Origin of the sequence: Pseudomonas sp. PDM28 (assembly GCF_019219115.1) — a bacterium.
Taxonomy (GTDB): domain Bacteria; phylum Pseudomonadota; class Gammaproteobacteria; order Pseudomonadales; family Pseudomonadaceae; genus Aquipseudomonas; species Aquipseudomonas laurylsulfatiphila.
Map to the genome: position 1 here is coordinate 517214 of NZ_JAHUWG010000004.1, position 57671 is coordinate 574884.

General features: G+C 61.3%; 52 protein-coding genes and 1 pseudogene (2 of these 53 running past the window's edge). 16 read left to right on the plus strand and 37 right to left on the minus strand.

The annotated features are described in order from the left end of the window. On the plus strand, positions 1-1218 hold the 3' portion of the coding sequence (locus KW841_RS11650; protein ID WP_218476063.1) for an AsmA family protein. It extends 858 nt beyond the left edge of the window; 1218 of the gene's 2076 nt are visible here — the last part of the coding sequence; its start codon lies off the left edge, out of view; the stop codon is at positions 1216-1218. A gap of 117 nt (positions 1219-1335) precedes the next feature. Here the strand turns inward: KW841_RS11650 and KW841_RS11655 are convergent, their stop codons facing one another. Beyond that, positions 1336-2250, minus strand: coding sequence for a LysR substrate-binding domain-containing protein (locus KW841_RS11655; RefSeq protein ID WP_162130298.1), 915 nt, complete (start codon positions 2248-2250; stop codon positions 1336-1338). A gap of 110 nt (positions 2251-2360) precedes the next feature. Here KW841_RS11655 and KW841_RS11660 point away from each other — a divergent pair, with 110 nt between their 5' ends. From KW841_RS11660 to KW841_RS11670, 3 genes are all read left to right on the plus strand, one after another. Beyond that, entirely contained in the window at positions 2361-2999 is a 639-nt protein-coding gene (locus KW841_RS11660; RefSeq protein ID WP_218476066.1) for an FMN-dependent NADH-azoreductase, read from the plus strand. Next, positions 3000-3305 carry a multidrug efflux SMR transporter gene (locus tag KW841_RS11665; RefSeq protein WP_007979676.1) on the plus strand — a complete coding sequence of 102 codons (306 nt, stop codon included), beginning with the start codon at positions 3000-3002 and terminating at the stop codon, positions 3303-3305. It abuts the gene before it with no gap. Positions 3306-3412: 107 nt separating this feature from the next. Then, complete coding sequence (locus tag KW841_RS11670) at positions 3413-4303, plus strand: triacylglycerol lipase (RefSeq protein WP_218476068.1); 891 nt, start codon at positions 3413-3415, stop codon at positions 4301-4303. A 103-nt stretch (positions 4304-4406) separates the two neighbouring features. Here the strand turns inward: KW841_RS11670 and KW841_RS11675 are convergent, their stop codons facing one another. Beyond that, positions 4407-5294, minus strand: coding sequence for a DMT family transporter (locus tag KW841_RS11675; RefSeq protein WP_007979672.1), 888 nt, complete (start codon positions 5292-5294; stop codon positions 4407-4409). Positions 5295-5391: 97 nt separating this feature from the next. On the opposite strand from KW841_RS11675, the gene KW841_RS11680 reads away from it, so the two are divergent. The 3 genes from KW841_RS11680 (at position 5392) to KW841_RS11690 (ending at position 7839) form a co-directional block, all read left to right on the plus strand. After that, entirely contained in the window at positions 5392-6186 is a 795-nt protein-coding gene (locus KW841_RS11680; RefSeq protein WP_218476070.1) for a helix-turn-helix transcriptional regulator, read from the plus strand. A gap of 64 nt (positions 6187-6250) precedes the next feature. Next, entirely contained in the window at positions 6251-6559 is a 309-nt protein-coding gene (locus KW841_RS11685) for a PsiF family protein (RefSeq protein WP_007979669.1), read from the plus strand. A gap of 266 nt (positions 6560-6825) precedes the next feature. Next, positions 6826-7839: an AI-2E family transporter gene (locus KW841_RS11690; RefSeq protein ID WP_007979667.1), complete on the plus strand. Its 1014-nt coding sequence runs from the start codon at positions 6826-6828 to the stop codon at positions 7837-7839. A 117-nt stretch (positions 7840-7956) separates the two neighbouring features. On the opposite strand, the gene KW841_RS11695 is transcribed toward KW841_RS11690, so the two are convergent. After that, positions 7957-9231, minus strand: coding sequence for an Hsp70 family protein (locus tag KW841_RS11695; protein WP_218476072.1), 1275 nt, complete (start codon positions 9229-9231; stop codon positions 7957-7959). A 297-nt stretch (positions 9232-9528) separates the two neighbouring features. Here KW841_RS11695 and KW841_RS11700 point away from each other — a divergent pair, with 297 nt between their 5' ends. Then, positions 9529-10476, plus strand: coding sequence for a DnaJ C-terminal domain-containing protein (locus KW841_RS11700; protein ID WP_218476075.1), 948 nt, complete (start codon positions 9529-9531; stop codon positions 10474-10476). A 27-nt stretch (positions 10477-10503) separates the two neighbouring features. After that, entirely contained in the window at positions 10504-10809 is a 306-nt protein-coding gene (locus KW841_RS11705; protein WP_007979663.1) for a chaperone modulator CbpM, read from the plus strand. A gap of 115 nt (positions 10810-10924) precedes the next feature. On the opposite strand, the gene KW841_RS11710 is transcribed toward KW841_RS11705, so the two are convergent. After that, entirely contained in the window at positions 10925-12052 is a 1128-nt protein-coding gene (locus KW841_RS11710; protein ID WP_007979661.1) for a sensor histidine kinase KdpD, read from the minus strand. A 249-nt stretch (positions 12053-12301) separates the two neighbouring features. Between KW841_RS11710 and KW841_RS11715 the strand changes: the two genes are divergently transcribed. Next, positions 12302-17572 carry a dermonecrotic toxin domain-containing protein gene (locus KW841_RS11715; protein WP_218476077.1) on the plus strand — a complete coding sequence of 1757 codons (5271 nt, stop codon included), beginning with the start codon at positions 12302-12304 and terminating at the stop codon, positions 17570-17572. Positions 17573-17638: 66 nt separating this feature from the next. On the opposite strand, the gene ureC is transcribed toward KW841_RS11715, so the two are convergent. The 25 genes and pseudogenes from ureC to cbiE form a co-directional block, all read right to left on the minus strand. After that, positions 17639-19339: an urease subunit alpha gene (ureC, locus tag KW841_RS11720; protein ID WP_218476090.1), complete on the minus strand. Its 1701-nt coding sequence runs from the start codon at positions 19337-19339 to the stop codon at positions 17639-17641. A 160-nt stretch (positions 19340-19499) separates the two neighbouring features. Beyond that, complete coding sequence (locus KW841_RS11725) at positions 19500-19805, minus strand: urease subunit beta (protein WP_007979653.1); 306 nt, start codon at positions 19803-19805, stop codon at positions 19500-19502. Further along, on the minus strand, positions 19805-20338 hold the full coding sequence (locus tag KW841_RS11730) for a GNAT family N-acetyltransferase (RefSeq protein WP_218476093.1): 534 nt from the start codon (positions 20336-20338) through the stop codon (positions 19805-19807). The genes KW841_RS11725 and KW841_RS11730 overlap by 1 nt, the downstream gene beginning before the upstream one ends. Before the next feature lie 6 nt (positions 20339-20344). Further along, positions 20345-20878 carry a GNAT family N-acetyltransferase gene (locus KW841_RS11735; protein WP_218476096.1) on the minus strand — a complete coding sequence of 178 codons (534 nt, stop codon included), beginning with the start codon at positions 20876-20878 and terminating at the stop codon, positions 20345-20347. Positions 20879-20887: 9 nt separating this feature from the next. Then, the gene (locus tag KW841_RS11740; RefSeq protein ID WP_007979647.1) at positions 20888-21190 is read right to left on the minus strand and encodes an urease subunit gamma; all 303 of its coding nucleotides are present in this window, start codon (positions 21188-21190) and stop codon (positions 20888-20890) included. Between the two features lie 155 nt (positions 21191-21345). Continuing rightward, the gene (locus KW841_RS11745) at positions 21346-22185 is read right to left on the minus strand and encodes an urease accessory protein UreD (RefSeq protein ID WP_007979646.1); all 840 of its coding nucleotides are present in this window, start codon (positions 22183-22185) and stop codon (positions 21346-21348) included. Positions 22186-22350: 165 nt separating this feature from the next. Beyond that, positions 22351-23049, minus strand: a complete 699-nt coding sequence (gene urtE, locus KW841_RS11750; RefSeq protein WP_218476099.1) for an urea ABC transporter ATP-binding subunit UrtE — start codon at positions 23047-23049, stop codon at positions 22351-22353. Positions 23050-23188: 139 nt separating this feature from the next. Next, entirely contained in the window at positions 23189-24058 is an 870-nt protein-coding gene (gene urtD, locus KW841_RS11755; RefSeq protein ID WP_116582464.1) for an urea ABC transporter ATP-binding protein UrtD, read from the minus strand. Continuing rightward, positions 24055-25134, minus strand: coding sequence for an urea ABC transporter permease subunit UrtC (gene urtC / locus KW841_RS11760; RefSeq protein WP_218476101.1), 1080 nt, complete (start codon positions 25132-25134; stop codon positions 24055-24057). The genes urtD and urtC overlap by 4 nt, the downstream gene beginning before the upstream one ends. Beyond that, on the minus strand, positions 25134-26636 hold the full coding sequence (gene urtB, locus KW841_RS11765) for an urea ABC transporter permease subunit UrtB (RefSeq protein WP_218476105.1): 1503 nt from the start codon (positions 26634-26636) through the stop codon (positions 25134-25136). Before urtB ends, urtC begins: the two co-directional genes overlap by 1 nt. A gap of 161 nt (positions 26637-26797) precedes the next feature. Next, positions 26798-28063, minus strand: a complete 1266-nt coding sequence (gene urtA / locus KW841_RS11770; RefSeq protein ID WP_218476108.1) for an urea ABC transporter substrate-binding protein — start codon at positions 28061-28063, stop codon at positions 26798-26800. A 317-nt stretch (positions 28064-28380) separates the two neighbouring features. After that, complete coding sequence (locus tag KW841_RS11775; RefSeq protein WP_256357778.1) at positions 28381-28695, minus strand: hypothetical protein; 315 nt, start codon at positions 28693-28695, stop codon at positions 28381-28383. A gap of 308 nt (positions 28696-29003) precedes the next feature. Continuing rightward, positions 29004-30014 carry an iron ABC transporter permease gene (locus KW841_RS11780; protein WP_218476112.1) on the minus strand — a complete coding sequence of 337 codons (1011 nt, stop codon included), beginning with the start codon at positions 30012-30014 and terminating at the stop codon, positions 29004-29006. Further along, on the minus strand, positions 30011-30970 hold the full coding sequence (locus tag KW841_RS11785) for an ABC transporter substrate-binding protein (RefSeq protein WP_218476114.1): 960 nt from the start codon (positions 30968-30970) through the stop codon (positions 30011-30013). Before KW841_RS11785 ends, KW841_RS11780 begins: the two co-directional genes overlap by 4 nt. A 248-nt stretch (positions 30971-31218) precedes the next feature. Further along, a pseudogene (locus KW841_RS11790) lies at positions 31219-31755 on the minus strand (ABC transporter ATP-binding protein); the annotation flags it as partial. 180 nt (positions 31756-31935) lie between these two features. After that, the gene (locus KW841_RS11795) at positions 31936-33315 is read right to left on the minus strand and encodes a PepSY domain-containing protein (protein ID WP_218476118.1); all 1380 of its coding nucleotides are present in this window, start codon (positions 33313-33315) and stop codon (positions 31936-31938) included. Between the two features lie 130 nt (positions 33316-33445). Next, the gene (locus tag KW841_RS11800) at positions 33446-35515 is read right to left on the minus strand and encodes a TonB-dependent copper receptor (protein WP_371319506.1); all 2070 of its coding nucleotides are present in this window, start codon (positions 35513-35515) and stop codon (positions 33446-33448) included. A 239-nt stretch (positions 35516-35754) separates the two neighbouring features. Continuing rightward, entirely contained in the window at positions 35755-36216 is a 462-nt protein-coding gene (locus tag KW841_RS11805) for a DUF2946 domain-containing protein (protein ID WP_218476122.1), read from the minus strand. 21 nt (positions 36217-36237) lie between these two features. Continuing rightward, complete coding sequence (locus tag KW841_RS11810) at positions 36238-36717, minus strand: copper chaperone PCu(A)C (protein ID WP_218476124.1); 480 nt, start codon at positions 36715-36717, stop codon at positions 36238-36240. A gap of 47 nt (positions 36718-36764) precedes the next feature. After that, positions 36765-37163, minus strand: a complete 399-nt coding sequence (locus tag KW841_RS11815; protein WP_218476126.1) for a DUF2946 domain-containing protein — start codon at positions 37161-37163, stop codon at positions 36765-36767. A gap of 110 nt (positions 37164-37273) precedes the next feature. Then, the gene (locus KW841_RS11820; protein WP_007979614.1) at positions 37274-37597 is read right to left on the minus strand and encodes a DNA-binding protein; all 324 of its coding nucleotides are present in this window, start codon (positions 37595-37597) and stop codon (positions 37274-37276) included. 4 nt (positions 37598-37601) lie between these two features. After that, the gene (locus tag KW841_RS11825) at positions 37602-37937 is read right to left on the minus strand and encodes a type II toxin-antitoxin system RelE/ParE family toxin (RefSeq protein WP_116582455.1); all 336 of its coding nucleotides are present in this window, start codon (positions 37935-37937) and stop codon (positions 37602-37604) included. A 56-nt stretch (positions 37938-37993) separates the two neighbouring features. Next, the gene (locus KW841_RS11830) at positions 37994-38719 is read right to left on the minus strand and encodes a cobalt-precorrin-6A reductase (protein ID WP_218476128.1); all 726 of its coding nucleotides are present in this window, start codon (positions 38717-38719) and stop codon (positions 37994-37996) included. After that, positions 38716-39813, minus strand: coding sequence for a cobalt-precorrin-5B (C(1))-methyltransferase (locus KW841_RS11835; protein ID WP_218476130.1), 1098 nt, complete (start codon positions 39811-39813; stop codon positions 38716-38718). Before KW841_RS11835 ends, KW841_RS11830 begins: the two co-directional genes overlap by 4 nt. Further along, positions 39806-41017, minus strand: a complete 1212-nt coding sequence (cbiE, locus tag KW841_RS11840) for a precorrin-6y C5,15-methyltransferase (decarboxylating) subunit CbiE (protein ID WP_218476132.1) — start codon at positions 41015-41017, stop codon at positions 39806-39808. The genes KW841_RS11835 and cbiE overlap by 8 nt, the downstream gene beginning before the upstream one ends. 168 nt (positions 41018-41185) lie before the next feature. Between cbiE and cobG the strand changes: the two genes are divergently transcribed. The 6 genes from cobG (at position 41186) to KW841_RS11870 (ending at position 47290) form a co-directional block, all read left to right on the plus strand. After that, on the plus strand, positions 41186-42508 hold the full coding sequence (gene cobG, locus KW841_RS11845) for a precorrin-3B synthase (protein ID WP_218476135.1): 1323 nt from the start codon (positions 41186-41188) through the stop codon (positions 42506-42508). Continuing rightward, a complete protein-coding gene (locus KW841_RS11850; RefSeq protein WP_007979603.1) occupies positions 42501-43127 on the plus strand; it encodes a precorrin-8X methylmutase in 627 nt (208 codons plus the stop codon). The genes cobG and KW841_RS11850 overlap by 8 nt, the downstream gene beginning before the upstream one ends. Further along, positions 43127-43858, plus strand: a complete 732-nt coding sequence (locus tag KW841_RS11855) for a precorrin-2 C(20)-methyltransferase (protein WP_218476211.1) — start codon at positions 43127-43129, stop codon at positions 43856-43858. Before KW841_RS11850 ends, KW841_RS11855 begins: the two co-directional genes overlap by 1 nt. Then, positions 43858-45561, plus strand: a complete 1704-nt coding sequence (gene cobJ, locus KW841_RS11860) for a precorrin-3B C(17)-methyltransferase (protein WP_218476137.1) — start codon at positions 43858-43860, stop codon at positions 45559-45561. Before KW841_RS11855 ends, cobJ begins: the two co-directional genes overlap by 1 nt. Before the next feature lie 206 nt (positions 45562-45767). Next, a complete protein-coding gene (locus tag KW841_RS11865) occupies positions 45768-46583 on the plus strand; it encodes a hypothetical protein (protein WP_218476139.1) in 816 nt (271 codons plus the stop codon). 155 nt (positions 46584-46738) lie between these two features. Further along, positions 46739-47290: a hypothetical protein gene (locus KW841_RS11870; RefSeq protein ID WP_256357779.1), complete on the plus strand. Its 552-nt coding sequence runs from the start codon at positions 46739-46741 to the stop codon at positions 47288-47290. Positions 47291-47374: 84 nt separating this feature from the next. On the opposite strand, the gene KW841_RS11875 is transcribed toward KW841_RS11870, so the two are convergent. The 8 genes from KW841_RS11875 to prmA form a co-directional block, all read right to left on the minus strand. After that, entirely contained in the window at positions 47375-47971 is a 597-nt protein-coding gene (locus tag KW841_RS11875) for a MarC family protein (RefSeq protein ID WP_116582447.1), read from the minus strand. 65 nt (positions 47972-48036) lie between these two features. Next, positions 48037-50814, minus strand: a complete 2778-nt coding sequence (locus tag KW841_RS11880; protein ID WP_218476143.1) for a hybrid sensor histidine kinase/response regulator — start codon at positions 50812-50814, stop codon at positions 48037-48039. 100 nt (positions 50815-50914) lie between these two features. Next, a complete protein-coding gene (gene purD / locus KW841_RS11885; protein ID WP_095964762.1) occupies positions 50915-52210 on the minus strand; it encodes a phosphoribosylamine--glycine ligase in 1296 nt (431 codons plus the stop codon). Positions 52211-52365: 155 nt separating this feature from the next. Beyond that, positions 52366-53973, minus strand: coding sequence for a bifunctional phosphoribosylaminoimidazolecarboxamide formyltransferase/IMP cyclohydrolase (gene purH, locus KW841_RS11890; protein WP_104451499.1), 1608 nt, complete (start codon positions 53971-53973; stop codon positions 52366-52368). Between the two features lie 82 nt (positions 53974-54055). Next, entirely contained in the window at positions 54056-54376 is a 321-nt protein-coding gene (gene fis, locus KW841_RS11895) for a DNA-binding transcriptional regulator Fis (protein ID WP_015093301.1), read from the minus strand. Beyond that, on the minus strand, positions 54373-55383 hold the full coding sequence (dusB, locus tag KW841_RS11900; RefSeq protein WP_218476145.1) for a tRNA dihydrouridine synthase DusB: 1011 nt from the start codon (positions 55381-55383) through the stop codon (positions 54373-54375). The genes fis and dusB overlap by 4 nt, the downstream gene beginning before the upstream one ends. 183 nt (positions 55384-55566) lie before the next feature. After that, a complete protein-coding gene (locus KW841_RS11905; RefSeq protein WP_218476147.1) occupies positions 55567-56820 on the minus strand; it encodes a DUF3426 domain-containing protein in 1254 nt (417 codons plus the stop codon). Between the two features lie 30 nt (positions 56821-56850). Then, a protein-coding gene (gene prmA / locus KW841_RS11910) for a 50S ribosomal protein L11 methyltransferase (RefSeq protein WP_015093304.1) crosses the window boundary here: on the minus strand, positions 56851-57671 show its 3' portion. The gene runs 58 nt beyond the window's last position; only the last 821 of its 879 coding nucleotides appear in the window; its start codon lies beyond the right edge, outside the window — the gene reads right to left on this strand; its stop codon occupies positions 56851-56853.

Here is a 57671-nt window from a genome sequence, read left to right on the forward strand (position 1 = left end):
ACCAGCCTGGGCAACCTCTACCCGCTGACCGGCGTGATCCTGCCGGACACGCCACCCTATGCCACCGACGGCCATCTGATCGCCAAGTTGCACGAACCGGGTGGCGCGGTGTTCCGCTATGAAGCATTCAACGGCAAGATCGGCGAGAGTGACATCCACGGCAGTCTGACTTACGTGGCCAGCCAGCCACGGCCAAAACTCAGCGGCTCGCTGCTGTCCAATCAATTGCTGTTCGCTGACCTGGCGCCGCTGATCGGAGCCGATTCCAACGCCAAACAGAAGGCCCGTGGCGGTGACAGCAAACAACCGGCGGACAAAGTGTTGCCGGTCGAAGAGTTCAAGACAGACCGCTGGCGCGATATGGACGCCGATGTCGAGTTCACCGGCAAGCGCATCGTGCACAGCGAAAAATTGCCATTCAACGACCTCTATACCCATCTGGTGCTCACCGATGGCGTGCTCAGCCTCGAACCGCTGCGCTTCGGCGTGGCTGGCGGCAAGCTGGACGCGCAGATTCGCCTGAACGGCCACACCGATCCCCTGGAAGGCCACGCCAGGCTCACGGCGCGGGGCTTCAAGCTCAAACAGTTGTTCCCCGGCTTTGAACCGATGAAAACCAGTTTTGGTGAGCTCAATGGCGACGCAGATATCAGCGGGCGCGGCAATTCGGTGGCCAGGCTGCTGGGCAGCGCCAACGGCAATTTGAAAATGCTGATCAACGATGGCGCCATCAGTCGCGAACTGATGGAGCTGGCGGGCCTGAACGTCGGCAACTATGTGGTGGGCAAGATCTTTGGCGACAAGGAAGTGAGGATCAACTGCGCGGCCGCCGATTTCGGTATCCAGTCCGGCCTGGCAACCACCCGGCTGTTCGTATTCGACACCGAGAACGCCATCGTCTACATCGACGGCACCGCTAACATGGCGACGGAACAACTGGACCTGACCATCACCCCGGAATCCAAGGGCTGGCGCCTGATTTCATTGCGTTCGCCGCTGTATGTGCGTGGCAAGTTCATCAAGCCCGATGCCGGGGTCAAGGCCGTGCCGTTGATGCTGCGCGGCGCCGGAATGGTGGCGCTGGGCGTCATCGCCGCACCGGCGGCAGGGTTGCTGGCACTGGTGGCACCGAGTGGTGGTGAGCCGAATCAATGCGCGCCGTTGCTGGAGCAGATGAAGTCGGGCAAGGCGCCTGTTACCGTCAAACCAGGCAAATAATTGGGCGTCTGTAGGGGCCCCATCGCGAGCAGGCTCGCTCCCACAATGATCTGTGTATGCAGGAACAATGTGGGAGCGAGCTTGCTCGCGATGGCGGTCTGACAGCCGCAACAATCCTCACGCCAGAGCATGTCCCGACGCCAACGCCTCTTCACGCAGCCACGCAAAAAACGCCCGAACCGGTGGATGGCGTTCGCGTCCCGGCACGCACAGTGCGCTGTAGCCGGCGCCATCGACCTGGATGTCTCCCCGGTACGGCAACAAAAGGCCGCTGGCCACGCTTTCCGACACCAGAATATTGCTTGCCAGCACCAGACCCTGCCCGGCAATGGCCGCTTGCAGGGCGTAATGCTCTTCGTCGTATTCGCGCACCGCTGGCCGACCGCTCAGCCAGGTTTCGCCCGATTGCGCGCACCAGGCCTCCCAGCCGTGGGCATAGAGTTTCGAGTTGTGCCAGCGCACGCTGATCAGCGTCGGGGCACGGTTCAACGCCAGCGCCACTTGTTCGGGCGAACCGTAGACACCGAAGGACTCATCGAACAGGCACTGGCCGTACAGGTTGGGGTAATCGTCGAGGCTGTAGCGCAGCACCAGATCGACACTGGCGTCCTGATGCAGATCGATGACTTCGCAGTGGGTGTCGAGGCGCACGTTGATATTCGGGTGCCGGGCGTAGAAGCGTCCCAACCGAGGTACCAGCCACAGTGCGGCGAAGGCTGCGGTGGTGGAGACCGTCAGGTTGGCGCCGCTGCGTTGCGGGCGCAGGGTATCGACACTTTGCGCCACTTCGAGGAAAGCTCCGTGCAGGCTCTGGAACAGCCGTTCGCCGCACTCGGTCAGGCGCACCTGGCGCGGCAGGCGTTCGAACAGCGGTACGCCGAGCCAGCTCTCCAGGGAACGGATCTGATGAGACACCGCCGTTGGGGTGACGGACAGTTCTTCGGCGGCGGCCTTGAAACTCAACAGGCGTGAGGCGGATTCGAAGGCGCGCAGGGCGGTCAAGGGCAGCGAGGCGAACATCGGAAACTCCACAGATGAAATGGATTCATCTTGGCTGATTTTTACTCATTTGAAGGGGCGCGGCCGCGAGCTTCAAGCTGCAAGCCACAAGCCGTTTGAGTTTAGTCCCTGAGGAGATTCAGATGAGTAAAATCCTTGCCGTTCATGCCAGCCCCCGTGGCGATCGTTCGCACTCCCGGCGTTTGGCCGAAGTGTTTCTGTCGGCCTGGCAGGCCCGTCATCCACACTCGCCACTGACCCGACGCGAAGTCGGTCGGGCGCTGATCCCTCCGGTCAACGAGGCATTCGTGGCCGCCGCGTTTTACCCCGAGCCCGACGCTCGGCCGCTGTCGATGCAGGCCGATCTGGCGTTCAGCGACGAACTGGTCGGCGAACTGCTTGGCCATGATGTGCTGGTAATTTCCACACCAATGCACAACTTCAGCGTACCCAGCGGCTTGAAGGCCTGGATCGATCAGATCGTGCGGGTGGGGCTGACCTTCGATCACACCCTGGACAATGGCGTGGCCCAGTACCAACCGTTGGTGCAAGGCAAAAAAGCCCTGATCATCACCAGCCGTGGCGGCTTCGGTTTTGGTCCGGGCGGCGAGCTGGAAGCCATGAACCATGCCGACACACTACTGCGCACGGTGCTCGGATTCATCGGCATCACCGATGTCACGGTGGTCGCTGCCGAGGGCGAGGAGTCCGCCGAGCGCAGCTTTGCAATCTCTGCCGCCGAGGCTGAGCAGCGCTTGCTGGCGCTGGCCGGGGAGTTCTAGATGGCCTGGGTGTTTCTGCTGGTCGCCGCCGGGTTCGAAGTCACCTTCGCCATGGGCATGAAATACGCCGAGGGCTTCACCCGGCTTTGGCCTTCGCTGATCACGGTGGTGGCCGCTGTGGGCGGGATCTACTTCCTGACCCTGGCCATGCGCGAGTTACCCGTGAGCATCGCGTACCCGATCTGGACCGCCATCGGTTCGCTGGGCACGGTGTTTCTCGGGTTCGCGCTGCTGGGGGAAAGCCTGAGCGTGATAAAACTGGTCTCGGTCGGGCTGATCGTGGCGGGTGTGGCGGGGTTGAAGTAGGGCGGATGACATAGACTTGTCGTCGAGTTGTCATCTTCGCAGGCGTAGCTTGGCGGATGTCTTGCATTGCGCCTTGCGTCACCACCCGACCACAAGGAAGTCCACCCATGTTGCAAGGTTCTGCCCCGCGCTACCCGCTGGTGCTGGTCCCGGGAATGCTCGGGTTCATCCGCCTGGTGCTTTATCCGTACTGGTACGGGATCGTCGAGGCGCTGCGCCGTGGTGGGGCCGTGGTGTTCGCCGTGCAGGTCTCGCCGCTTAATTCGAACGAAGTACGCGGCGAGCAATTGCTGGCGCGCATCGACGAAATCCTGCGGGAAACCGGGGCCGACAAGGTCAACCTGATCGGTCATAGCCAGGGCTCGCTGACCGCCCGCTACGCCGCCGCCAAGCGTCCGGACCTGGTGGCATCGGTGACCTCGGTGGCGGGGCCGAACCATGGTTCGGAGCTTGCCGATTATCTGCACAAGCATTACCCCCATGACAGCGTCCGTGGTCATCTGCTGTGTTTTTTGCTGCGGATGGTCAGCGCGCTGATGGGGTTGCTGGATACCGGTTACCGCGGGCCGAAGCTGCCGGTGGATATCCATGCGTCCCATCTCTCCCTCACCAGCGCTGGCGTTGCGCTGTTCAACCAACGTTATCCACAGGGCTTGCCTGAAACCTGGGGCGGTCACGGGCCGGAAGAGGTCAACGGCGTGCGTTATTACTCCTGGTCCGGGACCTTGCAGCCGGGCATTACCGATCGCGGGCGCAATCTGCTGGACGGTACCAACCGCAGCTGCCGGTTGTTCGCCAAAACCTTCGTCCGTGAAGCCGGGCATTGCGACGGCATGGTCGGGCGCTACAGCTCGCACCTGGGCACGGTGATTGGCGATGAGTATCCGCTGGATCACTTCGATATCGTCAACCAGTCGCTGGGGCTGGTGGGCAAGGGGGCTGCGCCGGTGCGGTTGTTTGTCGAACATGCGGCGCGACTAAGCGCGACGGGGCTTTAGACCGCGTTATCGTTTATCGTCGGAACGCCGCCCGGACCAAGCCACGCTCCCACAATGGAATGCAATCCCCTGTGGGAGCGGGCTTGCCCGCGAAAGCGCCGGATCAGGCAACGCTAATCTTGCGACCAAGCACGGTGGTCCAACGCTCGGAAACAATCACCCCACCCAGGGTCAACACCCCGCCCACCAGGTGATACATCGCCAGTTGTTCATGCAGCACCACCGCTGCAATCAATGCGGTAATCAACGGCAGCAAATTGAAAAACTGCGTGGTCCGGCTCGGCCCCAAACGTACCACCGCCTGCATCCACGCCAACGGCGCGACCATCGAAGCCAGCAGGCAGGCGTACAGCACCAGCGGAATGTTCTGCAGGGTCGGGCCGACTTTCGGTGAGGCGAGGAACAGCGGAAACAGCACCACCACAGCCACCAGCACCTGCAGATACAAGAGCACCAGCGGCGGCAGTTTCAGCTGCCATTTTTTCAACAGGGTGCTGTAGACCGCGTAGGCCAGGGTCGCGATCAGCATCATCGCGTCGCCCAGGTTGACCCCGTGTTCGAGCAAGGCGCCCAGGCTGCCGGACGATACCACCACCAGGACACCGGCGAACGACAGCACCGCACCGGCCAGGGCACCCATGGTCAGGCGCTGGCCGAGGCTGATGATCGCCATGGCGAGCGACATCAGCGGCATCAGCGACAGGATGATGCCCATGTTGGTGGCTGAGGTCAGGCTCGCGGCGAAGTACGCCAGGCTTTGATAGACCGCCATGCCGAGAACACCGAGGACAAAGATCTTGCCCAGTTTCGGGCGGATCAGCGGCCAATGGGCGAGCACCGGTTTGAGCATGAAGGGCGTGAACAGCAAACCGGCCAGCAGCCAGCGGTAGAAACCGATCTCGGCGGGGAAGATCGCCCCGGCCGACATTTTGGTGATCACGGTATTGCCGGCCCAGATGAAAATGGCCAGCAGGGGATAAGCGTATTGCATCGGGAAAAACCAGAACGTTAATGAAGTGCAATTATCCGCTTGTCTGGATACAAGCCTATACTTCGATCCGGACAACTCGCCCCTGATGACGGACAGCATGAGCAGTAAACACATCGACCTGCTGGATTTCAGCGAACTGCCGTCGGCGGTGTACTTCCGCTACGCCGATTTTGACGCCCACGAATACGCCGCCCCCCATCGACATCCCTGGGGGACACTGGAATATGCAGCCCACGGCGTACTGCACATGGACGTCGAGGGCAGCCGCTTCATGTCGCCTCCGCAATACGCGGTGTGGGTGCCGCCACAGATCGAGCACAGTTTCTATAGCCATCAACCGGTCAACTACCGCGCCGTGTGCCTGGCGCCCAAGGTGTGCGCCGAACTGCCGTCGCGAGCCTGTACCCTGGCCATCAGCGACATCCTCAAGGCGATCCTCAAGGATTTCGCCGCCCGGGACGTGCAAATTCCCGAGCTCGATGCGGACCAGCGTCTGGCCCAGGTATTGGTGGATCAACTGCAACAGGCCCCGGTGCACGAGTGCTACTTGCCCTACGCCAGCAGCCCCGGATTGCTGGGGATTCTGGAAGCATTGCAGGCCGAGCCCGGGGATAACCGGCCATTGTCGGAATGGGCCGCACGCATCCATGTCAGTGAACGCACCCTGGCGCGGCAGTTCGTGCGGGAGCTGGGCATGAGCTTCGGTGAGTGGCGCCAGCGCCTGCGCTTTCTGGCAGCGATCGAAGCGCTGGACAGCCAGCGCAGCATTCAGGAAATCGCTTTCGACATGGGCTACAGCACCGGCTCGGCGTTTATCGCGATGTTCCAGCGCCAGGCCGGATGTACGCCGGAGCAGTATCGGCGCAGCCATCTGGAGAACAGGAAGGTGTAACAGGGGTTGTCTACACTTCAGTACGAGGCCGCGCCCCTCGGTGTGGCGACCAGGAGAAAACTCCATGAAGAATTTGCGTGTCCCTTTGTTGATGATCGGTTTGCTGCTCTGCTCCCAGGGCTTCGCCGCCACAGCCCAACAGGAAAAGATGACTACCTGCAATGCCGACGCCACGGCCAAGAGCCTCAAGGGCGACGAGCGCAAAGCTTTCATGAGCACCTGCCTGAAGGCTACTCCGGCGGCAAACGATGCCGGCAAGGCCTTGACGCCGCAGCAAGAGAAAATGAAAACCTGCAACGCCGACGCCGCCACCAAAGCCCTCAAGGGTGATGAGCGCAAGGCGTTCATGAGTGATTGCCTGAAGAAAAAATAAACCTGGACGCTTGTGGTGAATGGGCCGCCCTCTTCGCGGGCAAGCCCGCTCCCACAGGGATCCTGGATGCCTGCGCAATTTTTGTTCAGTACAGAAACCATGTGGGAGCGGGCTTGCTCCGGGCGGCGTTCCGACGAAGAGGTCGACAAGGGCGCCGAGTCGCTTGAGCTACCCCCCGACCAAGGTCGATCCACACAATCCTAGTGCTCGCACCGGATCGCTGGCAGACTGCCAATCCTTTTTATGCCGTTCGTTTTTGAGGCTGTATGCCAACGTTTTCTCAGCGTCAAGTTTTGCTGGTCATCAGCTGGGTCATCATTTTTGGCGGACTGCTGCTGGTCCTGCCGCTGCGGTTGCTGCCGAGCCTGCTCGCCGGGTTGCTGGTGTTCGAGCTGGTCAACATGCTCACCCCGCAACTGCAACGGCTGATCGAAGGCCGGCGTGCGCGCTGGCTGGCGGTGGCATTGCTGGGGACTCTGATTGTCAGCGTACTGTCGCTGATCTTTGCCGGTGCCTTCAGCTTCCTGCTGCATGAGGCGGAAAACCCCGGCGCTTCCCTCGACAAATTCATGGGGGTGGTCGACCGCGCACGCGGGCAACTGCCGCCGTTCATCGACGCCTATCTGCCGGCCAGTGCCGCCGAGTTTCGTGTGGCCATTGGCGAGTGGGTCAGCAAGCACCTGAGCGAATTGCAGCTGGTGGGCAAGGACGCGGCACACATGTTCGTGACCCTGCTGATCGGCATGGTGCTGGGCGCGATCATTGCGTTGCAGCGTGTGCCGGATCTGACCAAGCGCAAACCGCTGGCGGCGGCGCTGTTTGATCGACTGCACCTGCTGGTCCAGGCGTTTCGCAACATCGTGTTCGCCCAGATCAAGATTTCCCTGCTCAACACCTTCTTCACCGGGATTTTCCTGGCGGTGATCCTGCCGATGTTCGGCATCAAGCTGCCGCTGACCAAAACCCTGATCGTGCTGACGTTCCTGCTCGGCCTGCTGCCGGTGATCGGCAACCTGATGTCCAACACCCTGATCACCATCGTCGGTCTGTCGCTGTCGATCTGGGTCGCCGTCGCGGCGCTGGGGTACCTGATTTTTATCCACAAGCTCGAATACTTCCTCAACGCGCGCATCGTTGGCGGGCAGATCAGTGCCAAGTCGTGGGAGTTGCTGCTGGCGATGCTGGTGTTCGAGGCCGCGTTCGGCCTGCCGGGGGTGGTGGCGGGGCCGATTTACTACGCGTATCTGAAGAGTGAGTTGAAGCAGGTGGGGATGGTTTGATCCGCTGGATCTTTGTTGTCTGAGCTGGCCTCTTCGCGAGCAAGCCCGCTCCCACAAGGACTGTGCATGACCTGTGGGAGCGGGCTTGCTCGCGAAGGGCGCGCCAAAGATTTTGGATCAGCCCATCGACCCGTAGCGTTTCGCAGCCTCGATCGCCAAGCCACTACCGATACTGCCAAAGATGTTCCCTTCCACATGCCGGGCCTTCGGCAGCATCGCCGAAACACTGTTGCGCAGCGCCGGAATGCCGCTTGAGCCGCCAGTGAAGAACACCGTGTCGACCTGATCGACCCGGACATCGGCGTCTGTCAGCAATTGGGTGACGCTGTTGCGCACCCGCTCCAGCAGGTTGTCGATGGCCGACTCGAACAGCGCACGGCTCAGGTCCACGCTCAGGCCTGCTTCAATGCGGTCCAGCGGCACGTGGCGGTTGTCGGCGTGGGTCAGCTGGATCTTGGTTTCTTCCACTTCCATCGCCAGCCAGTGGCCGGCGCGCTGTTCGATCAGCTTGAACAGGCGATCGATGCCGCCGGTGTCCTCGATGTCGTAGCGCATGCTGCCCAGGGCCAGTTGCGATTTTTGCGAGTACACCGAGTTGATCGTGTGCCAGGTCGCCAGGTTCATGTGATGGCTGGTGGGCATGTAGGCACCGCTCTTCATCCGGCTGCCGTAGCCGAACAGCGGCATCAGGCCGGCCAGCGAGAGTTGCTTGTCGAAGTCGGTCCCGCCGATGTGCACGCCGCCGGTGGCGAGGATGTCGTCCTGGCGGTTATCCACAGCACGCCGCTCCGGCGACAGGCGCACCAGGGAGAAGTCGGACGTACCGCCGCCGATGTCGACGATCAGTACCAGCTCTTCTTTCTCGATGGTCGACTCATAGTCGAATGCCGCGGCAATCGGTTCGAACTGGAACGAGACTTCCTTGAAGCCGATCTTGCGCGCCACGTCGACCAGGGTGTCTTCGGCTTCCTTGTCGGCCATCGGATCGTCATCGACGAAGAACACCGGCCGACCCAGCACCACTTCTTCGAATTCCCGACCGGCGGCGGCCTCGGCACGGCTCTTGAGCTGGCCAATGAACAGCCCGAGCAGGTCCTTGAACGGCATGGCTGTGCCGAGGACGCTGGTGTCGTGCTTGATCAGCTTGGAACCCAGCAGGCTCTTGAGCGAGCGCATCAGGCGGCCTTCGTAGCCTTCCAGGTACTCGTGCAGCGCCAGCCGGCCGTACACCGGGCGACGTTCTTCGATATTGAAGAAGACCACTGACGGCAGGGTGATCTTGTCGTCCTCCAGCGCGATCAGCGTTTCCACGCCGGGGCGCAGCCAGCCGACGGTGGAGTTGGACGTGCCAAAGTCGATACCCACGGCACGGGCTGGAGATGCGTTGTTCATGTCTTTCAGGTTCCGGTTAAAAAACGGCCGCGCAGTGTATGCCAGTGCGCGCCAGATTCGAAGGCCGGTTATCTGCTAATTCTTCGCAAACAATGCCTTGAAAGATGGGGCATCCCCCCCAAACTACCCTGCATCAACCGGACAGCGGCGGGCGTGCTCGCAAGAAGCCCCGCCGGCTGCCGATAAACTTCTGCTGCGCCGCCCGGTCACAAATTTGAGATCGGTCAAACCAACGGCTGCAAACAAGCGCATGCTGTGGCCCGTGGCGCGATTTGATAACGGATGGTGATTCCCGCGATGGACTTCAAAGACTATTACAAGATTCTCGGTGTGGAACCGACCGCAGACGATAAGGCGATCAAGGCCGCCTATCGCAAGCTGGCGCGCAAATACCACCCTGACGTCAGCAAGGAAAAGGACGCCGAGGCCAAGTTCAAGGACGCCTCGGAAGCCTATGAAGCGCTGAAAAGTGCCGACAAGCGCGCCGAATACGATGATCTGCGCCGCTATGGCCAGCACGGCCAGCCGTTCCAGGGACCACCGGGCTGGCAAAGCCGTGGCGGTTTTGGTGGCGGTGGCCAGGACACGGGCGATTTCTCGGACTTCTTCAGTTCGATTTTCGGCAATCGTGGGCCTGGTTTCAATGGTGGTGGACAGTCGCGTCGCAGCACCGGACGTCGAGGGCAAGACGTGGAAATGGAGCTTGGGGTTTTTCTCGAAGAAACACTGTCGACCGAATCGAAGAAGGTCACCTTCCAGGTACCGCAGTACAACGCGGCCGGCCAGCATGTGAGCAACACCAGCAAAAGCCTGAACGTGAAGATTCCGGCCGGTGTGGTCGACGGCGAGCGCATTCGCCTCAAGGGGCAGGGCGCTCCGGGTGTGGGCGGCGGCGCCAATGGCGACCTATACCTGACGATCCGTTTCGCACCGCACCCGAAATTCGATGTCGAAGGCGATAACCTGATCATCACCTTGCCACTGGCTCCGTGGGAGCTGGCGCTGGGGGCCGAAGTCGCCGTGCCGACCCTGACCGGCAAGATCAACCTGAAGGTGCCGGCCGGCAGCCAGAACGGCCAGCGCATGCGCGCCAAGGGCCATGGCCTGATGAACAAGGCCGGTGAGCGCGGTTACCTGTTCGTGCAATTGAAGGCCGTGATGCCGAAGAAATCCGACGATGACATCAAGGCCCTGTGGCAGGAACTGGCGAAAAAAGCCGCATTCGACCCGCGAGAGCATTTTTGATCCCTTAGAACCAAGGAGTCACTGACAATGAGCAGTCCCCTGATCGTTCAACTGGACATGGCAGAATTCTGTGAGGCGACCGAGCTGTCGGACGTCTACGTGATCGAAATCGTCGAGCACGGCATCCTCGAACCTCAGGGCGCTCAGCCCAAGGACTGGGTTTTCAACGACTATGAGCTGACCCTGGCCAAGCGTGCCGCCAAGCTGCGGCGCGACCTCGACCTGGAGTGGGAAGGCGTCGCCCTGGCGCTGGACCTGCTTGAAGAAGTGCAGCAGCTGCGCGCCGAGAACCGCATGCTCAAGCAGCGGTTGGGGCGGTTGTTGGTGGAGTAGGAGCTGCCGCAGGCTGCGATCTTTTGATCTTGTGTTTCATTGCTCCTGCTGATGCAAGACTTCAAAAGCAAAATCAAAAGATCGCAGCCTGCGGCAGCTCCTACACGGGGGGGCTTCAGGTTTTGCGTGGCAACACCACGGTAAAGATCGTGCCATCCATTTCACTGGAACTGACTTCAATCGTCCCCTGATGGGCGTCGACCACTTCCTTGACGATAAACAACCCCAACCCAAGGCTGGTAGTAGGCTCGCCGAGTTCTTCGCTGGCACTGCGCACCAACGGGTCGAAAAGGGTCGGGATCGCATCGCAGGGGATGGGGACTCCGTCGTTCTGCACCGTCAGCCGAACGCTGTCGGCCTCGCCCTTGAGGGTCAAGGTCACTTCACGTTTGCTCGAACCGTGTTGCAAGGCATTGCCGATCAGGTTTTGCAGCATCTGGTCGAGCCGGCGCGGGTCCCAGGTGCCGCGGGTGTCACCCTGCACGGTCAGGGTTGGATCGCACTCCGGTTGACCGGCACAGGCCCGCGCAATCGCCTCCCGTGCCGCTTCAGCCAGGTCCATGGGCGCCGGTTCGATCGGCAGATGCTTGCCCAGGCGACTGCGCACCAGTTCCAGCAAATCCCCGACCATCACTGCCAGATGTCCGGTGCTGCGCTGGATATTGATCGCGCACTTGAGCGCATCACCTTCCAACGCGGCTTTGCGCAGCAGGATTTCGGTGGACATGCTCACCGCCTGCAGGGGCGCGCGCAGGTCATGACCGAGGATCGCGAGGAAAATGTCCCGGGAGCGGTTGACCATTTCGGCATAGGCGGCGGTGGATTCGGCCAGGGCTTCGTCGATGGCTTCGTTGAAGCGGATCATGTCCTGGAAGTAGGCCAGGTCAGGTGACTGCAGGCTGTTGACCCACAGGCGGATGACACAGGCGCGCAAATGACGGAATTCACTGGTCATCTGCACCAGGTCAAAACCCACGGTATGGCGCAACTCGCCATGGCTGGCACCGGCCTCGTCGAGGCTCGGGGTTTTTTCCGGGCCTTCGCCGCGTGCCTTGGCCGCTTGTTCGGCGGGTGTCTGGGGTTTGCACATGTCCCGGGCCGCGGCCAGCAGGATCGACCGGGCATGGTCGCGCAAGGCGGCGCTGTCCATGGATTCGGCGGCCGGGGTGATGGTTTTGGCGAACTGCTCCCACTCATCGACGATGCGATCAACCTGTAGCACGATGAATTCGGAAAGACGCATGGCGGATACCTGAGCATGAATCGGGGGACAGCGAATCGAATAGTAGTCCCTTTGCCGGAAAAAACACGACCGCTCGTTCGGTGGCATAAGTCCAGGTCTCTGTGGCGGTACTTATATATTGAAGGCTCTTTGAATTTCGAACGGTGGAGGCCTTTTTCCAGGGGCGGCCCAACGGTTATTTGGGCTTTTGTTTGGCGGGCGGGTTGGCGAAGCTGTGGGTTCAAATCCAGCCATCAAGGTGATGTAACAGTGTCTGAATTGCATGGAAGCCATTCACAGCAAACGATTGAAAGCACAGGCGTCGAACACCAGGGCGTGCATTACCGTCGCGTATTCGACGGGATACCGGGCGCCCTGAAAAATGCCCCGCCTGCAAGGCTCAAATCCCTTGAAACCCTGAAGCCGACGATGCCCGAGTGGTACAGCGACGCACGGGCCATCGACCGCCAGTACCTGAAGCAGTTGATCGAGGAGCGCTGGCGTGTGCAGGGCGTACTGGACAAAACCCTGGGCAGCTTGCAACACGACATTGAGGCCTTCGCCGAACCGCTGCTCAGGGATATGTTGCAGGCTAATTTCAACTCGGTTGAACGCGCCGACGAACTCAGCGTGCAGCTCGAGGTGCCCAGTACGATCATCTTCGGCATCGACACTGGCGCCAGTCGCGTCCGCCAGTCGACCTTGCTGGAGGCGGCACTGCACAACTTCGAAGAGTCCGAGGCCGTCGAAGGGGCGTTCCGGGACAGCTCCGGTATTTACCGCAAGGACAACCGGGGCAGTCTCAGCCTGGAGTCGGCCATTGCCCTGCCGGATTTTGCCGCGTTGTGTCGCAGCCTGGACATCGGCGGGCAATACCAGCGGCACATCAAGTCCGTCCTGTTGCCCGATACCCCGCAAGCACAGCGAACCTTGCAACAAGACTCGGTGGCCAGTGACAAGGCGGCCTTTCATCTGGCCGCACTGATTGCCCGATTGAAGGGCGATATCAGTGACCATGCCTACGTCAAACTGGGCCAGGTGCGTGAGGGGCAGGCAAACATCACGCTGTACGACCGGCCGTTGCAGGGGCATCGCTTGTCGCTGATGGGTTCTCGCTTGACGGGCATCGTGTTGTTCAGCGCGGTCAGCGAGCCATCGCAAATAAAGCGCGAAGTTGAAGCGTTGACGCCGGCCCTGTTGAGATTCTGGATCGACTGGTCGCACCGCGTCCCTGTTCTTCCGGGCCGGGAATACGATCAATTCAAACTGCTGCAAGCCTTCTTCGCCAATGGGCCGCAGGGGTTGAGCGATGAGCTGTTGCGCCGCGACGATATCTATCAACAGAGTCGTGTAAGCGGTCCGTTGATCGCCTATGTGCCCGATGATCCTGACCATCCGTTGAAAGAGTATCCCTCGCTGACCGCGTTCATGAAGGCGCTCCTGGGGCAGTTGAGAAATACGGATTACCAGGCCTTTTTCAGCCGGTTTGTGGCGCAGAAGGACAAGGGACTGTTTTTCGCCCGGGTCAAAGAGCGTCTCACGACCTACACCTGGCATGAGCGCGAACCGCTGGACATGGGCCCGTGGTGGCGTGAAACGGCGGTCGAAAATCCGGATGCGGAACCGGTAACCAACCAGATCGCGGATGATCTGTGGATCACCCTGTTTGTGGAACGGCGTAACAAGGCCATCGCCGATGCCCGGCTGATCGCCGTACCGACCGGTGACGAGGATGCCAACGCGCGCTTCAAGCGCCTGAGCGGTTACCTGTCGATCGGCTGGAATGTTTTCAATTTCGCCGCAATGCTGGTGCCGGGGCTGGGCGAAGCCATGCTCGGCATCATGGTCGCGCAAATGCTCGCCGAGGTTGCCGAAGGCGTAGAGGACTGGAGCAAGGGTGACAAGGAACAGGCTTCGGCGTACTTCAACGGGGTCTTGATCAACTTCGCGCAACTGGCACTGATGGGCGCCGGACATGTGTTGCCCGGCACTACTGTCGCACCGATCAAGGTGTCGCCATTTGTCGAGGGGTTCAAGCCAGTGGAAGTCGGCGGCAAGGAGCGGTTGTGGAACCCTGACCTCGCGCCTTATGAGCAATCGATAACATTGCCCGATGGGGCGAAGGCCGGTGACACAGGGTTGTACCGTCATCAGGAACAGGACCTGCTGCGGCTAGACGACAAATGCTATGCCGTCAGGCAAGACCCGGAAACCGGCCAGCATCGGCTGCAACACCCGACTCGCGCCGAGGCCTATCAGCCGCTGTTGGAGCACAACGGTGCCGGCAGCTGGAAGACCGAACTCGATCAACCGCTCGAATGGGATCGGCGTGTAGTGCTCAGGCGTCTGGGCGCTTCGGTGGAGGGGCTTTCCGATGAGACCCTGGAGCATATTTTGACTGCCAGCGGCGTACATGAAAACGTGCTGCGCAGGCTCCATGTCGAGCATGAAACCCCGCCCGCGTTGCTGCTCGACACCCTGGAACGCTACAAGACCCACGCCGATGCCGACGCTTGCGCAGCGCATATCCTGGCGAACCGGGTCGATGAGGAATGGGCCGGTTTTCTGCCACGTTTCATGACTGAAGTGCCGGGCTGGCCCGACGGTAAAGCCATCGAAATCTTCGACAGCCCGGACCTGTCAGGTGCGTCGATCAAGGAGGGTTACGCCGATGCGCTGCCGGCCGAGACCTTGCGCATGACCCGGCAGGATCTGCTCGCCGGTGCGTTGACCGAACGGGTAGTCGGGTTCCTCGATGAACGGGCCCTGCGCGACGTGCTCGGACAGCGGTACTCCGGGGACCGGCAGGCGCGTGTCGTAGCGCTGCGCGAGCAACTGGCGGGGCAGGCACGCCTGCACAAAAGGCGTCTGTTCGATGGGCTGTATGCAAGTCGGACGCGTTCGGCCGACCCCCTGGTGAACCTGCTCAAGAATGATGGCGCAGAACTCGCGACCGCCCAGGCGAAAGAACTGCTGCGTGATGCACAGCCATCGGACGTGCAACACCTGAGCGAAAAACAGCGCGTTCCCTTGAGATTGACTGAACAAGCCCGGGAGGCTGCATATCAGCTGCGGGTGACGCGAGCCTATGAAGGCTTCTACCTCGACTCATTGCATAACGCCGACACCGCGCGCCTGGAACTGCATTCTCTGGCCAACCTGCCGGGCTGGTCGGCGGATTTGCGTCTGGAAATCCGCGAGTACTCATTTGACGGTCCGCTGGCCGATAGTCTCGGTCCAGAGGATGCATCGATCCGCAAGGTATTGGTGTTGAATGAACATGGTCGTTACGAGGCGCGTGATGCGCTCGATCAGCATCTGCACGGTGCGGACAATCTGTACGCGGCGGTGCTGCATGCCTTGCCCGACCCTGAGCGCACAGCGCTTGGCTTTGAAATCCATGAGTCTTCACGCCTTGAGCAAGCGGTCAGGGCGCAGCCGCTGGATCGATCCCGGTTTGAGCCGATTCTGCGGGACAACCCGATCACCAGGCCGGCTTACGACCCGAGCCTCATGCGCTTGCGTGGCGGCATGCGTGGTTATGCCCGACAAGCACCGCAAGGCGTGGGGCTGCGACAACGGGTTCTTGCACTGTATCCGGATTTTACCTCGGAGGAAGTGGAGGCACTGCTGGCGGGTTTCGGTCAGGGCGAAGGGGCGGTGCATGCGCGGCTGACCGTGCTGGAGGCCGAGTTCAACCAGTTGAACCGCACCCTGCAACGCTGGATGAATTCGCCGACGCAATCCGCTCGTTTTACCCCGGCGGGCGTGGCGGAGTGGCATGCGCGAAACAATATCTACAAAGCGCTCAGGCAATGCTGGCAGCGCACCGGGCCGGAGGGCATCGAGGCTTACGGGATCGTGCGGCCACAGGCCTTGACTCTGGACAACATTCCCAAGCTGAGCCGACTGCTGGAAACCCTGCCGAGACTGGAGGCCAACTTCGATCATGTCACCAGCCTGAGCCTGCGCGGTGGGCAGTTGCGTTCCGGGAACCTGTCGTTCCTCGAGCCGTTCCATCAGGTGCGCTACCTCAACCTGCAAGACAATCTGCTGAGCGCTTTTCCGCCGGTACTGAAGGACATGCGTCATCTCACCGACCTGTACCTCAACGACAACCGCATCGAGCTGGATCCAGTGGCAGTTGATCGCCTGAAGAATCTGACACGCCTGAGGTCGTTGGCGCTGCGCGGCAACCCGCTGAAGCTCATTCCTGATGTCAGCCGGATGCCGCATTTGCAGGTATTGGTATTGAGCGATACCGGACTGGATAGTTGGCCTGTCGGTCTGTTTTCCCAGTCGCGGCCACGCAGTATTTTCATTGAATTGAGCCGCAATCCAATCAGCCGGATACCGCAAGTCGCGCCCGGATCGTTTCGCGCCGAGCTGCTGGCACGCACGGTGATCAGTCGGGAGCCGCACTGGATATCGCCGGAAAATCTCGACACCCTCAGGTTGTACATCGAGTCGGTCGGCATGGACCCGGACCGCCCATACCCACCCCGAGGTCTGCTCGACAGCGCGGATTGGTGGATGGGCATGACTGATCGGCAATGGCAGGAAAAGCAGGAAGTCTGGAACGACGTTGAAGACGAGTTTGGTTCGGTGCCGTTTTTCAATGAGCTGCGCAAGCTCACCCAGTCCGCCGACTTCAAGGCCGGCGGTGACTATCAGACGGAACTGACGACCAAGGTCTGGCGCATGCTCGAAGCCATGGCCAGCGACAGCGAACTGCGAATCAAGCTGTTCAACGAGGCGGCAACGCCCACTGAGTGCGTGGATGGCGGCACGCAACTGTTCAATGCCATGGGCGTGCAGGTGATGGTGCACGAAGCCTACGCCCTGGTGCGTGCGGACCTGATCGAGGCGCAATTGCTGGAGCTGGCCCTTGGCAAGTCCCGGCTCGATGAGCTCGGTGCCATTGCCCGTCAGCGAGTGTCTGCGCGGCTGGCTAACGGCGAAAGGTTCCGTCGCTACGACGCCAATGGCGATGTGATCGGCACTATCGATGAAGTGGAAGTGCACTTGGCCTACATGACCGATCTGGCAGAGCGACTGGATTTGCCGTGGCAGGCGCGGGGCATGCAGTTTCGAAAAATCGCCGGTGTGAGCAAGGAGATGATCGAAGCAGCGTTCCAGCGGATCAAGGCGCTGGAGGAAGGTGATCTGCTGATTGATCGCCTCTTCGAGCAACCGCTCTGGCGAACCTGGCTGGAGACGACTTACCGCGAGGAATTGAACGGCTTGAAGCGCAGGATCGACGCGACCACCGATTTGCAGGATGCATTGCAGCGTCGGGCCGATGGTACGCGGCTCACCGCCGAGGGAAAGGCGGCGGTGGAGGCGGAAATCAAGGGGTTGTGCAGTGAGTTGGGCAAAAGTGAAACTGACTTTGCGGACGGCAAGCTGATGACTGACGAGGAATATGTTCAAGCCTTGGATGACATCGATCTGCAGATTACGCAGTTGCTGAAAAAACTGACACGGGAAGCGATGATTCGGGCCAAGCTGGATCGGCTGCGGATTGAATCCGTTCAGTAATCACGGAAAAAACAAAGGCCTCGACACAGGGCGTGCGAGGCCTTTGCTCGTGTCGTGGTTGCCGGTTCAGAACAGGAAGTAACGCTGGGCCATCGGCAATGTCTCAGCTGGCTCACACCACAGCAAAACCCCATCGGCCTTGACCTGATAGGTCTGCGGATCGACATCGATTTTCGGCAGGTAGTCGTTGTGGATCAGGTCGGTTTTCTGCACGTCGCGGCAACCTTTGACCACAGCGATTTTCTTCTTCAAACCCAGCGCTTCAGGCAAGCCGGCCTCCTGCGCCGCCTGACTGATGAAGGTCAGGCTGGTGGCGTGCAGCGAGCCGCCGTAGCTGGCGAACATCGGGCGGTAGTGCACCGGTTGCGGTGTCGGGATCGAGGCATTGGCGTCGCCCATCAGGCTGGCCGCGATGGCGCCGCCCTTGAGAATCAGCGTCGGTTTCACGCCGAAAAACGCCGGCCGCCAGAGGACCAGGTCCGCCCATTTGCCCACTTCGACCGAACCCACTTCATGGCTGATGCCGTGGGTGATCGCCGGGTTGATGGTGTACTTGGCGATGTAGCGCTTGGCGCGGAAGTTGTCGTTGCCGGCGCCATCACCGGGCAGCGGCCCGCGCTGTCTTTTCATCTTGTCGGCAGTCTGCCAGGTGCGGGTGATGACTTCACCGACCCGCCCCATGGCCTGGCTGTCGGAGCTGATCATCGAGAACGCACCGAGGTCGTGGAGGATGTCTTCGGCGGCAATCGTCTCACGGCGAATGCGGCTTTCGGCGAAGGCCACATCCTCGGCAATGCTCGGGTCGAGATGATGGCAGACCATCAGCATGTCGAGGTGTTCGTCGATGGTGTTGCGGGTGAACGGCCGGGTCGGGTTGGTCGAACTCGGCAGCACGTTGGCAAAACCGCAGGCCTTGATGATGTCCGGCGCGTGACCGCCACCGGCACCTTCGGTGTGATAGGTGTGAATGGTGCGGCCCTTGAAGGCGGCGAGGGTGGTCTCGACGAAACCGGATTCGTTGAGGGTGTCGGTGTGGATCGCCACCTGCACGTCGAACCGGTCGGCCACGCTCAGGCAGTTGTCGATGCTCGCGGGCGTGGTGCCCCAGTCCTCATGCAACTTGAGGCCGATGGCACCGGCCTTGACCTGTTCGATCAACGGCTCCGGCAAGCTGGCGTTGCCCTTGCCGGTGAGACCGATGTTCATGGGAAAGGCGTCGGCAGCCTGAAGCATGCGCGCCAGGTGCCACGGCCCGGAGGTGCAGGTGGTCGCGTTGGTGCCGGTAGCCGGTCCGGTGCCGCCACCGATCATGGTGGTGACACCGCTCATCAATGCCTCTTCGATCTGCTGCGGGCAGATGAAGTGGATATGGGTGTCGATGCCGCCGGCGGTGAGGATCATGCCTTCGCCGGCGATGACTTCGGTGCTGGCGCCAATGGCGATGTTGACGTTGGGCTGGATGTCCGGGTTGCCAGCCTTGCCGATCGCCGCGATGCGCCCGTCCTTGAGGCCGACGTCGGCCTTGACGATACCCCAGTGATCGATGATCAGCGCGTTGGTGATGAGGGTGTCGACCACGTCGGCGGCCAGCAACTGGCTCTGACCCTGGCCGTCACGAATGACTTTACCGCCACCGAATTTCACTTCTTCGCCGTAGGTGGTGAAGTCCTGTTCCACTTCGATCCACAACTCGGTATCGGCCAGGCGCACCTTGTCACCGACGGTGGGACCGAACATGTCGGCGTAGGCTTGTCTTGAGATTTTCATGCGCTTGCCTTGGGATTCAATTGTATTTGAGACTTTTCGCTTCGCTCACAGATTCGCGAGCAAGCCCGCTCCCACAGTTGCCCGCATTCCAACCGGAGGAACTCGGTCGAATGTGGGAGCGGGCTTGCTCGCTAAGGGGCCGGTGCAGACATCGCATCAATCAGAGATCGCCCATGATCCTGCCGGCAAACCCGAACACCCGACGATGCCCCGCCAGATCCACCAATTCCACCTCGCGACTCTGCCCCGGTTCGAAACGCACCGCCGTGCCGGCTGGGATGTTCAGGCGCATGCCGCGACTGGCGGCACGGTCGAACGCCAGGGCGTCGTTGGTTTCGAAAAAGTGATAATGCGAGCCGACCTGGATCGGCCGGTCACCGCTGTTGGCCACCTTCAGGCTGATCGTGCGGCGGCCGACGTTGAGTTCGATGTCGCCGGGCTGGATCTGGTATTCGCCGGGAATCATCAATGCGCTCCTTGGAGAATCTTGTAGTAGAGGGCGGTCGGTTTGTAGCGGCCGCTCGGGTCGCAGGCGTAGTCGGGGATTTCACCGGCGCGGGAATAGCCCAGCGATTGATAGAAGGCTTCGGCGGGCGAGCCGGCCTCGGTGTCGAGGTACAGCATGCCGCGCTTGTGCTGCAGGGCGGCCGCCTCCAGAGCGTTCATCAGTTGCTGGCCCAGACCGCGACGCCGGGCATGTTCGCGCACCAGCAGCTTTTGCACTTCGGCGCGGTTCAGGCCGTTGGCTTTCTGGCACAAACCCAACTGCACGCTGGCCTGCACCTGTTCGTCCTTGACCACCACCCACAGCAACAGATTGCCCTTGTTCAGGTTGTCCTGGACCTCATCGAAATAGGCGTGGGCCTGGGTCGCATCGAGGCCGGCCATGAAGCCGACACTGGCGCCATAGCCGACGGCATCGAGCAGCAGGTCGATCAGGCCCTGACGATAGTGCGCAAAGCTTTCAACGTTCACGCGTCGCAGTTGGGCGGCGTTCATCGGGCATTACTCCTGGTTGACGCTCGTCGGTTGCGCGCCGGGGTTGAGGGTCAGTTGCATGAAGGTCAGGTCCAGCCAGCGGCCGAATTTGGTGCCGACCTGAGGCATTTGTCCGGTGGTGATGAAACCGATGCGCTCATGCAAGCGAATGGAGGCGGCGTTACCGCTTTCGATGGCGGCGACCATCACGTGTTTGCCACAGTCTTTGGCGCGCTCGACCAGTGCTTCCATCAGTTGTGGGCCGAGGCCGTTGCCGCGCTGGTCGCTGCGCACGTAGACCGAATGCTCGACGGTGTGGCGGAAACCGTCGAAGGGGCGCCAGTCGCCGAATGAGGCATAGCCCAGTACCGAATTTTCACCATCGACGATCACCAGAATCGGGTAAGCCTGGGATTGCCGGGCGCTGAACCAGGCCTGGCGGTTGCCGAGGTCGACCGCCTGTTCATTCCAGATCGCCGTGGTGTTGAGTACCGCGTCGTTGTAGATGTCGCGGATGGCCGGCAGATCGGCAGGCACGGCATCGCGGATGTGGTAAGTCATGGCGCGGCCTCAGGCGATGGGTTGGTGGACGGTGACCAGTTTGGTGCCGTCGGGGAAGGTGGCCTCGACCTGGATTTCCGGGATCATTTCCGGGATACCTTCCATCACTTGTTCGCGAGTCAGCAGGGTGGTGCCGAAGTGCATCAGGTCGGCCACGCTCTGGCCGTCACGGGCGCCTTCGAGCAGGGCCGCGGAGATGTAGGCCATGGCCTCCGGGTAGTTGAGTTTCACGCCGCGCGCCAAACGTCGCTCGGCCACCAGGCCGGCGGTGAATATCAGCAGCTTGTCTTTTTCGCGTGGGGTCAGGTCCATCGTAGACATCCATCTGGGCAGATTAAAAAGTTCGGATCTGTGAATACAAACCCTGTGGGAGCGGGCTTGCTCGCGAATGCGGAGTGTCATTCAACATCAATGCTGACTGGCCCACCGCATTCGCGAGCAAGCCCGCTCCCACATTCGATCGCATTTCAGGTGCTCCATATTCTGGGTGATACGGCCTCGCGACCCAGAAGGGCGGGGCGTAACAACTTCCAAAGTTCAATCAACCATCCCCGTGCTAACAACGCTTCAGTGGCCAGGCATCGTGCAACCAGCAACCCCGGCAACTGGGTCAAATCCCCGCGCACGTCGTTGGGCAGCGAGCGGCAGCGCTCCAGCAGTTCGCTATCGATTTCACCCGTCACCAATAACGTGGCAAACACCGGTTGCCCGTCGAGCCCGATGGGCGAATCAAGTAAACCGTCCGCTCCGACAATGCGCTGACGTTCATGCCAGAGCAACTGGTCGTCGCGGCGCACATCCAGTCGTGCCTGGAAATGCCCAAGGTCGAAGCGCTCGCCACTGGCCGGACGGCCCAGGGCCACGACGTCCCAGTAGAACAGGCGCGCATCGCCTTCAAGGTCGATGGAAGTGCTGAGTTCAGCCTGGGCCGCACTGAAAATGATCGTCTCCTGGGGCAACCATTCCAGTGTCGCACCGGCCGCCACCTTCAACTTCAGTTGCTGAAAGGCCGGGCCGGCAGCGCGATACCATTTGGCCGCGCCGGGGCTGGTGATTTGCGCCCAGGCATCGCCCTCGACGCTGGCCGAAATGTCCAGTCGATCACCTCCGGCAATTCCGCCGGGTGGGTGGACGATGATGTGCTGGCAGACTTCCGGCCCTTCGGCATACAGGTGCTTTTGTACCCGCAGCGGGCCTTTGTGCCGACGCTGGACCGGGCGCGTGGTGTTGTCGAAACGGGCGTAGCCCAGCTCCAGTTCGGCGTGCCAACTGGGGGTAAATAAAACGCCTGAAGCCGGAAGAGTCATAGTCAATGCTTGTCGAGAGGTCGTCAGGATGTTTGCAAAGGCTGTGCCGCAAGGCATTGCAGGCAGGAGGTGGCTGTTTAGCGTTGTGATGCACCAATAGCGTGCGCAGTCGCAAGTTCGGCGCGACAAATTGGTGCCGTGTCAAAAGAAGCGGACCGTGACGCCTCAGATGGTAACGAGCCCACGCACGCCCTCGGCTTCCATATTTTCGCCGCGCCCGTGTTGCACGATCTCGCCCCGGGACATCACCAGGTATTGGTCGGCCAGTTCGGCGGCGAAATCGTAGAACTGCTCCACCAGCAGAATGGCCATGTCGCCCCGGGCCGCGAGTTTTTTGATCACGGCACCGATCTCCTTGATCACCGACGGCTGGATGCCTTCGGTGGGCTCGTCGAGGATCAGCAGGCGAGGGCGGCTGGCCAGCGCGCGGCCGATGGCCAGTTGTTGTTGCTGGCCGCCGGACAGGTCGCCCCCCCGGCGTTGTTTCATTTGCAGCAGCACCGGGAATAGCTCGTAGATAAACGCTGGCACCTCCTTCGCTTCGCTGCCGGGAAAACGCGACAGGCCCATCAGCAGGTTTTCCTCGACGGTCAGGCGGCCGAAGATCTCCCGGCCCTGCGGGACATAGGCAATGCCGGCATGCACACGCTGGTGCGGTTTGAACGTGGTGATCGGCTTGCCTTCCCAATTGACCGCGCCTTCTTTGGCCGGCAGCAGGCCCATCAGGCATTTGAGCAGGGTGGTCTTGCCCACGCCGTTGCGCCCGAGCAGACAGGTGACTTCGCCGACCTTCACGTCAAACGTCAGGCCGCGCAGGATGTGGCTTCCGCCGTAGTACTGGTGCAGTTTTTCGACTTGCAGCATGTTCAAATTCCTTGTATTTCACACAGAACCCTGTGGGAGCTGGCTTGCCAGCGATAGCGGTGGATCAGCCGACATCGATGTTGCTGGTGCCGGCCCCATCGCTGGCAAGCCAGCTCCCACAGGGTTTGTATTCGCAACCTCAGCGACCGAGATACACCTCGATCACCCGCTCATTGTCCTGCACCTGCTCCAGCGAGCCCTCGGCCAGCACGCTGCCCTGATGCAACACGGTGACGTGGTCGGCAATCGAGCCGACGAAGCCCATGTCGTGTTCCACGACCATCAGCGAGTGCTTGCCGGCCAGGCGCTTGAACAGTTCGGCGGTGAATTCGGTTTCGGCGTCGGTCATGCCCGCCACCGGTTCATCGAGCAGCAGCAATTGCGGGTCCTGCATCAGCAGCATGCCGATCTCGAGGAACTGCTTCTGGCCGTGGGACAGCAGGCCGGCCGGGCGATTGACCGAGCTGGTCAAGCGAATGGTCTCCAGCACCTCGGCGATGCGGTCTTTCTGCTCGCCATTCAAGCGCGCCCGCAGGCTGGCCCACACCGACTTGTCGGTTTTCTGCGCCAGTTCCAGGTTCTCGAACACGCTCAAGGCTTCGAACACCGTCGGCTTCTGGAACTTGCGCCCGATGCCGGCCTGGGCGATCTGCACTTCGCTCATCTGCGTCAGGTCCAGGGTTTCGCCGAACCAGGCCTTGCCGTGGCTGGGACGGGTCTTGCCGGTGATCACGTCCATCAGCGTGGTCTTGCCCGCGCCATTGGGGCCGATGATGCAGCGCAGTTCACCGACGCCGATGTACAGGTTCAAATCGTTCAGCGCCTTGAAGCCGTCGAAGCTGACGCTGATGTCTTCCAGGGTCAGGATGGTGCCGTGGCGCGTATTCAGGCCTTTGCCGGCGCGCTGGCCGAGACCGATGGCGTCACGGCTGCTGCCAGCGTCCTTGTTGGGCTCTACGGGGAAAAACGCCGGCTCGAGCATGAATTCAGCGGTTGCCGTCACTCTCATGATTCACCTCTTTTCTTCAGCAGACCGATCACGCCTTTGGGCAGGTACAGGGTCACGACGATGAACAGTGCGCCGAGGAAGAACAGCCAGTACTCGGGGAAGGCCACGGTGAACCAGCTCTTCATGCCGTTGACCACCCCGGCGCCGAGCAACGGACCGATCAGCGTGCCGCGCCCGCCGAGGGCGACCCATACGGCGGCTTCGATCGAGTTGGTCGGCGACATCTCGCTCGGGTTGATGATGCCGACTTGCGGCACGTACAGCGCACCGGCCAGGCCACACAACACCGCGCTCAGCACCCAGACAAACAACTTGAACCCGCGCGGATCGTAGCCGCAGAACATCAGGCGGTTTTCCGCATCGCGCAGTGCGGTCAGCACCCGACCGAACTTGCTCTGTGCCAGGCGCCAGCCGATGTACAGGCTCGCTACCAGCAACAACACCGTGGCGAAGAACAGCACCGCGCGGGTGCCCGGTTCGGTGATGCCAAAGCCGAGAATGGTGCGGAAGTTGGTGAAGCCGTTGTTGCCGCCAAAACCGGTTTCGTTGCGGAAGAACAGCAACATGCCGGCGAAGGTCAGGGCCTGGGTCATGATCGAGAAGTACACGCCCTTGATCCGCGAACGGAAGGCGAAGAAACCGAACACCAACGCCAGCAACCCCGGCGCCAATACCACCAGGCACAGGGTCCAGAGGAAGCTGCTGGTGCCGGTCCAGAACCAGGGCATTTCAGTCCATGACAGGAAGGTCATGAACGCCGGCAAACCATCACCCGAGGCCTGGCGCATCAGGTACATGCCCATGGCATAGCCGCCGAGGGCGAAGAACAGGCCGTGACCGAGGGACAGTAGACCGGCGTAGCCCCAGACCAGATCGAGCGCCAGGGCGACGATGGCGTAGCAGAGAATCTTGCCCACCAACGTCAGCGTATAAGCTGAAACATGCAGCGTGCTGTCCACCGGCAACAGCGACAGCAGCGGTAACGCCAGCAGCACAATGAGGATCATTGCGCCGATGGCAATCGAGACTTTGGGGCCGGCTTTTTGGGTCGCGGTAACGAGCAGGGGCTGGTTCATCAGTCGATCACCCGTCCTTTGAGTGCGAAGAGGCCTTGCGGACGTTTCTGGATGAACAGAATGATCAGCGCGAGGATGAGGATCTTGCCGAGCACCGCACCGATCTGCGGTTCGAGAATCTTGTTGGCTATCCCTAAGCCGAAAGCCGCCAGCACGCTACCGGCCAACTGGCCGACACCACCGAGCACCACCACCAGGAACGAGTCGATGATGTAGCTCTGGCCGAGGTCCGGACCGACGTTGCCGATCTGGCTCAGGGCCACGCCACCGAGGCCGGCGATGCCCGAGCCAAGACCGAAGGCGAGCATGTCCACGCGCCCGGTGGGCACGCCGCAGCAGGCGGCCATGTTGCGATTCTGGGTGACCGCTCGCACGTTCAGGCCCAGGCGCGTCTTGTTCAGCAGCAGCCAGGTCAGCACCACCACAAACAGTGCAAAGGCAATGATGACGATGCGGTTGTAGGGCAGTACGAGATTGGGCAGCACCTGGATTCCGCCCGACAGCCAGGCCGGGTTGGCCACTTCGACGTTCTGCGCACCGAACAGCAACCGAACAAGCTGAATCAGCATCAGGCTGATGCCCCAGGTGGCGAGCAGGGTTTCCAGCGGGCGACCATAGAGGTGGCGAATCACCGTGCGCTCCAGCGCCATGCCGATGGCGGCGGTGACGAAAAATGCCACGGGCAACGCGATCAGCGGATAGAACTCGATGGCCTGCGGGGCGAAGCGCTGGAACATCAGTTGCACCACATAGGTCGAGTAGGCGCCGAGCATCAGCATCTCGCCGTGGGCCATGTTGATCACGCCGAGCAGGCCGAAGGTGATCGCAAGGCCCAATGCCGCGAGCAGCAGGATCGAACCGAGGGACATGCCGCTGAACGCCTGGCCCAGCATTTCGCCGACCAGCAGTTTGCGCTTGACCTGGGCGAGGCTGGTTTCAGCGGCGGTGCGCACCATCGCATCGGTCTCAACGCCCGGCTCCAGCAGGCTTTCGAGGCGGGTGCGGGCCAGCGGATCGCCGGTTTCACCGAGAAGGCGTACGGCAGCGAGGCGCACGGCCGGATCGCTGTCGACCAGTTGCAGATTGGCCAGGGCCAGGCTGAGGGCTGCGTGGACAGCTTCATCCGTTTCACCCGCCAGTTGCCGATCGAGGAATTTCAACTGCGCCGGTTTGGCGCTTTTCTGCAATTGCTGCGCGGCGGCGAGACGGATTTTGGCGTCGGCGGCGAGCAACTGATGACTGGCCAGGGCCGAGTCGATCAGCCCCCGCAGGCGGTTGTTCAGGCGCAGGGTTTTCGGTTGGCCGTCGATGGTCAGTTCGCCTTGCTGCAGGGCATTGATCAACTCGATACGGGCCGGATCGGGCTGCGCGGCCCAGGCTTCCAGAAGTTTGGCTTGCTGCACGGGATTGGCGGCGACGAAGTCTTCGGCGTCGCCGGCGTGGGTGGCCATCGGCAACAGCAGTGCGATAGCCAGAAGAATTCGGTAAAGGGCGGTGGACATAGTTAGTCGCCTTGACGCGGACATTGTGGGAGCTGGCTTGCCAGCGATGCAGGCGACTCGATGTATCTGCTGCACCGAAGTGATGCCATCGCAGGCAAGCCAGCTCCCACAGGGATTTGTGTCGGCCTGAGACAAAGTGCCCGGGGCCGACATCCTGTGGCTTAGTTGCTCTTCACCGCATACTCCGGCTTCTTGTCGTTGCCCTGGATGAACGGGCTCCACGGTTGGGCGCGGATCGGTCCTTCGGTCTGCCACACCACGTTGAACTGACCGTCAGACTGGATCTCACCGATCATCACCGGCTTGTGCAGGTGGTGATTGGTCTTGTCCATGGTCAGCGTGTAACCGGACGGCGCAGCAAAGGTCTGGCCGGCCAGGGCTTCGCGGACTTTGTCGACGTCGGTGGATTTGGCTTTTTCGGCGGCTTGCGCCCACATGTGAATGCCGACATAGGTGGCTTCCATCGGGTCGTTGGTCACCGCTTTGTCGGCGCCCGGCAGGTTTTGTTTCTTGGCGTAGGCTTTCCAGTCATCGACGAACTTCTTGTTCACCGGGTTCTCGACCGATTCGAAGTAGTTCCACGCGGCGAGGTTGCCCACCAGTGGCTTGGTGTCGATGCCGCGCAATTCTTCTTCGCCGACCGAGAACGCCACGACCGGAACGTCGGTGGCTTTCAGGCCCTGGTTGGCCAGCTCTTTGTAGAACGGCACGTTGGAGTCGCCGTTGACGGTGGAGATGACGGCGGTCTTGCCGCCCGCCGAGAACTTCTTGATGTTGGCGACGATGGTCTGGTAGTCGCTGTGACCGAAGGGGGTGTAGACCTCTTCGATGTCCTTGTCGGCCACACCTTTGGAGTGCAGGAACGAACGCAGGATCTTGTTGGTAGTGCGCGGATAGACGTAGTCGGTGCCGAGCAGGAAGTAGCGCTTGGCGCTGCCGCCTTCTTCGCTCATCAGGTATTCAACGGCAGGGATCGCCTGCTGGTTTGGCGCGGCGCCGGTGTAGAACACGTTCGGCGACATTTCTTCGCCTTCGTACTGCACCGGGTAGAACAGCAGGCCATTGAGCTCTTCGAACACCGGCAGTACCGATTTGCGCGACACCGAAGTCCAGCAACCGAACACCACGGCAACCTTGTCCTGGGTCAGCAACTGACGACCCTTTTCGGCGAACAGCGGCCAGTTCGACGCTGGGTCGACCACCACCGGTTCCAGCATCTTGCCGTTCACGCCGCCCTTGGCGTTGATCTCGTCGATGGTCATCAGCGCCATGTCTTTCAACGACGTTTCGGAGATCGCCATGGTCCCGGACAACGAATGCAGAATACCGACCTTGATGGTCTCGGCGGCCTGGACGGTCCAGGTCATGCCCATTGCGGCAATGGATGCCGAGAGAGTGAAAGCCTTGATCAAACTGCGACGCTTCATTGTGCGATCTCCATGAACTTATGAATTTTCTTGGTTGGCAGATGCGGACTACTGAAGGGTCTTTAGCAAGGGCTGTGCCCGGTCGGGGAAAGGTACGGGAATGGCGTTTTAGAGCGGTTGTGCGGATTGATGACGCACCAGGAAGGATCGCGGCAGGCGTGTTGGTGCGAGGAGTTGCGCCAGATTGGGGCGGGCAGCATCGATCAATTGTGGGAGCGGGCTTGCTCGCGAAAGCGGTGTTTCAGTTGCCATTTATGTTGTCTGACACACCCTTTTCGCGAGCAAGCCCGCTCCCACAAAGTCAGCGGCGCATCAACTCAGCTTTTGATGCAGGTTTCAAAACCATGCCCGCCACCTTCGTACTCCGGGCCGTAGTAGTACTTGGTGAACGAAGTTTTCCCGTCCGGCGTGGAAGCGAAGTTGGCAATCCCGACACCGTAGTCCTTGAGCGACGGGTCCGTATGGGCAAAGTAAATCGCCAGGGAACTCGAGTTGGCGGCGGCAAAACCGTCATACAGGGAGTTGCCGGGCAACGTCAGGGTAAAACCGTAGGCGCCATGTTCGCCGGTACTTTGTTCGGCATTGAGTTTCATCTCGACAACACCTTCAAACGCACCGATATGGCTATCCATTCCGGTGCATTGATATCGGCCGCTGTAGTCAACGCCAGTAAAGGGTGGCTTGGCTGCCCATGCAGGCGATGAGACAAGTGCGATGGATATGATGAGTTTTTTGAACATGTTTACCTCTTTCCGCTCTTGTAAGAGTTGTGACGATTAAGGTGTAGGAATAATCGTCATTGAAGTGCGCGAGTATTTTTATTATTTAACTCGCGGGAGCGGAGTATGAGCGTGGTAATGGGTTTGTTAAGTGCTAACTCAATACGAGGTTTTTCCAGACATACATTCAGTTTTAAAGCTTGTTTTAATTAAACATGGCGTTAACGACGTCGCATCAAGCCGATGAAGAACAACCCGCCAATCGCCGCCGTGGCCACCCCGATGGGCAAGTCTTCGGGAGCGATCATCGTCCGGGCAGCGACGTCGACCCAGACCAGAAACACGCTGCCGAGTAACACGCACACTGGCAGCACTCTTCGGTGTTCAGCCCCGACCAGTCGCCGCGCGATGTGCGGCACCATCAGCCCGACAAAACCGATCGAGCCGCTGATCGACACCAGCACCCCGGTCATCAGCGATGCAATCAGAAATACCCGCAAGCGCACGGTGCGCGCATTCAGGCCCAGGGTCACTGCCGTCTGCTCGCCGGCCATCAGCGCATTCAACGGTCGCGCCATGCCCAGCAGCAAAACCAGTCCGAACAACACACTGGCCGTCGGTACCGCCAGCAATTCCCAGCGCGCCAGACCGAGTCCGCCAAGCATCCAGAACATCACCGCCGAACTGGCTCGATGGTCGCCCAGGAACAGCAACAAATTGGCGATCGCCATCATCACGAACGACACCGCCACGCCGCACAACAACAGACGATCACTGTCGAGGCGCCCGTGGCGGCTGGCGATCATCAGTACCACCAGCATGCTCAGCAATGCACCGATGAAGGCGGCGATCGGCAAGGTCAGCAGGCCAACGATTTCTCCGACATGCAACACCACGATCACCGCGCCCAACGTCGCGCCGGACGTGACGCCGAGTAAATGCGGGTCAGCCAGCGGGTTGCGCGTCACCGCTTGCAGCACTGCGCCGATCAGCGCCAGCCCGGCGCCGACCAATGCGCCGAGCAGCATGCGCGGGACGCGGATCAGCCAGACGATATGTTCCTGCCCGGGGTTCCAGTCCGGTACACCGAAGCCGAACAGCTTGTGCAACAGGATGCGCCACACCACGTCCAGCGGTACCCGCGCGGGGCCGAAACCCAGGGACACCACGCACGACATCAGCAACAGGACACCGAGGACGATGAGCAACAAGGCGTAGCGACGGTTGATCATTCGCCGTGGAAACCCTTGGCCAGGGTAGCGACCGCCAGCACGTTATCGATTCCCGGCGTGGCCTGCACGTACGGGATGACGATGAAGCGCCGCTGCTTGATCGCTTCCACCGATTGCAGGGCCTTGTTGGCCAGCAGAAACTGAATCTTCTGTTCGGCGGTGATTTCGCTGTAGTCGACGATCACGATCACCTGCGGATTGTGTTCGACCACGCTTTCCCAATTGACCCGGGTCCAGCTTGCCTCGACATCCTCGAGGATGTTGCGCCCGCCAGCGGCGTCGATCAGTGCTTGCGGCATGCCCAGTCGGCCTGAGGTCATGGCCCGATCTTCGCCGCTGTCGTACAGGAAGACCCGCGGTCTTTGCGCGGGCAGGGTTTTGCGAATGTCCGCCACTTGCCCCTGCATGTGGGCGACCAGGGCGTTGGCGCGGTCCTGCACGTCGAAGATCCTGCCGAGGTTGCGCAGGTCGTTGTAGGTGTCTTCGAGGCTGGCCGGTGGGCGCTTCATCACGAAGGCGCAGGATTCGCTCAGCTCATACACATTGATGCCCAGCGGTTGCAAGGTCTGCGGAGTGAGATCGCCGCCGACGCGCATGCCGTAGTCCCAACCGGCGAAGAGGAAATCGACGTTGGCATCGAGCAGGGTTTCCACCGACGGGTACTTGGCCGCCAGCTCCGGCAGACCGTCGAGCAGCGACTGCATGTCGGGAGTCACGGCCTTCCAGCCACTGACGCCGCTGTAGCCGGCCATCCGCGGCTTGAGGCCGAGGGCGAGCATCATCTGGGTCATGTTGATGTCGTGGCTGAGGGCGTGTTGCGGTGCTTGCGTGAAGGTCACTTCGCGGTTGCAGCTTTTGACTGTCAGCGGGTATTGGGTGGCTTCGGCCAAGGCCTGGGCGCTGCCCGACAGCATCACGAGGCAGAGGCCGAAGCGCAGCAGGGAACGCAGATTCATGGTTGGGTTATCCAGGTGATTCGTGGGTAGCCGTGCAGCGGATGGTCATCGATAAGCGCTTCGACGCCAAACACGTTGCGCAGCAGGGCGGCGGTGAGCACCTCTTGCGGCGTGCCGCTGGCGACGATGCGGCCATGGTTGATCACGTACAGCCGATCACAAAAAGCCGCCGCGAGGTTGAGGTCGTGGATGCTCGCCAGGGTGCCGATGTTCAAGTGCCTGACCAACCTCAACAGCTCAAGCTGATAGCGTGGGTCGAGGTGGTTGGTCGGCTCGTCGAGGATCAGTAGTTGCGGTTGCTGGGCCAGGGCGCGGGCGAGGATTACCCGCTGTTTTTCACCGCCTGAGAGGGTGGCGAACTCATGGTCGTCGAAGCCCTTGAGGCCGACGGACTCCAGTGCCTGATGAATGAGTGTCGAGTCCTCGAGCGTGTCGCCATCGAACAGACCTTTGTGTGGCGTGCGGCCCATGGCGACCACTTCCTCGACGGTCAGGCCGAAGGCATCGGGGAACTCCTGCAAGACCACGGCGATGCGTTGCGCACACCAGCGCGAAGACTGTTTCCAGACATTCTGGTGATCGAGCCTGACCTCGCCGTGCTCCGGTTTACTGAAGCGCCAGGCACAACGCAACAGGCTGGTCTTGCCACTGCCGTTGGGGCCGATCAACCCGACGAACTCACCCGAGGCGACGTGCACGGAGGCATCACGCAGCTGGAATTGATGGTGGCAATGGCCGTGGCCCAGTGGGGACCAGGTGAGGTTGGTGAGGTGCAGCGAGGTCATGCCGTTACTCTTGAGGTGAAGCTGATGGCCTCTTCGCGAGCAAGCCCGCTCCCACAGCAATTGCGCAAATCCTGTGGGAGCGGGCTTGCCCGCGAAGAGGCCCGAAAGGACACCCTGAATACGAGAGGGTGACGCGCGGGGCAGTTTACAGCCCCTTGAGCCCCGCGCATCTCAGCTGTTTCATGATGAAGATGAGGCGTTCTCAGTCTGCTGGGTAAAACGCGACAGCAGCACGCGATCCAGCACCCACACCACCACCAGCGAAGCGCCCACCAACGGGAAGGCCACCGCGAGGGCGAACATGATCACCATGGCGGTTTTCCATTTCGGCAGGTCGTGGCGCAGCGGCGGTACGCCGAGTTTTCCTTGCGGACGACGCTTCCACCAGATCACCACGCCGCTGACCGCACTGAGCAGGATCATCAGGCAGATCAGCAACACGATGATCTGATTGAGCGTGCCGAACATCTTGCCTTCGTGCAGCATCACGCCGATTTCCGTAGCGCGGGCGACGGCGCCATATTGCTCGTAACGCACATCGGCAAGGACCTTGCCGGTGTACTGGTCGATGTGCAACGTGGCGTCATTGCGCGGGTCATCGGCGAACACGGCGATGGTGAACACACCGGTGGCCGTCGTTGGCAAGGTGATGCTGTAGCCAGGCTCGACCTTGCTTTGGGTGGCGATGTTTTGCACGTCTTGCAGGCTGATGGTCGGTGCAGCCGGGCCAGCCTGCGCGCCATCGTGTGCCATGTGTTCGGCGTGGTCGCCGGACATGGGCATCGGCGTGTTTTCCATGGCCCATGGCACGGTCTGGCGGGTGGCGCTGTTGAGGCTGCGCGCCTCGACGTCGGACTTCGGTACGTTGTCCCACATTGCCGCCGGAAAGACGTTCCACACGGCCGCGTATTGCTGGCCCCAGAAGCCGGTCCAGGTCATGCCGCTGAGCAGCATCACCAGCAGCAGTGAGGCGCCCCAGAATCCGGTGACGGCATGCAAGTCACGCCAAAGCACCCGCCCGCGACTGCTCAGGCGTGGCCACAGAATGCCGGCGGCCTGACCGCGCGGCCACCACAGGAATACCCCGGAAACCACCAGCACCACACCCCAGCCGGCGGCCAGTTCGATCAGCCGATCGCCGACGGTGCCGATCATCAGCTCGCCGTGAATCGCGCGCGCAATGGCTTGCAGGTTCTTCTTGGCGTCTTGCTCGCCGAGGATGTCGCCGTGGTACGGATCGACAAAAACGTTCAGCTCGTTGCCACCGTTGAGCACGACAAACTGGGCGCTGCGTTCGGCATTAACGGGTGGCAGGTACTGTTTGATCGTTGCCTGGGGATACGCATCTTTCACCCGCTTGAGCAGGTCGTCGGCCGGGACGGTGTGATGACCGGCCGGCACGTTGAGCAGGCTGCCGTACATCAGCGAATCGAGTTGTGGCTTGAACAGGTAAAGGGTGCCGGTCAGGGCCAGCATCACCATGAATGGCGCAACGAACAATCCGGCATAGAAATGCCAGCGCCAGGCCAGGTTGTAGAAATTCACTTTGGGCTGTTTCATCACGTGTGCTCCGCTTGGCTGGATCTTTTAGTTGTTTGTTTTTTACGGTTGCTGCGCAACCGATCGCGGGCAAGCCCGCTCCCACAGGTTCAACATTTTCCATGTGGGAGCGGGCTTGCCCGCGATGCTCTTAAAAGCTCATATCCACCTTGGTCCAGAGCGTGCGCCCCGGCTCCTTGATGGCCTGCGGGTCATTGGCCGGGTAGCCGAAGCCGGCGTTCCCAGCCAGGTTCAAGTGCTCGGCGTAAGCCTTGCCGAACAGGTTGTCGACGCCGCTGCTGACCTTCCAGTGGCTGTTGATCCGATAGGCACCGTTGAGGGAGAACACGCCGAACCCCGGCGTCTTGCCGAAGTCCTTGCCGACCACGTTGCCCTTGTTCTGGTCAATACGATTTTGTGCGGCGACCACTCTCCACAGTGCGCCGGCACTCCAGTTGTCTTCGCTGTAGGTCAGGCCGAAACGGGTATCCAGCGGCGGCATCTGCGGCAATGCAGTGCCATCGCTGCTGTTCTTGCCCCAGGCGTAGGCCAGGGTCGCGTCGGCTTTCCAGTGTTCAGTGAGGCTGTACGCGGCGCCCAGTTCGCCGCCCATGATTCGTGCGTCGATGTTCTCGGCTTGCGAGGTCGTGCCCATCATCGTCGGGGTGTAGTTGAACAGGATGTAATCGCGCACCTGCCCGACGTAACCCGAGGCCCAGGCTTCGAGTGTTTCGGTCTTGTATTGCAGGCCGAAATCGAGCTGGGTGGTTTTTTCCGGTTTGATCGAATCGAAGGCATTTACCGAACCGGCGGGGCCCGACTTGGGTGAAAACAGCTCCCAGTAGTCCGGGAACCGCTGGGTGTGACCGAGGCCCGCGTACAAGGTGGTCGGGCTGTCGGCCAGGTCATGCTCGTAGCGGATGAAGCCGCTTGGCAGGGTGTCGGCGCGGGTGTCGTCGGCGGTCGGATTCGGCCGGGTCATCATTCCCGAGCCGATGGTCTGCCGGAAATCCTTGGCCGAGGCGCGGTCCAGGCGTGCGCCACTGATCAAGCGGTCACGGTCGGCGGCGTACCAGGTCAGTTCGCCGAACACACCGTAGTTATGGAAGTCGGCATCCTTGGTGTAGGGCAGGTCCTTGTAGGTGTCGATGCCCATGGCGCTGCGCTGGCGATGTTCGTTGGTCTGTGCGTCGATGCCGCTGATCAGTTGTACATCAGCCCAGCGCCAGGTGGCCTTGATCCGTGCGCCGAGGGTGCGGCGGTCGACGTTGGAGGCCATGGGGCCGGCCATCATGCCGGTACCGGATGGCGTGCGCAGGGTATAGTTGTCCATCACGTGGTCGGCGTAGTTGTAGTAGACCTGCGCCTCGACCGTATCCAGCACATCGCCGATGTTGGATTTCTCGAAGCGCAGGCCGAGGCTTTCGCGCAGGAACTGCGTACCGTCCATGCTGCGCCCGGCGTAGCGCGCCTCACCGTCACCCTTGCCGGCGGTCAGCTCCAGCAGGGTATCGGCATCCGGGGTCCAGCCGAGTGCGACGTCGCCGTTCCATTTGTCGTAGCGCGATGGGACGGTGTCGTTGTTGCCATCCTGATAGTCGTCTGCATGTGCGGTGTTGCCGATTACCTGCACGTAGCCCAGTGGCCCGCCGGCAGCGGCGTCCACCAGTTTGTCGAAGCGCCCGTTGGAGCCGGCCAGCACACTGGCGTTGACCCGTGTGCCGAGCTCGCCGAAGTGTTCCGGCTCGCGCTCGAACAGGATGGTGCCGGCCGACGCGCCCGGTCCCCAGAGCACGGTTTGCGGGCCTTTGATCACGGTCAGTTTGTCGTAGGTTTCCGGCGAAATGTAGGAGGTCGGCGCGTCCATCCGCCCAGGACAGGCGCCAAGCATCATGCCGCCGTTGGTGAGGATGTTCAGGCGCGAGCCGAACATGCCGCGCAGCACCGGGTCGCCGTTGGTGCCGCCGTTGCGCACCTGGGCGAAGCCCGGAATGGTTTTCAGATAATCCGAGCCGTCGCTGGCCGGCACCGGTTGGCGCGGGTCCTTGGGGTTGGTGACGATGGTCAATGGCGAGCTGGGGGCAACGGCGGTAATCACCGTCGGGCTCAGTTCTTCAGTGTGACCGGCGTGTTCATCGGCCAGCGCGGAAGGCGCCAGCAATGCACTGCACAAAATTGCAGTGGCGTGCCTGAAACGAATGCCGGATTCGTTTTGGGCCATGGAGACTCGAGCTGGGCTCAAGCCTGTGTCAGCAGAAAACCTGGACATGAAATTTCCATCGAACAGTCGTAAACGACACGGCCGGCAGCCTGAAGCTGTCCCTGTGGGAGCGGGCTTGCTCGCGAAAGCGGTGTGCCAGTCGACATCTGCGTTGACTGACACTCTCTCTTCGCGAGCAAGCCCGCTCCCACCGGTTGCTTGGGTTGTCTTGCGGACCGTGTGAGATCGGAGGTGGGTGTTTACGCGACGGCAGGCGGGGCGCGGGTGCGGGCGCCGGGGAAGAAGGTTTGCCGGGCGTGGCCCAGGCCCGGAGAAGGCGTGGTGAAGGTGTTGACGGGTGGAATGACGAAGTTGGCGAAGGACACGCCGCCGGTCAGCGCCGGGCAATTGAACAGCAGGCTGCAATAGCCGCACTTTTCCCACAGCACATGGTGCCCCGGGGCAGGCGGGCAATGCTCGGCGGAGGTTTGCTTGCCGTGGTCGGCATGCTCCATTGCCGACATGTCCATGCCCATCGACATGTCCATGCTCATACCCGCCGGCATGCTCATCGACATGGCGCGCGAATCCATCGGCATCGACTGGGAAATCAGCGGACCGATAAAAATCATCAGCATGGCGAACAGGCTGATCCAACTGCCGCGTGTCAGGCTCAATACCTGACTGCGTGGCCTGGATGACCTGGCGCTAAGCGGGCGCATGGGCGTTTTCAGCTCAGGCGATTACGGATTGTGCGCGTGCGCCTGCATGCCGTCCGGCGCCTGCTTCTGCACCGCGACTTCGACCGTCACGTCACCGGCCTTCTCGAAGTGCAGCGTCATGGGAAAGCGCTTGCCGTCAACCAGCAGGCTGCGATCCTTGAGGCCCAGCAACATCACGTGATAGGCCATCGGTGCGAAAGTGACCTCGCCACCGGCGGGCACTTCCACGCTCGGTACGTGCTGCATTTTCATCATGTCGCCTTGCATCACGTGCTCATGCAATTGCGCTTCGCCGGCAATGGGGGTGTCGACGCTGAGCAGGCGGTCGGCGGTCTTGCCTTCATTGTCGATCACGAAATACGCCGCAACGGTGGGCGCATTGGGTGGCAACTCCTGGGACCACGGATGGGCGATATCCAGCGGGCCGACCTTGTATTCGTGGGCATTGGCAAAGCAGGCAGGCAGCAGCAACGCAGCCAGAACGATGAGTTTGTTCAACATGGCAGTTCTCCGGAACGATTTAAACGCAGGTCAATTGCGAGAAAAAATCACACCAGAGGGGACGCGCGGGGGTTGAGACTCGGCCATTGCTGGCGCGGTGACGGGCTGGTGAGCGAAGTGGCAGGCAGGCTTCGGTTGGATTCGAAGTGCGCGAAATACAGCTGTGGCGAATGCCCCGGCAACGCCACCAATGGCGCAGAACCCGAGCAGCACCAGCAATGCTGCATGTTGGAATGATCGTCGTTTTGCGGAGCTTTCTGTTCAAGGTCGCCGATGGAGATCGCCACCATCCTGGTGCCGCTGGCGCTGCAGAAGCTGCCCCACAACAACTGTTCGGCAGGTGACTTCGATGTTTGCGCCATCGCTCCGGACATCGGCATGGCGAGCAAATTGAACAGCACTGCGAAGCAGGCTATCCAGGCAATTGCGAGCCGTTGTCGGGACATGGGACAAAATCCGTTTGGGTGGGCGATCAGGCGCGGGCTATTTAGCCTGATCAGGGCCGATAAGTAAAAACGCGGCGTGCGGTTTGGTGTCGCAGTAAAAAGACACTGACTCAGTGTGCACGTACCGCATGTACTTGTATTTCTACTCCTAGCGTAGCGCGAATTACGGCGAATATTGCAGCCAGGTTGTCCATGCTCGGGTTGCCTTTGGCAGACAGCATGCGGTGGAGGCTTTTGCTGGGCTTTGCCGTTTCCTTTGCCAGTTCTTCAAAACCTACGGTGGCGTTGATCAGGTCGCGCAGGATGATACGGGCCATTTCAGGTTCGCCGTTAAGAAACAGAGTAGCAGCCTCGTCCAACAATGCCTGGGCGAACTCGGGATCACGTTGGGCACGCTCGGCGATGGTGTGTTTGTAGTTTCGGGTGAGCGCCATGACGTTATCTCCGGTGCCGTTCAGTCTTTTTTCGGGATCGAAACTCGGCTATCAGTGTTTTCGCCTGCTTGATGTCAGTTTTTTGTGTGGACTTGTCACCACCACCAAAAAGGATGATCAGGCGTTTCCCCTCTTGGACAAGATAGATTCTGTAGCCAGGCCCCCAATTGATCCGGTACTCGCCGAGACCATCGAACCACTTGATGTTTGATGTGTTTCCCAGTTCCAGGCGAAGCAACGCACTGGATACCTTAAGCGCTGCCTGTGCATCCAAGGTGGAAAACCAGCGGCCAAAGGGGCTTTTTTCGTTGTCCTGAACGTATTCTTCGAGTGTGATCACAGGCGGCTCTGAAGGTAACAAATAGGTTACTTATCATGCAAGCCAATGATCCTGACCTATCGGACGAAGACCGACAACGCGCCAAGTATTTCCTCAAGCGTCAGGAACTCCCGCTCAACCCCCGGCAACACCGGCCGCTGCAAAACAATCACCGGCACCCCACGCTCACGCGCCACTTCCAGCTTCGGCTCGGTCGCCGTGCTGCCGCTGTTCTTGCTGATCAATACGTCGATCTGCCGACGTTCGAACAATACTCGTTCATCCTCAATCAGGAAGGGCCCCCGTGCGCCGATCACTTCGCAGCGCGCGTTGCCCGGATAGACGTCCAGCGCGCGCAGGGTCCAGAATTGCTCCGCAGGAATTTCATCCAGGTGTTGCAGGGGCTCGCGACCGAGGGTGAACAGCGGTCGGCGGAAGGGTTTCAGGGCTTCGATCAGTTCGGCCCAATCGGCAACTTCCCGCCAGTCATCACCCGCCCGGGCTTGCCAGGCCGGACGTCGTAGCGCCCAGCAGGGAATACCGCTCAAGCGCGCGGCGGTCGCAGCGTTCTGGCTGATTTGGGCGGCGTAGGGGTGAGTGGCGTCGACCAGCAGTCCGATACCTTCATCGCGAATGAATTGCGCCAGACCCTCGGCACCGCCGTAACCGCCAACGCGGATCTGACATTGCAGGTCCGTCGGCACCCGGCCGATACCGGCCAGGCTGTAAATGTGCTGCGGCCCCAGCGTGCGGGCAATGGCCAGGGCTTCGGTCACACCGCCGAGCAACAGGATGCGCTTCATTGGAAAGCGCCTGCATGGCCGACAATCCCGCCCTGGCGATCGATGGCAAAGACCTCCACCTGAACCTGCGCCGGCACCACGCTGCGGGCAAAGTCCAGGGCGTGCTGGCAGACTGCATCGCCCAGGGCTACTCCGGCTGCAGCGGCCATGGCCAGTGCCTGCTGGCTGGTGTTGGCCTCGTGGATGCTTTGCTGCAATGCCGTATCGGCGCCGACCTGTGCGGCCCATTGCGCCAGTTGCGGCAGGTCGATGCTCGAATGACGACTGTGCAAATCCATATGCCCGGCCGCCAGTTTGCTGATCTTGCCGAATCCACCGCACAGGCTGAGCTTGTCCACGGGCACTTTGCGCAGGTGTTTGAGTACGGCACCGACGAAGTCGCCCATTTCGATCAGGGCAATTTCCGGCAAGTTGTAGACCCGGCGCATGGTGTCTTCGCTGGCGTTGCCGGTACAGGCGGCGATGTGCAGGTAACCGTTGGTTTTCGCCACGTCGATGCCCTGGTGGATCGAGGCAATGTAGGCCGCGCATGAAAACGGCCGGACGATGCCGCTGGTGCCGAGGATCGACAGTCCGCCAAGAATGCCCAGGCGCGGGTTCATGGTTTTCAGTGCCAGTGCCTCGCCATTCTCGACATTGACCGTCACGTCGAAACCGCCGGTATAACCGAGCTCGTCGGCCAGCCCGGCCAGGTGGTCGCCGATCATTTTGCGTGGCACCGGGTTGATCGCCGGTTCGCCGACACCCAGCACCAGCCCGGGCCGGGTCACGGTGCCGACGCCGCGACCGGCATGGAAGCGAATCCCCGGCTCGGCGCTCAGGCGCACCTGCGAGTAGAGCAGGGCGCCATGGGTCACGTCGGGATCGTCTCCGGCGTCCTTGAGGGTTCCCGCTTCGGCGCCGTCCTCGGTGAGGCGGCAGAACTCCAGGCGCATCTGCACGTGCTTGCCTTTGGGCAGCACGATGTCCACCGCATCGGCCGTTACACCGGCCAATAGCAAGCGTGCGGCAGCGAGGCTGGTAGCGGTGGCGCAACTGCCGGTGGTCAGGCCACTGCGCAGCGGTGCGGGTTGTTCGGCGGTTTCGTCACGCATCGAAGGGCTTCGTCACGTCCAGCAAGGTAATCGGCAGGGCTTGGCGCCAGGTGTCGAAGTCGCCCAGCGGTTGAGCCTGCGCGATATGAATCCGCGTCAACTCTCCGCCGTGTTGCTCGCGCCAGGCCATCAGGGTCATTTCACTTTGCAGGGTGACCGCGTTGGCAATCAGCCGGCCACCGGGCTTGAGTTCGGCCCAGCAGGTATCCAGCACGCCTTCACGGGTAACACCGCCGCCGATGAAAATCGCGTCGGGTCGCTCCAGGCCGGCCAAGGCCTGCGGCGCACGGCCACGAACCAGTTGCAGGCCGGGAACGCCGAGGGCATCGCGGTTGTGCTCGATCAGCGCCTGGCGGCCGTCATCCGCCTCGATGGCCAGTGCGCGACAACCGGGGTGGGTGCGCATCCATTCGATGCCGATCGAGCCACTGCCGGCACCGACATCCCACAACAGTTCGCCGGGAATCGGGGCCAGACGTGCGAGGGTGATGGCGCGCACATCGCGTTTGGTCAGTTGGCCGTCGTGCTTGAAGGCGGAGTCCGGCAGCCCGGCCAGTCGGGACAGCCGCAACGTGTTCGGCTCGGCGATGCACTCGATGGCGACCAGGTTCAGGTCGGCACTCGGCGAATCGTTCCAGTCGCTGGCGATACCGTCGATACGCCGCTCGGCTTCGCCGCCCAGGTGTTCCAGCACGGTGAGTCGACTGGGACCAAAGCCTCGTTCGCGCAACAGTGCAGCGATGGCGGCGGGGCTGCGGCCGTCGTTGCTCAATACCAGCAAGCGCACACCGCTGGACAGCTGGGCGTTGAGTGCGGCGACCGGCCGGGCCACCACCGAAAGGGTAACCACGTCTTGCAAGGGCCAACCCATTCGCGCTGCGGCGAGCGAGCAGGAGGAGGGCGCGGGAAGTGTCTGCATTTCGGCGGCGGGGAGTTGCCGGGCCAGGCTGGCGCCGACGCCGAAGAACATCGGATCGCCACTGGCCAGGACACAAACGGGCTCGCCACGGTGCGACAGCAGCGACTCAAGGCAGAAGGGGCTCGGCCACGGCTGGCGCTCGCCGCGTATGCACGGCGGGAGCAAATCCAGATGCCGCTGGCCGCCGAAGATTTTCGCGGCGCGCAACAGCGCATGCCGGGCGTTCTTGCCCAGGCCCTTGAAACCGTCTTCGCCGATGCCTACTACCGTCAGCCAGGGTGTCATGCCGTTCCTCAATCACGCGTTCAACGTTGTTGGGCGGCATGATAGCGCGGGTTCCTTGAGCTGACTGCCTTCTCTTCCCGACCGGAGTCTTTTCATGCGGCGAAGTAAAGCAGGCATAATACCGCGCACTTTCGCCGTGAATCGCCTCGCCACCTGAACGGGTCCGCCTTGAACGAACGTCCGCTGTCCGCTGCCTTACGCCCCTCGGCTTGCCCGGGGTTGCTGCGTATTGTGCCGGCGCTGGATGGCGGCATCTGTCGGATCAAGTTGAACGGTGGTTCGATCAACAGCGTCCAGGCCGAGGCCGTGGCGTCTGCAGCCGAGCGTTACGCCAGCGGAGCGATCGAGGCGACCAACCGGGCCAACCTGCAGATCCGCGGAATTGGCAATGAGCAATCGGCGTTGATCGACAGCCTGCTGGCTGCCGGTCTGGGACCGCGAACGGCGGCTGGCGACGATGTGCGCAACCTGATGCTCAGCCCCGGCGCCGGGATCGACCGGCGCATGCTGTTCGACACTCGGCCGCTGGCCGGGCAGATCCTTGCCACATTGCAGAGCCACGAAGTTTTTCACGACCTCAGTGCCAAGTTCGCCCTGCAGCTTGATGGCGGTGAAGACCTTGCGATGCTCGAACATCCCCATGACCTGTGGCTTTCGGCGTTTGACCAGGGCGGCGAGCAACGGTTGGCGTTCGGTTTGGCGGGATGCCCGACGGACAGCCCCGCCGGTTCGGTTGCACTCGCTGACGGGCATGCGCTGGTGGTCGCGGTCCTTGAGTTGTTCCTTGAACTGGCGCGCCCCGAGCAGACGCGGATGCGTCATTTGCTGGCCGAGCATTCGGCCGAGGGTGTTTTGCTTCGGCTGGCTGAGCGATTACCGATGCAAGCGGTTGTCGGTTGGCAGCGGGTTTCGACTGGCAGCGATTTGCACATCGGCGTCCATCCCCAGGCCGAGTCCGGCGTTGTCTATGTAGGGGCTGTCCCGCCACTGGGGCGGCTCGATCCGACGATGCTGCGGGGCGTGGCGCAAGTGGCCTGCGAGCTCGGTGATTCGAGCCTGCGTTTCACACCCTGGCAAAGTCTGCTGGTGCCCAATGTCCGTGCGGAAAATGCCGCTGAGGTCATTCGGCGACTGCAGTGTCTGGGTCTGCAGTGCGAAGCCGATCAGCCATTGTCCCGGCTGATCGCCTGCACCGGCTCAAACGGTTGCGCCAAAGGCCTGGCCGAGACCAAGGGCGATGCCCTGCAATTGGCTACATTGCTGCAACGTCACAGGCAAACGCCGAGCGTGCATTTGAGCGGGTGCGCGCGTTCCTGTGCCGCGGCGCATACGGCGCCCGTCACCTTGCTGGCCCTCTCCCCCGGTCACTACGATCTCTATTTTCGCGATGCAGCGCAGCCGGGTTTCGGCGCGCTGCACGCACGCAACCTTACTATTGAAGCGGTCGCGGCCTTGCTCGACGCCCGCTCACGGAGCCCCCTTGATGCTTGATTACATCCGCGACGGTCAGGAGATCTATCGCAACTCCTTCGCGATCATTCGCGCCGAGGCCAACCTCGACCGAATTCCGGCCGATCTGGAGAAACTCGCAGTCCGTGTGATCCACGCCTGCGGCATGGTCGAGGCCATCGACGGTTTGCAGTTTTCCGAAGGGGCGGGCAAGGCCGGGCGTGATGCGCTGGCGGCCGGCGCGCCGATTTTGTGCGATGCGCGAATGGTCTCCGAAGGTGTGACCCGCGCGCGTTTGCCGGCGAACAATCCGGTGATCTGCACCTTGCGCGACGAAAGCGTTCCGGAACTGGCCCGTGAGTTGGGCAACACCCGCTCAGCCGCTGCGCTGGAACTGTGGCGTCCCCATCTGGAAGGTAGCGTGGTGGTCATCGGCAACGCCCCGACGGCGCTGTTCTATTTGCTGGAGATGCTCGACGCCGGTGCACCGAAACCGGCGCTGATCCTCGGGTTCCCTGTGGGTTTCGTCGGCGCCGCCGAATCCAAGGCAGCGCTGGCGGCTGACAGCCGCGGCGTGCCGTTTGTCATCATGCAGGGTCGCCTGGGCGGTAGCGCCATGGCTGCCGCCGCCGTCAATGCCCTCGCCACGGAGATCGAATGATGCAGCAAACTGGACGTTTGATCGGCCTTGGTGTCGGTCCCGGTGATCCGGAACTGATTACCGTCAAGGCGCTGCGGCTGCTGCGCGAGTCGCCTGTAGTGGCGTACTTCGTCGCCAAGGGCAAGAAGGGCAACGCTTTCGGTATCATCGAAGCCCACCTGCAGGACGCACAGAATTTGTTGCCACTGGTGTACCCGGTGACCACCGAAGCCTTGCCGGCGCCGTTGTCCTACGAGCAAGTGATCAGCGACTTCTACGATGACGCCGCCGCAGAACTGGCCGCGCATCTCGACGCAGGCCGCGATGTGGCGGTGATCTGCGAGGGCGACCCGTTCTTCTACGGCTCCTACATGTACCTGCACGACCGGCTTGCCCAGCGTTATCAGGCTGAAGTCGTGCCTGGCGTGTGCTCGATGCTCGGTGGTGCCTCGGTGCTCGGTGCGCCGCTGGTGTATCGCAATCAGAGTCTGTCGGTGTTGTCCGGTGTGCTGCCGCACGACGAACTCAAGCGTCGCCTGGCCGATGCCGATGCGGCGGTGATCATGAAACTGGGACGCAACTTTCCCAAGGTACGCCAGGTGCTGGAAGAGCTCGGCCTGGCCGAGCGTGCGCTGTACGTCGAACGCGCAACCATGGCCAATCAGAAGATCGTGCCGCTGGATCAGGTCGAGCCGATGTCTTCGCCGTACTTCTCGTTGATCATCGTTCCCGGTGAAAGGTGGCAAGGCTGATGACCCGTCCAGTTCCGGCGATTGTCATTCTCGGCAATGGCAGCCTCGCGACCGCACACAGGATTCAACAACTTTATCCCGATGCGCTGATCCACGGCCTGGCTGAACGGGTCGAAGGCGCGGATCGGGTCTATCACGAATTCGGTGCGACCCTGCGCGAGCTCTATCAACAGGGCACACCAGTGATTGCCCTGTGCGCCGCCGGGATTGTGATCCGCACGCTGGCGCCCTTGTTGCTGGAAAAGGGCGCCGAGCCACCGGTATTGGCGGTGGCCGAAGACGGCAGCGCCGTGGTTCCACTGCTGGGTGGTCTCGGCGGGGTGAATGTGATGGCGCGGGAGATTGCCGCCGCGCTTGAAGTCGCTGCGGCGATCACCACCAGCGGCGAGTTGCGTTTTGGCACTTGCCTGCTCAACCCGCCCAGCGGTTATGCCCTTGGCGATCTGGAACTGGGCAAGCGTTTCGTTTCCGATTTGCTCGCCGGTGAAACGGTGCGCATCGAAGGTGAGGCCCCGTGGCTGGCGCAGGCGCAGTTGCCCGAAGATGCGCAGGCCCGCTTGGCGGTGCATGTCAGTCATGCCGAACGGACACCCGCGGCTAACGAATTGTTAATCTACCCACGCAACGTGGTGGTCGCTGTGGATGCTGGTCTGGTAAACGTCGCGAGGGCGGTGCGCGAGGCATTGCATCAGGCAAAAATCGCTGTGCAGTCGCTGGCCTGCCTGTTGGCTCCCGACACCGAAATGGCCTGCCCGGGGTTGCGCGAAACGGCGCTTGAATTGGGCGTGCCGCTGCGTTTTGCCAGCGCTGAGAAGGTGCTTGGCGAACGTCTGAGTACTGCCATAGCCCAGCCCGTTTCCATGCTGGGTAACGACACTGTTGCCATTGCGGTGGCAGAGCAGCCATTGGACCCGTTGCAGATCGGCCGCCCGCGTGGACGACTGGCAGTGATCGGCCTCGGGCCGGGCGCCGCCGAATTGATGGTGCCGGCCGTGAAGGCGGAACTGGCCCGCGCAACCGACGTGCTGGGTTACGAAACCTACGTGCGCATGGCCGGGCCGTTTCGTGCCGATCAGGTGCTGCATTGCACCGACAACCGCGAAGAGATGCAACGCGCCCGTCACGCCTTCGAACTGGCAGCCCAGGGGCGTTCGGTGGTGGTGGTTTCTTCGGGGGATCCGGGGGTTTTTGCCATGGCTGCGGCGGTGCTGGAAGCGCTGCATGAATCCACTGACGTCCATTGGCATAACGTTGATCTCGAGATTCTGCCGGGGGTTTCCGCCTCGCTGGCGACGGCCGCCCAGGCCGGCGCACCGCTGGGTCATGATTTCTGCGTGCTGTCGCTGTCCGATAACCTCAAGCCTTGGGCAATCATCGAAAAACGCCTGGACCTGGCCGCTCAAGCCGATCTGGCGCTGGCGTTCTACAACCCGATTTCCCGTTCGCGGCCATGGCAACTGGGCCAGGCGCTTGAAATCGTCGCCCGGCACCGTATGCCGCAAACCCCTGTCGTGTTGGGGCGGGACATTGGCCGGCCGGGTCAGACCTTGCGCGTCACGACTCTCGGCCAATTGACCCCCGACCAGGTCGATATGCGCACGATGGTTTTGATCGGCTCATCCCTGACCTGTGTTTTTCCGCGGGTCGGCGGCGGTGATTGGGTGTACACGCCGCGCTGGTACCCAAGCAAGCCAACCACCTGAGTGAAAGCGGCTTTGTTCAAAGTCGCTGATGTTCAAGGCAATAACTAACGATAGGGCCTGCGATTGACGAAAGTTGTCGCGGGCCTTTTGGTTATCTAGTAACTCCTGAAATAAGTCCTGAGTGTTTTTACTTTGACCGACTCAATTCTTCGCTTTAGTTTTCAGCGGGTCGCATGAAGCGGCTTATTGATTAAATGGAGATTTAAATGGTCGATATAAAAGATTATTCAGTGGCTCAGGTCGCATTTGATGATGCCTTGCAGGATAAGTATTTCGAAGGTATTGCGGCAGAACTTGAAAACGTCGTGCCACGGGCGCGAACCAAGCGTTCCACCTCGACCCTGGGCGCCGTATCGAGTGACTCGTCAGCGAAAGGTTTAGGGGCTTCGGTAGTAGGCCCCTCGCTGGTGGTGTTCGACCAGGCGCTTTCGGAGGAGGACAGGCAGGATGCACTGGACTGCCAGCAGTTTGCCGAAGCGGTGGTCCGGCGCCTGCCCAACGAAACCAGCAACGAAGACCGCTACAAGAAGTACAACGAGGCATTGTTGGCGGTGGGCTGGGTGACGGAAAGCTTCACCTACAAGAAATACGTCAGCAAAAAGCTCACCATCACGATGAATGAAGCCATTTTGCAAGTGCTTGAGACCGTTGTTTCCGGTGGGGCAAGCAGCGTCCTGAACCTGGTGGCGTCGGGTTTCAGCACGCTCAAAGGCGATAAGGATGCATTGAAGATTGTCGATGCTGGCAGCAAGAAAAACGACGTCATCAGCTTCAAGGCTGTGCCTTGCATTACGACGCCAGGCGGTGGCATGTCCATGTTGATGGGGGGCTTGGACTTGGTGGACAAGGAATACAACGGCAACTTTTTATTCGTGACTTACAAAACTCAAGGTTTGCAGGTTTTCCAGGGCGCCGGCGTGCGCAAGTTTAATCGACGTGCATTCGAGCGGAAGAAGAGCATGGTATATGCCTATAACGACGAATTTGCCGATGGTCTTTTCAAACAATTGGCAGGTCAATAAGTCGGACAGGCTTTGATCAATTTAACCGATTAAAGCACTGACTGTATGGGGTGAATATGCCGGCGTCTGTTAATGCTGTCGTCGTGGGTGGTTGCCTGTTGTCCTTTACCCAGCAGGTAAGTTCGCAAGATCAGGAGGATATACAGGATTGCCTGTTGTACGCGGAACTGGCGGCCAATGAGAAATACCCTGGCCAGGTGTCGAGGAAGGCCTGGTTCGATTATTTTCAAGGGCGATTGATCAAGGCGGGATACAGGCTCAAGACCATCGTTCCAGCCGATCCGATCCGGGTCACGAGTGTCCGACAATTGCTCGGTGCCAGTTACAGCGTGATTGGCGACCTGGGTGTGGAGCGTTTGAGCCAGCTTCTCGAGGACACCTATCAGGCATTGCGGCTGGATGAGTTTGCCTGGGACTTCTTTCGCGGCAATGTTGCCAATGGCGGTTCGGGTATCCTCAAGTGCGCACCTTGCGAGCGGCTCGCCTCGGGTGAAGTGGTCGTCTGTCTGCTGGGCTTGCGCTACAGCGCGACCGTGATTGAAAGTGACTTTTTCCTGTGGAGCGAGTTCGATCGAGAGCTGGCGATCATTCCCGGTGGCGGGGTGTTTGTGTTCGATCGACGGGCGTTTGAAAACTACCGTAAACGGGTCCACGAAAAAATCGAAGCTTATTCAAACAAGGTCTTCGTGCGCAAACTCCAGTCCTGACTCAAAGGCTGTGCACGCAATAAAAGACAAGGCTCTGTGATTGATGCACAGGGCCTTGTTTTCGGGGTCGGACAAGCAGCCGCTTCAAGGCACCAGGTAGCCTCTCACCCCGGTGAAGATGATCTGCGCCGCCAGTGCGCATACGAACAGCCCCATCAAACGGCTGACGATCTGTAATCCCTGATCACCGAGAATGCGCTCGATTCGACCGGACAAAAACAGCACCACGCCCACGGTAAAGCTGGCCATGGCAATGCCGACAATGGCGGTGAGTTTGTCGTCCCAGTGCGGCTGACTCACGCCCATCACCAGTAACGCACCGATGGTACCGGGGCCGACGGTCAGTGGAATGGTCAACGGGACGATGGTCACATCCTGCTGCACGTTGTCGGTCTGTACCGCCGATTTGCCTTGTGCCATCCCCAACGCCGAGATGAACAGGACGCTACCGGCACCGATGCGGAATGCGTCCACGGTAATGCCGAAAACACTGAAAATCACTCGGCCGAACAAGTACAGCAGCACACTGGAGACCAGTGTGGCGACCGCCACTTTCCAGGCCAGCCGTCGCTGTTCCTTGCGCGAATAACCACGGGTCAGGCTGATGAAGCAGGACAACACGAAGAATGGGCTGTAGAGCACCAGCATCTTCAGGTAAACGCTGAACAACACATGGAGCATGGGGCCGGGCTCACTGGCGAGGGAAGTCGAGGGGGAGTCTATCAGGGGTTGCGCAGTCTGTCGGCTCAGGACGTTTGGGTCGTTGCGCGATTCTGCTGGTCACGCTGGGCGACCCAGTGTTCGATCAATTCACGCAGTTGTGACAGTTCGACCGGTTTGGCCATGTGTCCGTCCATTCCGGCCTGGCGCGCACGCTCTTTGTGTTCGGCCAGGATGTGGGCGGTCAATGCCACCACGGGGGTTCGGACCCGCTGGTTGCCGACTTCCCAGGCACGCAATTGCTGGGTAGCCGAGAAGCCGTCGAGGATCGGCATTTCGCAGTCCATCAGCACCAGGTCGTAACGCTGGGCCTTCATCGCCTGCAAGGCTTCTTCGCCGTTGCAGGCGGTATCCGGTTGCAGGTTGAGTTTGCTCAGCATGCCGCGGATCACCTTGGTCGAAATGCTGTTGTCTTCGGCCACCAGAATGCGGAAATCGCTGGGGACCTTGATCGGCGGGGGCGGGCCGCTTGGCAGTGATTGCGTGATGACCAGGCCTTTGTTGCGTTGGGTCAGTTCGTCGGCCAGGGTGGTCTTGAGGGTGTAGCCGGCCACCGGTTTGGCGAGGATGCGCTTGATCCCGGAGTTGCGCGCAATGATCTTGCTCGGCGCATTGCTGATGCCGGTGAGCATGATCAGCAGGATGTCATGGTTCAGGCTCGGGTCTTCCTTGATCTTGGCCGCCAGTTGCATGCCGGTCATGCCGGGCATGTTCTGGTCCAGCAGGACCACATCGAAGTAATCGCGCAAATGCGCCTTGGTGCGCAGCAGTGCCAGCGCTTCCTTGCCGGAAGGCGCGGCGCTGACGTTCAGGCCCCAGGCGCTGCATTGCTGCACCAGCACCTTGCGACAGGTGTCGTTGTCGTCCACCACCAATACCCGCGCACCTTGCAGCGGGCCGTCGAGGTCGGAGGTCGGGTGTTCGAGGCGATCCGGATCCAGCGGCAGGGTCAGCCACAGGGTGCTGCCCTGGTTGCTGCCACTCTTGATGCCGAATTCCCCATGCATCAAGCGTATCAGTTGCCGGGCAATCACCAGGCCCAGGTTGCCGCCCAGGTGGGTGGCCGACAGAAAATGCCGGCTGTGCAGTTCGGCATGCATCAGGGCGTCGCGTTCTTCGGCGTCCATCGGCTCGCCGCTGTCCTGCACGGCGATACGCAGGCGCGGTTTGGCGTTGCGTTCGTCGAGCGCCACGACGATCAGGATTTCGCCTTCATCGGTTTTTTTCAGGGCGTTTTCGAGCAGGCTCAACAGGGTCTGGCGCAGGCGTGTCGGGTCACCGCTGATCACCCGTGGCACTTGCGGCTGGATGAAGCTGATCAACTCGACGTTTTGCTGCTCGGCCTTGGCGCGGAAGATACTCAGGCAGTCTTCGATCAGCGCGTTGAGGTCGAACTGCACATCGTCCAGTTCGATCTGTCCGGACTCGAGTTTGGAAATGTCGAGGATTTCGTTGATCAGTGTCAGCAACTCGTTGCCGGCGCTGTGGATCGTCTGCACATAGTCGCGTTGCTTGACCGACAGCGGTGTGCCCAACAGCAGCTCGGTCATGCCGAGAACGCCGTTCATCGGGGTGCGGATTTCATGGCTGATCTTCGCCAGGAACTCGGCCTTGGCATTGATCTCGGCATTGCTGGCCGCCAGGTCGCGGCTGATGCTGAAGCGGTCTTCGGTGATGCGGCGCTGGCGCTCGCTCAACGCGATGCTCATCAGCAGGCCGCTGATGCAGATGAACACCAGCAAGGTGGTGATCAGGCCATGGGGTTCGACCAGGGTCAGCCCCAACAGCGCAGGCAGGATGACGAGGGTGCCGAGGTTGAACACCACCATGGCCGCCACGAAGAGACGAGCCGGGCGATAGCCTTTTTGCCAGTGATAGGCGCTGATGAACAGCATGGTCAGACCAGCCAGGGCTACCAGGCCGTAGGTAATGAAGTTCAGCGGCAAGGTATTGACGAACAGCAGCATCAGGCCGCAGGCGGTGATCAGCAGGACCTCGCCGAGCAGCAACCGGTTCAGCGGGTGCGGCCCGAGCGGGGAGAAGAAGCGATAGGCAAGCATCAGGCCGCAGGGCGCCGTCAGCAGCAATGCCAGGTAAGCCCCCGGTGTTTGCAGTGCGTGCCAGTCCGGTAGCCAGGGGCCAGCGAGGTTCAGCAACAGCAGCAGGCTGAGCATCAACAGCCCTTCGCACGCTGCCAGCCAGAGGGCGCTGTGCGAGCGGGTGTAGGCGTAGCGGATGAGGTTGTGCAGGATCAGCATGGCGATGCAACCGAACAGCAGGCCATAGATCAGCGTCTGGTTCTGGTTGGCAGCCGCGATGACCGCCGATTGCAGAGTGATGTAGGGGCGTAACTGGTGATCGGAGGCCAGTCGCAGGTAGATGTCCAGAGGGCTGTCGCTTTGCGGCAGGGGCAGCATGAAGTCGCTGCTGGGCAATGGACGCTCGGATTGGGGTTGTTCGTTGCCTGTGCTGGATTGGTCGATCAGCTTGTCGCCGTCCAGTACGTACATGTTGAACTGGCGCAGGTCAGGCGCGAACAATCGCAGCACCTGTTCGTGCTTGCCCGGTGCAAGCTTGAATCGCAACCATAGCGCGCCATCGGGTTCAGCCGCGGTAATGCGGTCGAGTTCGATGGGGCTGAATTGATTGGTGTAGCGTGCGGAACGGATGTCGCTCAGTTGCAGGTCGCCCTGTTCGTCGAGCAATACCGCCCAGCCACTGCCTTGCGCGGCCTGGGCCGGTAGCATGCAGAGCAGGGTCAGCAATGTGACGGTTAAGCTTATGGCAATCCTGAGCCAGCGCACGGCGAAATCCCTTCGTTAGGTTGATGCCAGAATATAACGATGCGCGGCGCCGGAATAGCCAGGCAATGAACCGTGTTCATTGCCTGGTGCGGTGTCTACCTTATTCCTGGCTTTCGCCACGCTCGCGGGCAATGGCGCGGTAGCCAATGTCCTTGCGATAGAAACAGCCTTCCCAGTCAATCGTTGCCGCCAGCTTGTAGGCCTGCTGCTGTGCAGCGTCGACGCTGGCACCCATGGCTGTGGCGCACAACACACGACCACCGGCGGTGACTACCTGACCGTCCTTGAGCGCGGTACCTGCGTGGAAAACCTTGCCTTCCAGTGCGGCAGCTGCATCCAGCCCCTTGATGGCTGTGCCCTTGGCGTAGTCACCAGGATAGCCGCCAGCGGCCAGAACGATGCCGACGCTCGGACGTGGATCCCATTGCGCTTCCACTTTATCCAGCGCCTGGGCCAGGGCGGCTTCGACCAGCAACACCAGGCTCGACTGCAGGCGCAGCATCACCGGCTGGGTTTCAGGGTCGCCGAAACGGCAGTTGAATTCGATGACTTTTGGGTTACCAGCCTTGTCGATCATTAGGCCGGCGTACAGGAAGCCAGTGTAGACGTTGCCTTCCTCGGCCATGCCGCGCACGGTCGGCCAGATCACCAGGTCCATGACGCGCTTGTGCACGTCGGCGGTGACCACTGGCGCCGGGGAGTAAGCACCCATGCCGCCGGTGTTCGGACCGGTGTCGCCGTCACCGACGCGTTTGTGGTCCTGGCTGGTGGCCATCGGCAGTACGTTCTTGCCGTCGACCATGACGATGAAGCTGGCTTCTTCGCCGTCCAGGAACTCTTCGATGACCACGCGCGAGCCCGCATCGCCAAAGGCATTGCCCGCCAGCATGTCGCGCACGGCGTCTTCGGCTTCGGCCAGGGTCATGGCGACGATCACGCCTTTACCGGCGGCCAGGCCGTCGGCCTTGATCACGATCGGAGCGCCTTTTTCACGCAGGTAGGCGAGGGCCGGCTCGATTTCGGTGAAGTTCTGGTAGTCGGCAGTCGGGATCTTGTGGCGAGCCAGGAAGTCCTTGGTGAAGGCTTTCGAACCTTCCAGCTGCGCAGCGCCAGCGGTCGGGCCGAAGCAGTCGAGGCCGCGGCTGCGGAACAGGTCCACAACACCGGCAACCAGCGGCACTTCAGGACCGACGATGGTCAAGGAAACGTTTTTCTCGGCAAAATCCGCCAGTTGCTCAAGCGCCAGCACGTCGATGGCGACGTTCTCGCACTTGGCTTCGATGGCGGTACCGGCGTTGCCCGGCGCCACGAACACTTTCTGCACGCGCGGATCCTGAGCCACTTTCCAGGCCAGGGCGTGTTCACGGCCACCGCTGCCAATGATCAAAACATTCATTTCAAAAACCTCGGATGACGCTAATTCTTGATAGCACCGCTGGGATGCTCTTATGTGGGAGCGGGCTTGCTCGCGAAAGCGGTGCTTCAGTCACATCAATATTGAATGTGCCGCCGTCTTCGCGAGCAAGCCCGCTCCCACAGTTGATCGTCGTATCAGTGACGGAAGTGGCGCATGCCGGTGAAGACCATGGCGATGCCGGCTTCGTCAGCGGCTGCAATCACTTCGTTGTCACGCATCGAGCCGCCAGGCTGGATCACCGCAGTGATGCCGACCTTGGCTGCGTTGTCGATGCCGTCGCGGAACGGGAAGAACGCGTCCGAGGCCATGACCGCACCCTGCACCTGCAAGCCGGCATGTTCTGCCTTGATGGCAGCGATGCGCGCGGAGTTCACGCGGCTCATCTGGCCGGCGCCGACACCGATGGTCTGGCGATTCTTGGCGTAGACGATGGCGTTGGATTTCACGTACTTGGCGACTTTCCAGGCGAAGATCAGGTCGTTGATTTCCTGTTCGGTCGGTGCGCGCTTGGTCACCACTTTCAGGTCGTCGGCGCCGATCATGCCGATGTCGCGGCTCTGCACCAGCAGGCCACCGTTGACGCGTTTGTAGTCCCAGGCAGCGGCGCGGTCAGCCGACCACTCGCCGCAGGCCAGCAGGCGTACGTTGGCTTTGGCGGCGACAATGGCGCGGGCTTCTTCGCTGACGCTCGGGGCAATGATCACTTCGACGAACTGGCGCTCGACGATGGCCTTGGCGGTCTCGGCGTCCAGTTCGCGGTTGAAGGCGATGATCCCGCCGAAGGCGGATTCGGTGTCGGTGGCATAGGCCAGGTCGTAGGCCTTGCGGATGCCGCCTTCGGCGTCAGGGCTGACAGCCACGCCGCACGGGTTGGCGTGTTTGACGATCACGCAAGCCGGCTTGACGAAGCTCTTCACGCATTCCAGTGCGGCGTCGGTATCGGCCACGTTGTTGTACGACAGTTCCTTGCCTTGCAACTGGGTTGCGGTGGCGATGCCGACTTCGGCAGGCTTGGCTTCCACGTAGAACGCCGCGCTCTGGTGCGGGTTCTCGCCGTAGCGCATTTCCTGGGCCTTGATGAACTGGCTGTTGAAGGTGCGCGGGAATTCGCTGCGGCCTTCTGTGCTCAGGGTGTCGGCCGCCTGGTTCACGGTGCCCATGTAGTTGGCGATCATGCCATCGTAGGCGGCGGTGTGTTCGAATGCCTTGAGCATCAGGTCGAAGCGCTGAGCGTAGGTCAGGCCGCCGGCCTTGAGGTTTTCCAGGACGCTGGCGTAATCGCTGGCATTGACCACGATCGCTACGTCTTTATGGTTTTTCGCGGCCGAACGAACCATGGTCGGGCCGCCGATGTCGATGTTCTCGATGGCGGTCGGCAGGTCGCAGCCTGGCTTGTTGATGGTGGCTTCGAACGGGTACAGGTTGACCGCGACCAGGTCGATCGGCTTGATGCCGTGTTCGTTCATGATCGCGTCGTCGATGCCGCGACGACCGAGGATCCCGCCGTGGATTTTCGGGTGCAGGGTTTTCACCCGGCCGTCCATCATTTCGGCGAAACCCGTGTAATCCGCGACTTCCACTGCGGCAACGCCGTTGTCCTGCAGCAGCTTGAACGTCCCGCCGGTGGAGAGGATCTCGACGCCCAGGGCTTCAAGCTCCTTGGCGAATTCGAGGATCCCGGTCTTGTCGGAAACGCTGATCAAGGCGCGGCGGATCGGCAGGCGGGTAGTCTGGTCGGTCATCTCAATTTCCATCAAAAGCAAAGGAAGTCAGCAAAAAAGGCGACCGGTTTTACGCGGGCGCCTTTCTGGTTTGATTGAATGCTTACAGCAAATCGTACTGCTTGAGTTTCTTGCGCAGCGTGCCCCGGTTCAGTCCGAGCATCTCGCTGGCCTTGGTCTGGTTGCCCTTGACGTAGTTCATCACGCACTCGAGCAGGGGAGCCTCGACTTCGGAGAGCACCAGGTTGTACACATCAGTGACGGCAGCGCCCTCAAGGTGGGCGAAATAATTGTGCAGCGCCTTCTCGACACTCCCGCGAAGGGTCTGGCCCTCTTCGCTCGGTGTATTGAGGTGCTGTTTCAAATTCACGTTGTCGCTCACGGGTGTTGTTCCACTCACTAAAGTCTCGGTCATCATCGTCATGCGGCCACCCACTCTCCGTCCCCTGTCAGGCTCTTGTAACGCTCGGCGAAAAACGCCCGAACGTTGGCGCATTGTGTATCCGTACCATCCAAACGATTGAAGTGGGCGCGAAACTCCCTGGCGCCCGGCAGGGTTGCGAGATACCAGCCCACATGCTTTCGAGCAATGCGTACACCCATGACATCGCCATAAAAGGCGTGCAGGGCAGCCAGATGCTCTAGCAGGATGCGTTCCACCTCAATCAGTTCCAGCGCCGGGAGTTTCTCGCCGGTACGCAGGAAATGGTCGATCTCGCGAAAAATCCATGGCCGCCCCTGGGCAGCCCGGCCAATCAACAAACCATCGGCACCGGTCGCGTCGAGCACGTACCGGGCTTTTTCCGGCGAATCGATATCGCCGTTGGCGAAGACCGGAATCGACACCGCCTGCTTGATCGCGGCAATGGTGTCGTACTCGGCCTCACCGGTATACAGGTCGGCACGGGTGCGGCCATGCACTGCCAGCGCCGTAATGCCTGCCTGCTCGGCGATCTTCGCCACCGTCAGGCCGTTCTTGTTGTCCCGGTCCCAGCCGGTCCGGATCTTCAGGGTGACCGGCACATCGACCGCAGCCACGACGGCCTGCAGGATCTCGGTTACCAGGGCTTCATCCTTCAACAGTGCGGAACCGGCAGCCTTGTTGCAGACTTTCTTGGCCGGGCAGCCCATGTTGATATCAATAATCTGCGCGCCCATTTCAACGTTGGCACGGGCAGCGTCCGCCAGCATCTGCGCGTCCCCACCGGCGATCTGTACCGAGCGTGGCTCGGGATCGCCTGTGTGGATCATGCGCATGCGCGATTTGCGGGTGTTCCACAAACTCATGTCGCTGGTGACCATTTCCGAGACGACCAGTCCCGCACCCAAGCGCTTGCACAGCTGACGAAAGGGCTGGTCGGTGACACCCGCCATGGGGGCGAGAATCAAGCTGTTATGTAATGTGTATGGGCCGATGCGTACCGCCGACATAGGACTTCCCTGTTGTGGGGCCGGATCATGAGAGTTCGAAAAAGGGTTGGCATGATACCCGCTCTCGATGACTGGATAAAGGCTGAATTGAACAAAATCTGAACAGTTATTCTGTTATTCCCCGTGGTTTGGTTGGCCAGGGGGAGTCAGAAAGCCGACGTCATCGGGGAGCTATGACACGCTTCACTCCGGAGAGTGAAAGCTCAGACTGTAGTTCACGGCCTTGGCGCCGGGGTCGAGAATGTCCAGGGCGATGTGGATCGGCGTCTGCGGAGGCATTTCCGCCATGCCTTCGAGATCGCCATTGAGGTACTCGCCGGGTTTGAAACGGCGACTGGCGATCAGATGGCCATTGAGGTCGGCGAAGCGCAATTCCAGCAGCGGGAAGGGCTGGGAAAAGGGAGCGCGGTTATAGATGATCGCATCAACTACCAGCGCGCCATTGAATTCGGGATGGCTGCGCACCACCAGGTTGCTGCTTTTGATTTTTGCAATGTCGACCTTGGAGGGCACAGTGCAGCCGATTTGCGGGCACAGTTGCTGGAACCACGGGCGATATTGATCCTGCCGCGCCAGTTCGTCGAAATGATAGGCAATGTACTGGCCGGCGAGCGCGCCCGCGGCGATCAGCACCAGCAGCAACCACAACAGCCGTCGGCCCCAGGGCGAGCGGCGTTTTTGCCAGTCCAGTTGCAGCGGGTCGTCGGTCAGGTCTTGCAGTACTTCGGCACGCGGGCCCGTCTCGCTGCGTTCGCGGCGCTTGCGCAGCGGTTCGATCGAGGGCAGGTTGTCGTCGATTTCGTTCTTGTCGGCGGCCGATAGGCGTTCGTGGTGCAGCGGCGCATCGAGTGGGTCGTGCAAGCGCAATTGGGGTGGCTGCAGTTCGTCGTCGAGATCGACCGGTTCCAGGGACAGCGAAGGTTCGGTGCGCGAGGCTTTGCCCGATTCGATCGTCGGCTCAGGTGTTTCAAGGTGGTCGAACGGTTCGTCGACTTGCGCACGATCGGCCGCCGACTCACTGAACAGGCTGTCGGACCACGGCTCCTCGTCATCCTGCCCGGTGCTGTCGCGGCGGGCGCTCAGCGAGTCATCGCGATGGCGGCCGAGCTCGGTGGCCGGCTGGATTTCCCGTTGTTCGAGCCGGGCGAGTTCTTCGTCAAGGTCGAGACTGTCCAGGTCCAGTTCGGTCGCGCTCCATTGCTTTTGGCTGATGGCGCGCGGTGCCGATGGCTCGAGCGGTTCGGCAGGCTGCACGGGCGGTAACGGCGCGCCTACCGGTGGTTCCTTGCCGGCTTGCTCAAGCAACTGCCTGGCGGCATTGAACACCTGCAGGCAGGAGCCGCAGCGAACCACGCCGCGAGCCACGCTCAATTGGGCATGGCTGACGCGGAAGCTGGTTTGGCAATGCGGGCACTGAGTGACGAAGCTATCGGTCATGCGGCGTTCCGGATTATGCAGGCGGCCATTCTAGCGCCGACGGCCAGTGATGCGCACCCAGCCATCGCGATTGGCGATCGGATCCAGATCGAAGTCCTTGGCGTAGGCAGCAGCGACTTCGTCGCCTTGTTCGGCGAGGATGCCCGACAGCGCCAGGCGACCGCCCGACTTGACCAGGCCGGACAGCTGCGGCGCCAGGGAAACCAGCGGGCCGGCGAGGATATTGGCCACCAGCACGTCGGCCTGCACTTGTGGCAGGTCTTGCGGCAGGTACAGCGGGAACAGGTGTTCGGCGATGTTGTTGCGCCCGGCGTTGTCACGGGAGGCTTCCAGCGCCTGCACGTCGATGTCGGTGCCCACGGCTTCCCTGGCGCCCAGCAACAGCGCGGCGATCGCCAGGATCCCCGAACCGCAGCCGAAGTCCAGCACGTTGCAGTCCTTCAGGTCCTGTCCGTCGAGCCATTCCAGGCACAGTGCGGTGGTCGGGTGGGTGCCGGTGCCGAACGCCAGGCCCGGATCAAGCAACAGGTTCACTGCGTCAGGTTCCGGTGCGGCGTGCCAGCTCGGCACGATCCACAAGCGCTGGCCGAAACGCATCGGCTGGAATCCGTCCATCCAGCTGCGCTCCCAATCCTGGTCTTCGATGACTTCGCTGTGGTGTTCAGGCAGCGGGCTGCCGGTCAGCAGCTCCAGGTGGGCCAGTACCGGGCCAGGCTCGGTGCCACCTTCGAACAGGGCCAGCAGGTGCGTGTGCGACCACAGTGGCGTGGTGTTGAGTTCCGGCTCGAAGATCGGTTGATCTTCGGCGTCCATGAAGGTCACCGATACGGCACCCACTTCAAGGAAAGCGT

Bases quoted from the DNA above. Each gene is read 5' to 3' on its own strand.
- KW841_RS11795 (WP_218476118.1), bottom strand. From the start codon at position 33,315: ATGAAACAGCCCAAAGTGAATTTCTACAACCTGGCCTGGCGCTGGCAT.
- KW841_RS11735 (WP_218476096.1), bottom strand. From the start codon at position 20,878: ATGACTTACCACATCCGCGATGCCGTGCCTGCCGATCTGCCGGCCATC.
- KW841_RS11775 (WP_256357778.1), bottom strand. From the start codon at position 28,695: ATGGATAGCCATATCGGTGCGTTTGAAGGTGTTGTCGAGATGAAACTC.
- KW841_RS11705 (WP_007979663.1), top strand. From the start codon at position 10,504: ATGAGCAGTCCCCTGATCGTTCAACTGGACATGGCAGAATTCTGTGAG.
- purD (WP_095964762.1), bottom strand. From the start codon at position 52,210: ATGAATGTTTTGATCATTGGCAGCGGTGGCCGTGAACACGCCCTGGCC.
- urtB (WP_218476105.1), bottom strand. From the start codon at position 26,636: ATGTCCACCGCCCTTTACCGAATTCTTCTGGCTATCGCACTGCTGTTG.
- KW841_RS11690 (WP_007979667.1), top strand. From the start codon at position 6,826: ATGCCAACGTTTTCTCAGCGTCAAGTTTTGCTGGTCATCAGCTGGGTC.
- KW841_RS11815 (WP_218476126.1), bottom strand. From the start codon at position 37,163: ATGTCCCGACAACGGCTCGCAATTGCCTGGATAGCCTGCTTCGCAGTG.
- KW841_RS11855 (WP_218476211.1), top strand. From the start codon at position 43,127: ATGCAGCAAACTGGACGTTTGATCGGCCTTGGTGTCGGTCCCGGTGAT.
- KW841_RS11780 (WP_218476112.1), bottom strand. From the start codon at position 30,014: ATGATCAACCGTCGCTACGCCTTGTTGCTCATCGTCCTCGGTGTCCTG.
- KW841_RS11835 (WP_218476130.1), bottom strand. From the start codon at position 39,813: ATGCGTGACGAAACCGCCGAACAACCCGCACCGCTGCGCAGTGGCCTG.
- KW841_RS11905 (WP_218476147.1), bottom strand. From the start codon at position 56,820: ATGACCGATAGCTTCGTCACTCAGTGCCCGCATTGCCAAACCAGCTTC.
- urtC (WP_218476101.1), bottom strand. From the start codon at position 25,134: ATGAACCAGCCCCTGCTCGTTACCGCGACCCAAAAAGCCGGCCCCAAA.
- KW841_RS11670 (WP_218476068.1), top strand. From the start codon at position 3,413: ATGTTGCAAGGTTCTGCCCCGCGCTACCCGCTGGTGCTGGTCCCGGGA.
- KW841_RS11665 (WP_007979676.1), top strand. From the start codon at position 3,000: ATGGCCTGGGTGTTTCTGCTGGTCGCCGCCGGGTTCGAAGTCACCTTC.
- KW841_RS11785 (WP_218476114.1), bottom strand. From the start codon at position 30,970: ATGAATCTGCGTTCCCTGCTGCGCTTCGGCCTCTGCCTCGTGATGCTG.
- KW841_RS11675 (WP_007979672.1), bottom strand. From the start codon at position 5,294: ATGCAATACGCTTATCCCCTGCTGGCCATTTTCATCTGGGCCGGCAAT.
- urtD (WP_116582464.1), bottom strand. From the start codon at position 24,058: ATGAGAGTGACGGCAACCGCTGAATTCATGCTCGAGCCGGCGTTTTTC.
- KW841_RS11660 (WP_218476066.1), top strand. From the start codon at position 2,361: ATGAGTAAAATCCTTGCCGTTCATGCCAGCCCCCGTGGCGATCGTTCG.
- ureC (WP_218476090.1), bottom strand. From the start codon at position 19,339: ATGAAAATCTCAAGACAAGCCTACGCCGACATGTTCGGTCCCACCGTC.
- KW841_RS11850 (WP_007979603.1), top strand. From the start codon at position 42,501: ATGCTTGATTACATCCGCGACGGTCAGGAGATCTATCGCAACTCCTTC.
- KW841_RS11830 (WP_218476128.1), bottom strand. From the start codon at position 38,719: ATGAAGCGCATCCTGTTGCTCGGCGGTGTGACCGAAGCCCTGGCCATT.
- KW841_RS11695 (WP_218476072.1), bottom strand. From the start codon at position 9,231: ATGAACAACGCATCTCCAGCCCGTGCCGTGGGTATCGACTTTGGCACG.
- KW841_RS11820 (WP_007979614.1), bottom strand. From the start codon at position 37,597: ATGGCGCTCACCCGAAACTACAAACACACCATCGCCGAGCGTGCCCAA.
- KW841_RS11730 (WP_218476093.1), bottom strand. From the start codon at position 20,338: ATGAACGCCGCCCAACTGCGACGCGTGAACGTTGAAAGCTTTGCGCAC.
- urtE (WP_218476099.1), bottom strand. From the start codon at position 23,049: ATGCTGCAAGTCGAAAAACTGCACCAGTACTACGGCGGAAGCCACATC.
- KW841_RS11745 (WP_007979646.1), bottom strand. From the start codon at position 22,185: ATGACTCTTCCGGCTTCAGGCGTTTTATTTACCCCCAGTTGGCACGCC.
- fis (WP_015093301.1), bottom strand. From the start codon at position 54,376: ATGACGATGATGACCGAGACTTTAGTGAGTGGAACAACACCCGTGAGC.
- KW841_RS11680 (WP_218476070.1), top strand. From the start codon at position 5,392: ATGAGCAGTAAACACATCGACCTGCTGGATTTCAGCGAACTGCCGTCG.
- KW841_RS11805 (WP_218476122.1), bottom strand. From the start codon at position 36,216: ATGCGCCCGCTTAGCGCCAGGTCATCCAGGCCACGCAGTCAGGTATTG.
- KW841_RS11875 (WP_116582447.1), bottom strand. From the start codon at position 47,971: ATGCTCCATGTGTTGTTCAGCGTTTACCTGAAGATGCTGGTGCTCTAC.
- urtA (WP_218476108.1), bottom strand. From the start codon at position 28,063: ATGAAGCGTCGCAGTTTGATCAAGGCTTTCACTCTCTCGGCATCCATT.
- KW841_RS11710 (WP_007979661.1), bottom strand. From the start codon at position 12,052: ATGCGTCTTTCCGAATTCATCGTGCTACAGGTTGATCGCATCGTCGAT.
- dusB (WP_218476145.1), bottom strand. From the start codon at position 55,383: ATGTCGGCGGTACGCATCGGCCCATACACATTACATAACAGCTTGATT.
- KW841_RS11865 (WP_218476139.1), top strand. From the start codon at position 45,768: ATGGTCGATATAAAAGATTATTCAGTGGCTCAGGTCGCATTTGATGAT.
- KW841_RS11740 (WP_007979647.1), bottom strand. From the start codon at position 21,190: ATGGACCTGACCCCACGCGAAAAAGACAAGCTGCTGATATTCACCGCC.
- KW841_RS11725 (WP_007979653.1), bottom strand. From the start codon at position 19,805: ATGATTCCCGGCGAATACCAGATCCAGCCCGGCGACATCGAACTCAAC.
- cobJ (WP_218476137.1), top strand. From the start codon at position 43,858: ATGACCCGTCCAGTTCCGGCGATTGTCATTCTCGGCAATGGCAGCCTC.
- cbiE (WP_218476132.1), bottom strand. From the start codon at position 41,017: ATGACACCCTGGCTGACGGTAGTAGGCATCGGCGAAGACGGTTTCAAG.
- KW841_RS11700 (WP_218476075.1), top strand. From the start codon at position 9,529: ATGGACTTCAAAGACTATTACAAGATTCTCGGTGTGGAACCGACCGCA.
- KW841_RS11685 (WP_007979669.1), top strand. From the start codon at position 6,251: ATGAAGAATTTGCGTGTCCCTTTGTTGATGATCGGTTTGCTGCTCTGC.
- purH (WP_104451499.1), bottom strand. From the start codon at position 53,973: ATGACCGACCAGACTACCCGCCTGCCGATCCGCCGCGCCTTGATCAGC.
- KW841_RS11800 (WP_371319506.1), bottom strand. From the start codon at position 35,515: ATGGCCCAAAACGAATCCGGCATTCGTTTCAGGCACGCCACTGCAATT.
- KW841_RS11810 (WP_218476124.1), bottom strand. From the start codon at position 36,717: ATGTTGAACAAACTCATCGTTCTGGCTGCGTTGCTGCTGCCTGCCTGC.